General features: G+C 69.5%; 46 protein-coding genes and 8 pseudogenes. 33 read left to right on the top strand and 21 right to left on the bottom strand.

From position 1 onward, the window contains the following. Positions 1–100: pseudogene (locus ACZ4MF_RS41495) on the top strand (IS481 family transposase); the annotation flags it as partial. Here the strand turns inward: ACZ4MF_RS41495 and ACZ4MF_RS41490 are convergent. The 3 genes from ACZ4MF_RS41490 to ACZ4MF_RS41480 form a co-directional block, all read right to left on the bottom strand. Further along, entirely contained in the window at positions 97–1,755 is a 1,659-nt protein-coding gene (locus ACZ4MF_RS41490; RefSeq protein ID WP_467498541.1) for a DUF6185 family protein, read from the bottom strand. The pseudogene ACZ4MF_RS41495 and the gene ACZ4MF_RS41490 overlap by 4 nt on opposite strands. Before the next feature lie 30 nt (positions 1,756–1,785). Beyond that, on the bottom strand, positions 1,786–1,971 hold the full coding sequence (locus ACZ4MF_RS41485) for a hypothetical protein (RefSeq protein WP_467498540.1): 186 nt from the start codon (positions 1,969–1,971) through the stop codon (positions 1,786–1,788). A gap of 69 nt (positions 1,972–2,040) precedes the next feature. Further along, positions 2,041–2,691, bottom strand: a complete 651-nt coding sequence (locus tag ACZ4MF_RS41480; RefSeq protein WP_467498538.1) for a DUF6185 family protein — start codon at positions 2,689–2,691, stop codon at positions 2,041–2,043. 190 nt (positions 2,692–2,881) lie between these two features. Here ACZ4MF_RS41480 and ACZ4MF_RS41475 point away from each other — a divergent pair, with 190 nt between their 5' ends. The 5 genes and pseudogenes from ACZ4MF_RS41475 to ACZ4MF_RS41455 all read left to right on the top strand — a co-directional run. Then, entirely contained in the window at positions 2,882–3,283 is a 402-nt protein-coding gene (locus ACZ4MF_RS41475; protein ID WP_467498536.1) for a hypothetical protein, read from the top strand. A gap of 216 nt (positions 3,284–3,499) precedes the next feature. Next, complete coding sequence (locus tag ACZ4MF_RS41470; RefSeq protein ID WP_467498535.1) at positions 3,500–3,955, top strand: hypothetical protein; 456 nt, start codon at positions 3,500–3,502, stop codon at positions 3,953–3,955. A 635-nt stretch (positions 3,956–4,590) separates the two neighbouring features. Beyond that, the gene (locus tag ACZ4MF_RS41465; protein ID WP_467498533.1) at positions 4,591–5,319 is read left to right on the top strand and encodes a hypothetical protein; all 729 of its coding nucleotides are present in this window, start codon (positions 4,591–4,593) and stop codon (positions 5,317–5,319) included. Between the two features lie 68 nt (positions 5,320–5,387). Further along, positions 5,388–5,998, top strand: a pseudogene (locus ACZ4MF_RS41460) (diguanylate cyclase domain-containing protein); the annotation flags it as partial. An 83-nt stretch (positions 5,999–6,081) separates the two neighbouring features. Next, positions 6,082–6,298, top strand: a pseudogene (locus ACZ4MF_RS41455) (IS5/IS1182 family transposase); the annotation flags it as partial. Here the strand turns inward: ACZ4MF_RS41455 and ACZ4MF_RS41450 are convergent. The 4 genes from ACZ4MF_RS41450 to ACZ4MF_RS41435 all read right to left on the bottom strand — a co-directional run bounded on the left by ACZ4MF_RS41450 (position 6,299) and on the right by ACZ4MF_RS41435 (position 9,648). Further along, a complete protein-coding gene (locus ACZ4MF_RS41450) occupies positions 6,299–7,120 on the bottom strand; it encodes a MerR family transcriptional regulator (protein ID WP_467498531.1) in 822 nt (273 codons plus the stop codon). A 404-nt stretch (positions 7,121–7,524) separates the two neighbouring features. Continuing rightward, entirely contained in the window at positions 7,525–7,860 is a 336-nt protein-coding gene (locus tag ACZ4MF_RS41445; RefSeq protein WP_467498555.1) for a transposase, read from the bottom strand. A 78-nt stretch (positions 7,861–7,938) separates the two neighbouring features. Continuing rightward, positions 7,939–8,730: a transposase gene (locus ACZ4MF_RS41440; protein WP_467498553.1), complete on the bottom strand. Its 792-nt coding sequence runs from the start codon at positions 8,728–8,730 to the stop codon at positions 7,939–7,941. A gap of 303 nt (positions 8,731–9,033) precedes the next feature. Next, positions 9,034–9,648 (bottom strand): TetR/AcrR family transcriptional regulator, encoded by a 615-nt coding sequence (locus tag ACZ4MF_RS41435; RefSeq protein ID WP_467498529.1) that lies wholly within the window; start codon positions 9,646–9,648, stop codon positions 9,034–9,036. Positions 9,649–9,819: 171 nt separating this feature from the next. Between ACZ4MF_RS41435 and ACZ4MF_RS41430 the strand changes: the two genes are divergently transcribed. From ACZ4MF_RS41430 to ACZ4MF_RS41420, 3 genes and pseudogenes are all read left to right on the top strand, one after another. Next, positions 9,820–10,341: a peroxiredoxin-like family protein gene (locus ACZ4MF_RS41430; RefSeq protein WP_467498528.1), complete on the top strand. Its 522-nt coding sequence runs from the start codon at positions 9,820–9,822 to the stop codon at positions 10,339–10,341. Next, the gene (locus tag ACZ4MF_RS41425) at positions 10,338–10,751 is read left to right on the top strand and encodes a nuclear transport factor 2 family protein (protein ID WP_467498526.1); all 414 of its coding nucleotides are present in this window, start codon (positions 10,338–10,340) and stop codon (positions 10,749–10,751) included. Before ACZ4MF_RS41430 ends, ACZ4MF_RS41425 begins: the two co-directional genes overlap by 4 nt. 195 nt (positions 10,752–10,946) lie before the next feature. Next, positions 10,947–11,072, top strand: a pseudogene (locus ACZ4MF_RS41420) (transposase); the annotation flags it as partial. A gap of 66 nt (positions 11,073–11,138) precedes the next feature. On the opposite strand, the gene ACZ4MF_RS41415 reads toward ACZ4MF_RS41420, so the two are convergent. Then, positions 11,139–11,537 carry a VOC family protein gene (locus ACZ4MF_RS41415; protein WP_467498524.1) on the bottom strand — a complete coding sequence of 133 codons (399 nt, stop codon included), beginning with the start codon at positions 11,535–11,537 and terminating at the stop codon, positions 11,139–11,141. Positions 11,538–11,630: 93 nt separating this feature from the next. Here ACZ4MF_RS41415 and ACZ4MF_RS41410 point away from each other — a divergent pair, with 93 nt between their 5' ends. After that, on the top strand, positions 11,631–12,620 hold the full coding sequence (locus ACZ4MF_RS41410; protein ID WP_467498522.1) for a helix-turn-helix transcriptional regulator: 990 nt from the start codon (positions 11,631–11,633) through the stop codon (positions 12,618–12,620). A 32-nt stretch (positions 12,621–12,652) separates the two neighbouring features. On the opposite strand, the gene ACZ4MF_RS41405 is transcribed toward ACZ4MF_RS41410, so the two are convergent. Then, positions 12,653–13,465 (bottom strand): LysR family transcriptional regulator, encoded by an 813-nt coding sequence (locus ACZ4MF_RS41405; RefSeq protein WP_467498520.1) that lies wholly within the window; start codon positions 13,463–13,465, stop codon positions 12,653–12,655. Between the two features lie 69 nt (positions 13,466–13,534). On the opposite strand from ACZ4MF_RS41405, the gene ACZ4MF_RS41400 reads away from it, so the two are divergent. From ACZ4MF_RS41400 to ACZ4MF_RS41355, 10 genes and pseudogenes are all read left to right on the top strand, one after another. Further along, positions 13,535–14,422 carry an NAD(P)H-binding protein gene (locus ACZ4MF_RS41400; protein WP_467498518.1) on the top strand — a complete coding sequence of 296 codons (888 nt, stop codon included), beginning with the start codon at positions 13,535–13,537 and terminating at the stop codon, positions 14,420–14,422. Next, positions 14,419–15,114: an SDR family NAD(P)-dependent oxidoreductase gene (locus tag ACZ4MF_RS41395; protein WP_467498516.1), complete on the top strand. Its 696-nt coding sequence runs from the start codon at positions 14,419–14,421 to the stop codon at positions 15,112–15,114. Before ACZ4MF_RS41400 ends, ACZ4MF_RS41395 begins: the two co-directional genes overlap by 4 nt. Before the next feature lie 706 nt (positions 15,115–15,820). Beyond that, positions 15,821–16,129, top strand: coding sequence for a transposase family protein (locus tag ACZ4MF_RS41390; RefSeq protein ID WP_467498551.1), 309 nt, complete (start codon positions 15,821–15,823; stop codon positions 16,127–16,129). A gap of 1,283 nt (positions 16,130–17,412) precedes the next feature. Beyond that, positions 17,413–19,017, top strand: a complete 1,605-nt coding sequence (locus tag ACZ4MF_RS41385; protein WP_467498514.1) for an amino acid permease — start codon at positions 17,413–17,415, stop codon at positions 19,015–19,017. 62 nt (positions 19,018–19,079) lie between these two features. Next, entirely contained in the window at positions 19,080–19,991 is a 912-nt protein-coding gene (locus ACZ4MF_RS41380) for an urea amidolyase associated protein UAAP1 (RefSeq protein ID WP_467498512.1), read from the top strand. Position 19,992: 1 nt separating this feature from the next. After that, positions 19,993–20,793 carry an urea amidolyase associated protein UAAP2 gene (locus tag ACZ4MF_RS41375; RefSeq protein WP_467498510.1) on the top strand — a complete coding sequence of 267 codons (801 nt, stop codon included), beginning with the start codon at positions 19,993–19,995 and terminating at the stop codon, positions 20,791–20,793. After that, on the top strand, positions 20,790–24,383 hold the full coding sequence (gene uca, locus ACZ4MF_RS41370; protein ID WP_467498509.1) for an urea carboxylase: 3,594 nt from the start codon (positions 20,790–20,792) through the stop codon (positions 24,381–24,383). Before ACZ4MF_RS41375 ends, uca begins: the two co-directional genes overlap by 4 nt. A 5-nt stretch (positions 24,384–24,388) precedes the next feature. Beyond that, positions 24,389–26,092, top strand: a complete 1,704-nt coding sequence (locus tag ACZ4MF_RS41365; RefSeq protein WP_467498549.1) for an allophanate hydrolase — start codon at positions 24,389–24,391, stop codon at positions 26,090–26,092. Positions 26,093–26,133: 41 nt separating this feature from the next. Next, entirely contained in the window at positions 26,134–26,817 is a 684-nt protein-coding gene (locus ACZ4MF_RS41360; RefSeq protein WP_467498507.1) for a TetR/AcrR family transcriptional regulator, read from the top strand. A gap of 884 nt (positions 26,818–27,701) precedes the next feature. Further along, positions 27,702–27,863, top strand: a pseudogene (locus ACZ4MF_RS41355) (IS6 family transposase); the annotation flags it as partial. Positions 27,864–28,391: 528 nt separating this feature from the next. Here ACZ4MF_RS41355 and ACZ4MF_RS41350 read toward each other — a convergent pair. Continuing rightward, positions 28,392–29,072 (bottom strand): annotated as a pseudogene (locus ACZ4MF_RS41350) (type III effector protein). A 127-nt stretch (positions 29,073–29,199) separates the two neighbouring features. Between ACZ4MF_RS41350 and ACZ4MF_RS41345 the strand changes: the two are divergent. The 3 genes from ACZ4MF_RS41345 (at position 29,200) to ACZ4MF_RS41335 (ending at position 30,634) form a co-directional block, all read left to right on the top strand. After that, positions 29,200–29,631, top strand: a complete 432-nt coding sequence (locus ACZ4MF_RS41345) for an Hsp20/alpha crystallin family protein (RefSeq protein ID WP_467498505.1) — start codon at positions 29,200–29,202, stop codon at positions 29,629–29,631. A gap of 105 nt (positions 29,632–29,736) precedes the next feature. Further along, positions 29,737–30,132, top strand: a complete 396-nt coding sequence (locus ACZ4MF_RS41340) for a DUF2267 domain-containing protein (protein WP_467498504.1) — start codon at positions 29,737–29,739, stop codon at positions 30,130–30,132. A 67-nt stretch (positions 30,133–30,199) separates the two neighbouring features. Then, positions 30,200–30,634, top strand: a complete 435-nt coding sequence (locus ACZ4MF_RS41335) for a DUF2267 domain-containing protein (protein WP_467498503.1) — start codon at positions 30,200–30,202, stop codon at positions 30,632–30,634. Positions 30,635–30,921: 287 nt separating this feature from the next. On the opposite strand, the gene ACZ4MF_RS41330 is transcribed toward ACZ4MF_RS41335, so the two are convergent. From ACZ4MF_RS41330 to ACZ4MF_RS41320, 3 genes are all read right to left on the bottom strand, one after another. After that, positions 30,922–31,662 carry a VOC family protein gene (locus ACZ4MF_RS41330; RefSeq protein ID WP_467498501.1) on the bottom strand — a complete coding sequence of 247 codons (741 nt, stop codon included), beginning with the start codon at positions 31,660–31,662 and terminating at the stop codon, positions 30,922–30,924. A 739-nt stretch (positions 31,663–32,401) separates the two neighbouring features. Then, positions 32,402–32,737 carry an ISL3 family transposase gene (locus ACZ4MF_RS41325; protein WP_467498499.1) on the bottom strand — a complete coding sequence of 112 codons (336 nt, stop codon included), beginning with the start codon at positions 32,735–32,737 and terminating at the stop codon, positions 32,402–32,404. Positions 32,738–33,183: 446 nt separating this feature from the next. Next, a complete protein-coding gene (locus ACZ4MF_RS41320; RefSeq protein WP_467498497.1) occupies positions 33,184–34,101 on the bottom strand; it encodes a carboxylesterase family protein in 918 nt (305 codons plus the stop codon). Between the two features lie 169 nt (positions 34,102–34,270). Between ACZ4MF_RS41320 and ACZ4MF_RS41315 the strand changes: the two genes are divergently transcribed. Continuing rightward, on the top strand, positions 34,271–35,416 hold the full coding sequence (locus tag ACZ4MF_RS41315; RefSeq protein WP_467498547.1) for a pentapeptide repeat-containing protein: 1,146 nt from the start codon (positions 34,271–34,273) through the stop codon (positions 35,414–35,416). 433 nt (positions 35,417–35,849) lie between these two features. Here ACZ4MF_RS41315 and ACZ4MF_RS41310 read toward each other — a convergent pair whose 3' ends face one another. Continuing rightward, positions 35,850–36,752, bottom strand: a complete 903-nt coding sequence (locus tag ACZ4MF_RS41310; RefSeq protein WP_467498495.1) for a LysR family transcriptional regulator — start codon at positions 36,750–36,752, stop codon at positions 35,850–35,852. Between the two features lie 188 nt (positions 36,753–36,940). Between ACZ4MF_RS41310 and ACZ4MF_RS41305 the strand changes: the two genes are divergently transcribed. Beyond that, positions 36,941–37,234, top strand: a complete 294-nt coding sequence (locus ACZ4MF_RS41305; protein ID WP_467498493.1) for a DUF1330 domain-containing protein — start codon at positions 36,941–36,943, stop codon at positions 37,232–37,234. Here the strand turns inward: ACZ4MF_RS41305 and ACZ4MF_RS41300 are convergent. The 3 genes from ACZ4MF_RS41300 to ACZ4MF_RS41290 all read right to left on the bottom strand — a co-directional run bounded on the left by ACZ4MF_RS41300 (position 37,215) and on the right by ACZ4MF_RS41290 (position 38,844). Beyond that, on the bottom strand, positions 37,215–37,616 hold the full coding sequence (locus tag ACZ4MF_RS41300) for a hypothetical protein (protein ID WP_467498491.1): 402 nt from the start codon (positions 37,614–37,616) through the stop codon (positions 37,215–37,217). The genes ACZ4MF_RS41305 and ACZ4MF_RS41300 overlap by 20 nt on opposite strands. Positions 37,617–37,737: 121 nt before the next feature. After that, positions 37,738–37,974, bottom strand: a complete 237-nt coding sequence (locus ACZ4MF_RS41295) for a contractile injection system tape measure protein (protein WP_467498545.1) — start codon at positions 37,972–37,974, stop codon at positions 37,738–37,740. A gap of 21 nt (positions 37,975–37,995) precedes the next feature. After that, positions 37,996–38,844 (bottom strand): tyrosine-type recombinase/integrase, encoded by an 849-nt coding sequence (locus ACZ4MF_RS41290; protein WP_467498489.1) that lies wholly within the window; start codon positions 38,842–38,844, stop codon positions 37,996–37,998. A 376-nt stretch (positions 38,845–39,220) separates the two neighbouring features. Between ACZ4MF_RS41290 and ACZ4MF_RS41285 the strand changes: the two are divergent. Together ACZ4MF_RS41285 and ACZ4MF_RS41280 are read left to right on the top strand one after the other, a co-directional pair. After that, positions 39,221–39,412 (top strand): annotated as a pseudogene (locus ACZ4MF_RS41285) (IS982 family transposase); the annotation flags it as partial. Positions 39,413–39,445: 33 nt separating this feature from the next. Beyond that, positions 39,446–40,423 carry an L-threonylcarbamoyladenylate synthase gene (locus ACZ4MF_RS41280; protein WP_467498487.1) on the top strand — a complete coding sequence of 326 codons (978 nt, stop codon included), beginning with the start codon at positions 39,446–39,448 and terminating at the stop codon, positions 40,421–40,423. Between the two features lie 46 nt (positions 40,424–40,469). On the opposite strand, the gene ACZ4MF_RS41275 is transcribed toward ACZ4MF_RS41280, so the two are convergent. Continuing rightward, a complete protein-coding gene (locus tag ACZ4MF_RS41275; protein ID WP_467498485.1) occupies positions 40,470–41,111 on the bottom strand; it encodes a carbonic anhydrase in 642 nt (213 codons plus the stop codon). A gap of 198 nt (positions 41,112–41,309) precedes the next feature. Here ACZ4MF_RS41275 and ACZ4MF_RS41270 point away from each other — a divergent pair, with 198 nt between their 5' ends. Further along, positions 41,310–42,569, top strand: a complete 1,260-nt coding sequence (locus ACZ4MF_RS41270) for a PP2C family protein-serine/threonine phosphatase (RefSeq protein ID WP_467498483.1) — start codon at positions 41,310–41,312, stop codon at positions 42,567–42,569. Positions 42,570–42,807: 238 nt separating this feature from the next. On the opposite strand, the gene ACZ4MF_RS41265 is transcribed toward ACZ4MF_RS41270, so the two are convergent. Next, a complete protein-coding gene (locus ACZ4MF_RS41265; protein ID WP_467498482.1) occupies positions 42,808–43,467 on the bottom strand; it encodes a maleylpyruvate isomerase N-terminal domain-containing protein in 660 nt (219 codons plus the stop codon). A gap of 607 nt (positions 43,468–44,074) precedes the next feature. Here ACZ4MF_RS41265 and ACZ4MF_RS41260 point away from each other — a divergent pair. Next, positions 44,075–45,091 carry an SMP-30/gluconolactonase/LRE family protein gene (locus ACZ4MF_RS41260; RefSeq protein ID WP_467498480.1) on the top strand — a complete coding sequence of 339 codons (1,017 nt, stop codon included), beginning with the start codon at positions 44,075–44,077 and terminating at the stop codon, positions 45,089–45,091. Between the two features lie 358 nt (positions 45,092–45,449). Here the strand turns inward: ACZ4MF_RS41260 and ACZ4MF_RS41255 are convergent, their stop codons facing one another. Beyond that, positions 45,450–46,037 (bottom strand): NADPH-dependent FMN reductase, encoded by a 588-nt coding sequence (locus ACZ4MF_RS41255; protein WP_467498478.1) that lies wholly within the window; start codon positions 46,035–46,037, stop codon positions 45,450–45,452. A gap of 89 nt (positions 46,038–46,126) precedes the next feature. Between ACZ4MF_RS41255 and ACZ4MF_RS41250 the strand changes: the two genes are divergently transcribed. The 3 genes from ACZ4MF_RS41250 (at position 46,127) to ACZ4MF_RS41240 (ending at position 47,984) form a co-directional block, all read left to right on the top strand. Further along, complete coding sequence (locus ACZ4MF_RS41250; RefSeq protein ID WP_467498476.1) at positions 46,127–46,615, top strand: MarR family winged helix-turn-helix transcriptional regulator; 489 nt, start codon at positions 46,127–46,129, stop codon at positions 46,613–46,615. A 101-nt stretch (positions 46,616–46,716) separates the two neighbouring features. After that, the gene (locus ACZ4MF_RS41245) at positions 46,717–47,052 is read left to right on the top strand and encodes a helix-turn-helix domain-containing protein (RefSeq protein ID WP_467498543.1); all 336 of its coding nucleotides are present in this window, start codon (positions 46,717–46,719) and stop codon (positions 47,050–47,052) included. A gap of 164 nt (positions 47,053–47,216) precedes the next feature. Continuing rightward, positions 47,217–47,984: an alpha/beta hydrolase family protein gene (locus tag ACZ4MF_RS41240; RefSeq protein ID WP_467498474.1), complete on the top strand. Its 768-nt coding sequence runs from the start codon at positions 47,217–47,219 to the stop codon at positions 47,982–47,984. Positions 47,985–48,042: 58 nt separating this feature from the next. On the opposite strand, the pseudogene ACZ4MF_RS41235 reads toward ACZ4MF_RS41240, so the two are convergent. After that, positions 48,043–48,550 (bottom strand): annotated as a pseudogene (locus ACZ4MF_RS41235) (transposase); the annotation flags it as partial. A gap of 214 nt (positions 48,551–48,764) precedes the next feature. On the opposite strand from ACZ4MF_RS41235, the gene ACZ4MF_RS41230 reads away from it, so the two are divergent. Further along, complete coding sequence (locus ACZ4MF_RS41230) at positions 48,765–48,896, top strand: hypothetical protein (RefSeq protein ID WP_467498472.1); 132 nt, start codon at positions 48,765–48,767, stop codon at positions 48,894–48,896. Positions 48,897–49,252 lie beyond the last annotated feature (356 nt).

Below are 49,252 nucleotides of genomic sequence, written 5' to 3'. Positions count from 1 at the left end.
AGACTTCCTGCACACCTACAACCACCACCGCTGCCACACCGCACTCGGCGGCCACCCACCGATCAGCCGTGTGAACAACGCTTCAGGTCAATACACCTAGCGTGTGACCAGTTGACTCCAGATGGCCACGGCGGCCCCGACCTGGGCGAGAATCCAAGCGACGTGCGCGGACAGGCCCCGGAGCTGGTAGATGGACACGAGCAGCGCGAAACGGCTGGGCCAGTACTGTCGCTCCTGCCTGAAGGTCCATGTGTCCATCCAGATGCTGGTGATCGTCAGGATGATGAGCATGAGCAGGGAATAGAGAAGCAGGTCGCGAAAGTCCGCGTGGGTGAACTTGTTCAGTAACGCGGCCAGGCCGGGGAGCACGGCGTAGGAACAGGTCAGGCTCCATGCGCGAGCGGGACTGTGGCGCCCCGGGAGCAGACGCCACAGCGTGCCCAGGACGAAACCGGCACCGGCCCACGCCGTCTGATAGGCGATGGTGCTTGCGACGAGCGCCGGGATCGCGGTGGGCTCGAAGGCAAGCCGTGTCATGTTCCAGGGTCCTGCATGTCTAGATAGAGCAGGGCTCCGCTGGCCGGAACTCCGAAGCAGAAGGCCACCTTCGCGGCGTGCACGCCGTTGGTCCACCTGTCGCCCTCCGGGCCCCAGGCCAGGGCGGCGTCCAGGACGGAGAGGTGGTCGGGTGGGTTCTTCCGGCCGCATCCGTCCACCAGCCAATGGCGCAGCGCCCGTAGCCGCCCCTCCAACTGTTCGCAAGTGACATCCCCGGCGCGTCCTTGGGTCCAGCAACTGCAACTGGTGGTTGACGTTGCGGTATTCGTGGGCTTTCGTCATCAGCTCACGTCGACGCCTCTTCGTTCTCAGTCTCTTCACGCAGAAGTGGTGACCCATCTGGCTGAGGACCGACCACCGTCGCCCCGCCGCGAGAACCGCGAGCAGCGAGCCGATGTTCAGGATGAGCCACACGCCGTACTGGATGCAGAAGCCCGCGAAGGTGGCGCCCCGCAGCCCCACAGTGAAGGCGAACACGGCCGCGGTCAGCAGCAGGTCGGGCCCTTCCGGGCCCAGGGCAGGCCGTTCCCGCTTACGGCCGGACGGTGTGCTTTGTGTCCTGGCGCGGAAGTGCAGCAGGGCGAAGAGTGCGACACCCGTCAAGAGCCAGATGTAGTCGAACATCCACGTCAGATCGCTGAACGCGAAACCCGCACGGTAGGAACTGGCGTAGGTGCCATGCCTGGACACGGGGTCGGGACCAGTGAGCCAGGTGGTCCTTCTCCACTGGTTCTCGTTCACCCACCAGAAACAACCGAGCATGCTTTCTGCGACCGCGAGGAGCAGCGCGGAGACCACCGCGATACAGCGCACCGGCGTGTTGTCCCACCGGCGGGTCCAGGAGGCGGGGATCAGTGTGCCCTCGCGCGCGAAACGCCACATCCAGGCGGCCATGGCGGCCAGCCACAACCACAGGGTAGCCAGGCCCATGAGCACATAGCCGACGTTGCCGAGGACGCTGGGCTCCGCTTTCGACGCGAGGCTCTGGGGCAGTCCGAACATCTGAGGCGCCAGGACCACCAGCGCGCCGACCGGCGCCATCGGCGACGCCACGCCGATCCCGGTGTGCGTCTGGCGCCGCCGGTGGTCTCGGGCGATGTCGGAGCCATCGGCTGTGCTGTCCAGGGCGGTGACCGGTATGGCGCTGCACCAGGGGCGCGCGACCAGGACCAGGGCAAGGCCGGCGGCAAGACACACAAGGTTGCGCCACCGGGAGCTGATCGGGGGCTAGGAGACGACCAGACTCAGCGTCAGGGCGATCGCCCCGCTGAGCAGGGCCCATTGCAGGACGATCCGCGTGAGGCCGTCGCTCCCTCCGCTGCCCACGCCTCCGGCCCGCGCCGAGGAGCCTGGTGTCCCGGTCGTGTCGGCGGAATGCGCCCGTTGGGTACGGAGCGCGGTCAGTGCGATCACGACGGAGGCGCACACCCACCAGCCCGCGACTCCGAGCTTGCTCCAGAATGACTGGCCATAGCTCAGGAGTCAGCTACGCAGCCAGGGAAGTTCGATGTCGAAATCGATGAGCGTGGGTTTCTGGTTTCTCCATACCAGGTCGTTCTCGGTGAAGGACGATGCCAGCCGGGAGCGGTCACTGAAATGCATGCCGTCCGTGTCGGCCTCCACCAGCTGCCAGTGCGCATATTGCAACGTGGGCGGCCGAAGTCGCACTTGCCACATTTTTTCCGTTGCTTTGGTGATCTGCCAAGGGCCGAGCCGGATCGGGTCGTAGTCCTCGATCCAGGCGAAGACGTCATACTGCACCGTGACTTTCTCACTGGAGGCCGTCACCACTGGAACATTTGGGCGCCATTCCTTGAGTCGTCGGCCGCTGTCAGGTCCGCGCAGCAGACACTGCAGTGCGTGTTGATATTCCGCCGACTCCTCACCGTAGGTCAGAAATCTTGCTGCGGGCCACTTTTTCAGAGGCACGTCGACTGTCATACGAGAATAGACCTTGAGGTAGGGTTCGCTGTTCTGGTCGAATTGGAGTCTGGCCGTCACGTGACTGGTGTCGAGCCGACTCTCCCAGCAGGATTCCCTGTTGTTCTGCGATGCCTGCGCCGAGGGACAGGCCCACCCCACCACGGTCACCATCATCAGCAGTAAAAGGCACTGCCACCGGATGCCCTTCATCGCCCCGACACCTCCTCCCCACGGAGATGAGGCCCTTGCCATATGCCATGCCCCCTGACATTCGGCGAGAGATATGGCGGCCCACTCCATCGGCCGCTTTCCGTTGAATTGCAGGAGATCGGCCAGTGGTTGATAATGGAATCCGATGACCGTTAACTATTTGGAGCGTCAACTATTTGATGGAGGGGTCATGACCGACACATCGGTGTCGTCCGTTGCGCGGAACCCGCTTCCCCGCTTCGAGGAAGCCCAGGGACTGGGGCCGCAGGACGCGGAGTTCGTCCGGGACCTGGTGGCGGTGCTGGCCAAACACGGGAACCTGAACCGTTTCGGCCTGTGCCTTCTGCACGACCACTTCCCGATCGCCGCGGACGAGGTCCTGGTGGAGACGAACGACTCAAGAGCCCGCACGCTTCACGCTCATGTGGCGAAGACGAACCGCACCCGGCACACCAAGCCCTCGCAGTGGCGCTTCCTGCCGCACGGCGAGGGGGAGACGGGTGTGGGGCACGACGGCGGGACGTACCAGGTGCTCCAGTTGTGCACCACGCTCGATCTGTGCCCGGGGAACGAACGCGCAGGCGACCACTGAGCCCTCCCCCGCAGCGTGCACACGTGCAAGCGGATACCAGCACCTGCTAGCGGTTGGTCGAGCCCGTTGCCGGACATAGCGTCCTCGGCCCGCAGCAAGCCCACCACGAACTCCGGTACCCGGCGAGGCCTGGCGGAGGCCGTCCAGGGTGGAGGAGCTGCGGGCGCCACCTGGGCGGCACTGCCGGTCCAGAGGGTCGCGGCTACGGCCGTGCCGATGGAGCGGCGCGGACTGTGGATCCCCTGCTCGACCGGCTGGGTGGCGCTGGTCCCTGAAGCCCGGCAGTTGGTCGCCGACGTGATCCTGCTGCTTACCCTCGCAGATCGCGGCACCGCGCCGGACGAACGCGAGCGCCACCTCCAGAGGACGGCCCGCAGCGACCTGCCGCCCTGTCTGGGTGTCGACCGCAGCACGCTCAACCTGCGGCTGACGGTCGGCGGGGCCGACACCCCGCTGCCAGGGGACGCCTGCGCCGACTCCTGCGAGTTCCGCCTGTGCCCGTACCCGCCAAGGGGCACCGCCGGCATTCGAGCCGAGCTGACCGAGGCGTTCAGCCGTCAGCAGTGGGTGCACCGTCCGGGCGGCCGCCCGGCGTCCCTCACCTACAGCGGCATCCGCGCATTCTGGCAGGAGATGATCAGCCGTGCCCGCGGCCTGCCACGCCGGGACTGACCCTCGCCACCGCAGCATGGCACCTGATTGCCTACCGCCTCGAAAGCAGACATGAGCGCCGGTGACCGCGGTCATGGAGAGCTGGCCGGACGCATGGGGGTCCGCCTGGGTGCGCGCCGCCCGCAACAGTGCCAACGAGCGCCTTCCAGGCGCCCCCGCGCGCCCCTATGGGCTGTTTATTGCTTGTGTCCCACTGGACAGGCCTGGTGCCGGAGTGAAAAAATATGGAAAAAGGGATGGAAGGGACTTCAGTAGCGGCCTCGCGGCAGGGTCAAGCTGACAGCGACGCGATGGGCGCGTCCTAGGTTCAACGCAGCGCGCCGCAGGCTTGCGCAAGGCGCGGTCCACCGGGGCATGCCGGCGGTATTCGCTGGTGCCCAAGCGACGCATGGCGACAAACGGCACGGCAGCGCGACCTGTGGCAGGACTGAAGAGTTCCCGCTTCAAGGACGACACCCGGCATGACCTGGCCCTCCCGCCCTCGACAGGCTGTCGACCCACTGATGGCTGCCGCAGTGGAGGGCGTCGTCATCTCATCAAGATCGATTCCACGTCCCGCCCGAGAGCGCGGGCCGGAGGGCGCCGCCGGAAGTCAAAGATCTACCAGCAGTTCACTCACCGTGTGGGGAGTAATGATGGCTCGCGTAGCAGGAAAGCTCGGAAAGCTCCTTCCTCAGTTCCCGGTTGCTCTAAAGGAACTGACGGTCTACGCAAGGGCTCCGCTGCCCGATCCGCCGCCCTCTGTGGACTGGGAGGGCAAGGTCAGCAACTGGCCGATGGACGGCAACAACCAGTACGGCGACTGCACGATGGCCGCAGCAGCCCACATGATCCAGTCTTGGGAGGCCCAGACCGGGACGAACGACCTGGTGCCCACCGAGCAGCAGGTCGTGGACGAGTACTTCAAGCTCACCAGGGGCAATGACAGCGGCCTGGTCGAGGCTCACGTCCTCAAGGCCTGGCAGCGTGCCGGTCTGTGGGACAACCGGGTGGTCGCCTACGCGCCGGTCAACGTCCATGATCTGACCGCCCTCAAGCAGGCCATCTACCTGTTCGGTGGCGCGTATGCCGGAATCCAGGTGCCCGCGAACGCGCAGCAGCAGTTCGCGGATCGCAAGCCCTGGACACTGGATGCCGGCTGGCAGGAACAGTCGATCGTGGGCGGGCACGCCATCCCGCTGCTGGGCTACGACGCCAACTGGCTCTACGCGATCACCTGGGGCGCGGTGCAGCCCGTCGCCTGGGACTGGTGGTCCACCTATGCGGATGAGGCCTGGGCCATCATTTCCCAGGAGTTCAAAGAAGCAGGCGAGGTCAACGGCATCGACCTGGCAGCCCTCGAGGCGGACCTCCAGCTCGTCTGAATCCACTTCTTTCCCAGGAGTGCGTACGCCCAGAGCGGCGACCGCGCTGGACCGGCCGATCGGACACTGGCCGCCCAACCTGCGCCTCTGCAATGCGTCGCAGCGCCCTCGCGGATTTCGTCCGCCCCGAGGACGTCGTCACGCTCTTGCGGACCCCGGCGGAGGGCGGCCGCGCCGAGTTGCGCCTGGGGCGGCGCGACGGCAGCTACGTCTGGGTTTCCGACTCGTTGACCGGCCTGCCCAACTCCGCCGAGCCGCGCTCCCGTCTGTCGGCTCGCCTCTGCCCACATCCACCCTATGCTGGCGAGCTCAACCCGCGGGATTCCACCGACGAGAAACGCGTGTCCGATAGAGCAGTCCTCATCTCCGACTTCCAGGCGGGGGTCGAGGCGTACGACGCCTATGACCACCACGTACACGCACGATCGCCCCGGAAAGCGAGCGCGACGACGGCGACAAGGGCCTCGCGGTGGTCTTCTGCGACCTCGACGGCTTCAAGTCGATCAACGGCCGGTTCGGGCACAACTCAGGCGATGCCGTTGTCGTCGAAGTCGCCCGTCCGCTCAGCCAGGGAGTATGGGACGGCGACACCGTTGCCCGGGTCAGCGGCGACCAGTTCGTCATCCTCGCCGACCAACGCAACACAACCGCAGCCCAGGACCTCGCCATTCGACTACGCGAGGTTCCCCCTGTGGCGTGGGGCGAGATCCGGCGTGAAGCACCCGGATCTCGCCCACCTGGCTGCGCGAACGCGGGCTCATCCCGCGCATCGCGCGCCCGGGGATCGAATCGGGCGAACGGCCCGGCCGGCACCGTTGGAAGACCGAGCGGTCGATCGCCTGGCTGTTCGGGCTACCGCCGCCTCACCCTCCGATACGAGCGAACCGGCTCGCACTTCCTCGCCCTTCTCGGCCTTGCCGCCCTGACCTGCCGCAAGAAGCTCTCAAGACTGAAGTCGGGCAGGCTGGGGCGCGATTGATCAGGCCCGGGTCACCGGTGCCTGCAGTTCCGTCACCCAGTCGTCACGATTTTCCGGGCATTCCAGGTTGATCTCGCGGGGGTATCCGGTCGACTGGTAGTCGTTGGCGTCGATCCAGCGGGCCAGGGCCTGGGCGGTGGGGAGCACGGTGTCCATCGAACCGCGGTGCACGATGGTCGCTGCCTGGTCGAGGGACGGCAGGTCGAGGATCCGGAAGGTGCCGTGCTGGAGAGGGGCGGAGACCTGGACGGCGGCGTGGACGCTGATCCTGCCTCCACCCTCCGGGGCATCCTCGTAGTACGCGATGCCGGGGCCCGTGGGAGTGATACCCGCTGAGCCCAGGCACCGGAACAGCTCGTCGTAGAGCGGCCCGATGACCGGGCCGATGTCCTCGGGCTCGAAGCTCGCGGCCGTTGCGGTCAGCTCCGCCACCCGGACGGAAGGGACGCTCTTGATGACAACGTCGTTCGTGGGCATGTGCCCCTCACTCTCGATCGCTCGGAGCCTCGCCTCGACCTGGATCAGCCGTGCTCCTGCGGCAGCCATGGCGGTCTCCAGTTCGGCCCGCCGAAGCCGCAGCATGCCGCGCAGTTCCCCGAGGCCGACCTTCTCGTCCACGATGTCCTGGACCTGCTGGAGAGTGAATCCGAGGTCCTTGAGCGCGATGATCCGGTTGAGGCGGGCGAGCTGGGTACCGGTGTAGTAGCGATAGCCGCTGGCGGGGTCGACGTGAGCCGGTCGCAGCAGTCCGGTCGCGTCATAGTGACGCAGCATGCGGACCGAGACGCGGCCATGCCGGGCGAAGTCTCCGATGGTGAACATGATGTCTCCGAGCTGACCGCCTGACACGGTGTGAGGGTCAAGAATCTACTTGGCGGCCGGGGGACAGCGAAAACTCGGGGCTACATCGGCTCAGTTGCATGGGCGTGCCCACAAGAGAGCAGTCCGTGACGAGACATCGCCACGTGAGACAGGCAATGCTCGGGGGGCCGGTGATCAGTTCTCGCCGTCAAGCCACGCCAGATGCTCGCTGTAACCCTCGTCGTCCGCGGTTTTGGGGGTGCGGGTATACATGCACACCAGGCACTGGCCGGAGGGGACGCGCCCCCATGTGTCGAGACCCTGTACGCAGAACGCGGTATACCCGCAGATGGGCAGGTGTCGAGATCGTGGCCGTCCGGATTGTGCTTTGGGTGATAGGCGGACTCTGCTGCGCAATTCGCGAATCAGGCCGTGAGTCGGTAGGCGAGGCGTTCGAGGCGGCTGCTCGGGGGGTGCTGGTCGTGGCCGGTCCAGTAGGCGTCGAGTCTGACGACGTCGAGGGCGGTTGCGGAGAAGGTGTGTTGGAGACGGACCTTCGGTAGCCCGCGGTAGCGGGCCCGGCCAATGCCGGTGATGTCGAGGGCCTGGTTGATGGTGCCCTCGACTCCCGCGCGCAGTGCGTACCTCGTTTTCAGGTCTCTGTCTTCTGCTCGGCCCGGGCCCTGGCGAGGGCTTCTTCGGGTTCTCTCGGCCGCAGAGTGAGCATGCGACGGCCCGGGTCCTCGCCCTTGGCCGCCCAGCGTGCGTCGAGATCGTAGGCGAGGCGAGGCGGAGTTGGCCGGGCGCGACGCCCTCGTCGTCGGCGGCCCGCTTTACGATCACCTCCTGCCCCTTGGCGTCGGTGCGGAGGTGGTAGGTCTGCACGAGGATCTGCCGCAGTACCTGCACTGCCTCGATCTCGCGGATCCATCCCGGAGCCCGGGCGCCCATGCGGCCCGGCACAACGCCGGCGCATCCTGGCCGAAGACCTGCGCGGGCCTGTCACGCTTGGTCTGCGAGGACGGCATCCGCCAGCTGTCCACCCGCGGCCCGTAACGGTGAGCGAACTCCGCGCCGTCCACGGCCCCGGCCAGCCAGGACGGCGCCACGACCGCGAGCGCCTCCAACGCGGCCCGCACGCTCTCCCCGGCCAGCTCCAGACGGTTCAAGTCCCGCACCGCACTGATCACATGGGTGGAGTCCGTGCGCTGCTTCCCACCGGCAGCGACCAGCCCTTCGGCCTCGCAGTGCTCAAGGAGCCGGTCGAAGGGCACCGGTTCCATGACGTGCTCGGCCAGCCGAGCCCTGAACCGACTCAACACACTGACGTCGAACCCCATGTCCATCAGCTCCACGCCCATCGCGTACTTCCAGTCGATCGCCCGCACCGCCATCGCCGCAGCCTGCCGGTCGGTCAGGTTCGCGGCGAACTGCAACACCGTGACCAGGCCCAACACCCCCGGCGACAACCCCGGAGCACCCCGGACCCCGAACGCGTCGCTGAACGGCTCGTCCGCGAAGACCTCCGTGAGCCGGTCCCGCGCCCGCATCGCCAGGCTCCCCTGCGGAAGCGCCGCCCGGGCCACCGCCGCCGTCTGCGCCGGAACCTCCGGCAGCCCCTGCGGCCGCATCGACACCCACACCACCCCTACGGCCGCACGACAGGACAACGACCGCACGAGCGATCAGCCCGTGCCCACCGTCACCCCGCAGGGAATTGCCCAGCAGAGTCGGTCCCCCGGCCCCACAGAACATCCGCGTGGCCCAGGCCGATCCTCGACTCACCCGGAGATGCCCCCGGCACACCGGCGGACCCTTGGCACCGGCGGCCGCGCCGACGCGAACCCTCTTCGCCTCTCCTGACGTCTTGACCGGCCCCTCGCACCGGTATGCGAGGGCGGTGGGGCTCCGACCACCAACGGGGAGCGCGGGTGTTACGTGCGCAGGCCACGCATCAGCGCGGCGAGCCCACCCAGGAACTCCTCGTCGGCACCCACGTCACGCGCGCGCTGCGCGGTCTGGGCCAGGTGCGGGAACTCGGTGGGCGGCAGCGCGGAGATGGCGACCGTGCCCTCGCCCGCCAGGGGCCCCAGGTGTTCCAGTTGGATGGCCCCGATGATGTAGCTCAGCAGGGCCCGTAGCGCGATGACGCGTCGTGTGCCGTCGAAGCCTGCCTCGGCGAGGACGGTGAGTACTGCTTCCGACCAGCGCAACACTGCGCGGGACTGGTGCCGGTGGGTGACCGTCAGCGGCACGACCGCGGGGTGTGCACTGATGGTGTCGCGCAGGCGCCGCACCAGGGCCTCGATCCGCTCCTCCCACGGCGTGCACGAAGGCGCCGGCTCGGTGTCGACGGTTCCGAGGACGGCCTCGACGACCAGCCGTTCGAGTTCCTCGCGGTCGGCGACGTAGCGGTAGAGCCCCATCGTGCTCATCCGCAGTTCCTGCGCGACCGCGCGCATCGACAGGCCGGCGAGCCCGTCGCGATCAATGACGGTGAGGGCGGCCGAGGCGAGCTGATCCGGGGTGAGTGAACGAGGGCGAGGCATGACGGTTGACAGCGTACGGCATACGCCTACGCTGGTAAGCGTATGGTGTACGCCTAAAGCGAGGGGGAGATGATGCACACGTCTCGAAGGCGCACGCAGGGAGGGACCTTAGGGCCGTGTGCCACTGTCGGTTCCCGCGGGCTCACGGCCGTGTCGGGCGCCCCGGTCACTGTGCCCGACCGTGACCGGCTGACCCATGTGCAGTTCCGACGGTTCGCCGGCTGCCCGATCTGCAACCTGCACCTGCGATCGGTGGTGCGGCGACACGCGGAGATCGCTCAGGCCGGAATCCGCGAGGTCGTGATCTTCCACTCCCCCGCAGAAGAACTGCGGGACCACGTATCCGACCTTCCCTTCGCGGTGATCGCCGACCCGGCCAAGCGGCTGTACACCGAGTTCGGCGTCGAGTCGGCGCCTCGCGCGCTGCTGAGCCCGCGCGCCTGGGGACCAACCGCCCGGGCCATTCTGCGCAGCGCGTGGACGATCGCCCGCGGGCGGGAGCGTCCTCCGGCCCGCAGGCCGCACGGCGGACGGCTCGGCCTTCCCGCCGACTTCCTGATCGCGCCCGACGGCCGCGTCCTCGCCGCCAAGTACGGCGAACACGCCTACGACCAGTGGACGGTCGACGAACTGCTCGAACTGGCCGCCCGAACACCACTGCCGCCAGGATCCCGTCCCGAAGGAGTGTCATGAGTGAGAATCCCCGGCCTACCCCTGCGCAGGAGCTCGCCGGGTACCTGAGGTCGTACATCCGGGAGATGGGCCTGGGCAGCGAGGACCCCGGCGTGGTCATCGACCGGTACCACACCCCGGACATCGAGTGGCACAGCGATGGGATACGGCTGGACCGGGACAGGCTGATCGCCCATGCCCGCCCTGCACGCAAGAGCGCGATCGCCCTCGACGTCGAAGTCCATGACACTCTGATGGCCGGCGACCGCGTCGCCGCCCGGTACACCCTGCGCTCCACCATGCGAAAAGGGCGTCGCTTGAACAACGAGATCTACCTGTTCGGGGAACTGGCTCCGGACGGACGGCTGCGCCGCGTCCACTCCACCACCCGTGACATGCCGGACCAGGCCGGCGACGGCACCGGGAGGTGAGGCCGCCGGGAAACCGGGCGAGACATCGTGGACATGTCGTCGGCGACCGACGGACATTGGCCGATCTGGTTCGGACCGCTCCGAGTGCCGTCGGCTCAAGCGGTGGAGGCGACGGCACAACACCCCCCACGCCGAGATCCGTTGCGTCGGCGAGCGGGGAAAGGCGCCCCTGAGGGGCTGACGCCTGCCGCGGAAGCCTACGCCGGACTCGCCCCGACGACGAAGTCGTCAGGGACCTCCATCCACGGCGAACACGCGCCCGGAGGCGGCAGCCGACAGCTCACACGCGCGATGCACCTGTCCGCGTGCGCCGCCCTGCACTCGGCGACCGCATTCGCCGGGAGCCCTGGGACCTCAGGGCTCCCCGGTGAGCGGCTGAGCGTGGCGTCAACGTGCGAACTTCTCGATGGCCGCCGGGGTGACGGGGGTGAAGAAGTTGACGAGGTTGCCGTCGGGGTCGCGGAACAGCAGTGACCGGTTGCCCCAGGGCATCGTGGTGGGCTCGTTGACGAAGTCGGTGACGAAACCGATCAGGTTCTGGTGAACGCGGTCCACGTCGTCGACGAGGAACTCGGTGATCACGCTGTGGTTGTCCGCCGGTCGGGCAGAGCCCGGCGCGAACAACGGGACGGTGCGGGTGCTGGCGATCGCAAGCGTGGCACCCGCGGTCTTGAGCTCGGCGAAGTCCTCGGTGGCCCACGTCGCCCGCGCCCCTGTGGCTCGCTCGTAGAACTCGACGAGGCGCGCGACGTCGCCGGTGATGATGCGGATCGAGACGAAGTCCATGGGAATCTCCTTGGCAGTGCTGAAGGCGTGCACAGCGCAGGCTAGGAGAAATAGTGGACAGAATCGGTCCAGTATTCGCGTTAGGCTGCGAACATGCCTCGACCCACCGGCCGCGTGCTGACCCTCCTGGAGCTGCTGCAATCCGGCGGCACCCGCACCATGGCCGAACTCGCCGACCGGCTCGGCGTCGAAGGGCGCACCGTGCGGCGGTATGTGGACCAGCTGATCGACCTGGATGTGCCCGTGGAGTCGGTGCGCGGCCGCTACGGCGGATACCGGCTCGCCCCCGGGTACCGCTTGCCTCCGCTCATGTTCAGCGACGACGAGGCGCTCGCCGTGCTGCTCGGCCTGGTCGCCGGCCGCCGAGCAGGGTTGACGACGACGCAGTACGCGGCAAACGAGACGGCATCGGCGAAGATCCGGCGGGTGCTGCCCAAGCACATCGCCCGTCGGCTCGGTACTCTCCTGGAAACTCTCGCCTTCACGGATCAGCCAGGCGAGTTCGACACCCCGGACGCCGAGGTCCTGCTCACCATCGCCGATGCGGTGCGCCACCGCCGACCGGTCTCGATCCGCTACACCGACCGCGACGGGCGGCGCAGCGAACGCACGCTGCACGCGTACGGAATCGTCGCCCATGCGGGCCGGTGGTACGTCACGGGCAAGGACCCCGAGCTCGGCGAGGACCGAACCTTCCGGCTCGATCGCATCGCAGACGCCCGGACCCTGCCGGGCTCATTCGAAACGCCCGTCGGTCCCGGTCCGGCACAGCGGGTGTTGTCGGGGTTCGCCACGGCCGAGTACCGGCATGAGGTGACCTTGCGGATCCACGGCACGGTTGGGCAGATCCGTGCCCACCTTCCCGCCAGCGTCGCGAGCCTGGAAGAGCACGAGCCCGGGGCAGGCCAGGACCGGGCGACGGAGCGCTGGCTGCGCGTCGAGCTACGTGCGGAGCGGCTCGACTGGTTGCCTCCGGTGCTCGCCGCACTCGACCGGCCGTTCGTCATCGAGCGTCCCGATGAACTGCGCGACCTCGTCATCGCGCTCGCCGATCGCCTCACGTCCTATGCCCACCAAGCCTGACAGCGAGGAACCAATGTCATGAGATGGCGCATCTAGGCGTCGCGGAGTGCCGTGGTGGCGATGTCCAGGAAGGCCGTGACCAGTAGTTCGCGGGTGGTGGAGGGAGCCACCAGACAGGTTTCCGCGGAGGGCGCGTCGGTGACCGGGATGTGGGTCAGGTCGTGGCGGGAGTAGGTGCGGGCGACACTCTGTGGGACCAGGGCGATGCCGTGGCCGGAGGCGATCAGCTCGAACTTCTCCTCCGCGGAGGTGGTACGGCGGCGGCTCGGGGTGTCCAGGAGCGGCTCACCCTCCAGGTCGGCCAGGGCCAGTTCCTGACGGCTCGCCAGGTGATGGCTGGTCGGTAGGCAGGCCACCCGGGGCTCAGTGCCGATCGGGACGACGGACAGCCCTGCGTCGTCGAAGGGGCGGCGCAGGAAGCCGACCTGGGCGCGGCCGTCGCGCAGCGGGAGGTCCTTCTCCCACCAGTGCGCCGGGACGACGTCGATCTCCACGTCCGGATGGTGCTCCCCGAAGGCGCGGATCGCCTCCGAGACATGCAGCCCGGGAGAGAAGGCGACCATCAGCCGCCGCACGCCTCGGTCGGCGTCCCGGACGCGCCGCAGCCCGGCCTCCACCGCGGCCAGGATGCCCTTCGCCTCCTCGTGCAGCTGATGCCCGGCCGCCGTCAGCTCCACCCGGCGCGTCGTCCGGGTCAGCAGCGTGCACCCCAACTCCTGCTCGAACGCCCTGATCTGCCGGCTGAGCACCGGCTGGGCGATGAACAGCTGCTGCGCGGCCCGCCCGAAGTTGCCGTGCTCGGCCAGCGCGACGAAGTAGCGGAGCTTGCGCAGATCGAGATCCATGCCCTCAGGGTATCGAGCGGGCGCAAAGGGTATTGGACGCCCGAAGCGCCCGGGCCGAGACTCGAAGGCATGATCGTAGTCACCACTCCCACCGGAGGTATCGGCAGCCGGCTGCTGCGCGGCCTCCTGGACCGGACCGACGAGCCGGTCCGCGTCGTCGTCCGCGACCCCGCCCGGCTCCCCGACGCGGTCCGCGACCGCGTCGACGCCGTCACCGGCTCGCACGGCGACCCCGCCGTGCTCGACCGCGCCCTCGCCGGCGCCGACGCCGTCTTCTGGGTCGCCCCGCCCAGCCGCCAGGCGCCCACCCTGGACGCCGTCTACGCCGACTTCACCCGCCCCGCCGCCAAAGCCTTCGCCGCCCACGGCGTCGGCCATGTCGTCAGCGTCTCCGCGCTCGGCCGAGGCACCCCCGTCGCCGACCGCGCCGGGCATGTAACCGCCTCCCTCGCCATGGACGACCTGATCGCGGCAAGCGGCGTCGCCCACCGGGCACTCGCCAACCCCAGTTTCATGGAGAACCTGCTGCGCCAGACCGCCTCGATCCGCGACGACGGCGTCTTCACCGACACCCTCCCTGCCGACCTCAAGGCTCCCGTCGCCAGCACCCTCGACATCGCCGCAGCCGGGGCCCGGCTGCTGATCGACCGCAGCTGGACCGGAACGGGCGAGGTGCCCGTGCTCGGCCCGGAGGACCTCTCCGCCGCGGACCAGGCCCGCATCATGAGCGAGGTCCTCGGCCGCCCCATCCGCTACCGCCGGCAGTCCGTGGAGGACTTCCGTGCCACGCTCCAGGACCACGGCACGGGAGAAGCCATCGTCGAGGGCTATGTCGCGATGATGCGCGCCAAGGGCGAGGGCCTCGACAACGGCGTGCGCCGCACGCCGGAGACTGCCAGCCCCACCGCCTTCCGCACCTGGTGCGAGCAGGTCCTCAGGCCGGCGGTGCACGCATGAGCACCACAGCCCCGACCGCACTGATCGCCGGTGCCTCCCGCACCCTGGGCCTCGGCCTCGCCACCGAGTACGCGCGCCGTGGCTGGAACGTCGTCGGCACCGTTCGCGGCGAGGCCCGTACCGGTCTGCACGACCTCGCGGACGCCTCCGACGGCCGCGTCACCGTCGAGCAGCTGGACATCAACGAACCCGAGCAGATCAACGCGCTCCGCGACCGGCTCGCCGGACGCAGCCTCGACCTGCTCTTCGTCAACGCCGGCATCACCCGCGGCGACCTGCCGATCGCCGACGTCCCCACCGAGATGTTCACCGACGTCATGGTCACCAACGCGCTGAGCCCGATGCGCGTCGTCGAGGCGCTGCGCCCGCTGGTCGCCGCGGACGGCACCATCGGCGTGATGTCCTCCCGGCAGGGCAGCCTCGGCCACAACACCCGCGGCGGTCAGGACGCCTACCGGGCCAGCAAGTCCGCCCTCAACCAGCTGATGCGCAGCTACGCCGCACGGTACGCCGGCGCCGCGCACAGCCTGCTGCTGATGTGCCCCGGCCACGTCCGCACCGAACTGGGCGGCCCGGGCGCTCCCCTGACGGTCGACCAGGTCGTCCCCGGGCTCGCTGACACCATCGACCGACACCGCGGCGAGCCGGGCCTGAAGTACCTCGACTACCAGGACCGCACCATGCCCTGGTAACCGTCGGCCGGGTCACCGGTGAGGTAGTCCCTGAGCGTGTGCCCGTAGAGGGCGCCTTTCCGTCCTGGTTGCGGTCGTAGTCGGACCCGGGTCGTCATCGGGAACTTTCTCTCCGCGTGCGGGACTTGGTTCCGCCGCCTGCGAAACCGCCGCGAGAGGAGCCCGCGCTGCCAGTATGCCAGCCGGCCGTGGTCGCCTACGGATCGGCCTTCCTCCTATCCGGCGGCGGACTCCGTCACGACGCGCACTCCGCTGGCGTCACCAACCTTCTGCACCATGCAGCACCCGGCATGGGCGCCTTCGCGCTCCACACCGCCTCCGCCCGCCGCTGCCCGACCTCACGGACGAGCAGGGGACACGCATCGGCGCAGCCGTGACCGCCCTGGACCTCCAGGTAGCCGACGACCTCCCGTATACCGAGTGCGATCCGAGGCCACGCCGCCACGTTGTTCAGTTGGACTGCTCACCGGATGCTTCGCCATTGAAGATCCGCCATCTTCGAACGTGCTGGTCAGAGGGCTGGCGTGCGGGCGCGACGAGATGATCGACCTGCTAGCCGCGAAGGCCCCGCGCCTGGACCGCGCGCTGCGCAAGACAGCCGCGCGGGGCGGGGAGGTCGTCCTGATCGACGGCACCTTGATCCCCCCAGCACCGCACCGGGACGGCGAACCGACCCAACTACTCCGGCAAGCACCACCGCCACGGCCTGCAATTCCTCGCCCTGACCGACGAGGAGGGCAACCTGATCTGGATCTCCGCCGCCCGGCCCGGCCGCACCCACGACGCCACCGCCGCCCGCCGCGACAAGATCGTCGAACACCTGAAGACAGCCGGCCTCGGCGCCCTGGCCGACCTCGGCTTCCTCGGCGTGGACAAGCCCAGGAACGCCGATGCCCAGGTCATCGTCACCGGCTGCAAGGCCACCCGCGCCCGCAAACTCACCCCGGGCCAGAAGCAGGCCAACCGAATCCTGGCCGCCGCACGCGCCCCGTCGAGCACGGCTTCGCCCGCCTGAAGGCCTAGCGGATCCTCATCAAGCTCCGCACCGGCCCCGCCCGCGCCACCGCCCTCCTGCGCGCCCTGCTCGTCCTGACCAACCTCGAAGTCGGCCGCTGACGCCGCCCCGTCAGACGATCAAGACCGCAGACTCCTGCCCGCGACCGGCAGGAGCACTCCGCAGACCCCTCACGCCAGCCCCTCCGACCAGCACGTTCGAAGATGACGAAGCTTCATTGTCCTGTTCAGCCCTTGCCTGACGCTCCAGGGCCGGCAGGTCAAGGTCGAAATCCGGTTCAGCAAGCTGTAGCGCGGCCTCGATCAAGAATTCGCGGCAGAACGCATATCCGTTAGCACCGAACGGAGCACTGGTCGGCGTCGACCGTCACGAGGGTCATCGTCTCAGCCGGGTCGCTCACGCTGGCGGCCAAGCCGGCGCTGCAGGCCGGCGAGGTGCGACGTGTTCGGGGCCACTGCACTGACCTCGTGGCCATACGAGTCGGCGTTCCGGACAGACACCGGGGACACGTGCGGCGAAGGCCTGCGGGTGCTCGTAGAGGCTGCCTCCGTCCCCATCATGCTGCCGTGCCAGGGGACGGACAACCGGCCGCTCGCCCGCGCCGTACTCAGAAGCAAGACCCCGAACGGCAATGACCGGGGCCCCGTCGCATCCAGCCAGCCGAGCGTGCCTGTCCCGTGTGAAAACCCGAGTTCGGGCCCTGATCAGGACGCTTCGCTGCGGGACGGTGGAGGACAGCGGCGTGATCGAGATCCATGCGGTGGTCATCGATCCGTCTGCTGACGCGCAGGTCGCTGGAGCCTGCGGGCCTGCGGGCCTGCGGCTGCTGGGCAACACTGCCAAGGACGTCGAACTGCCGGTGTTGCGGCACCGGCTCGCTGTGCTCCAACGCCAGCTCGTTGAACCGAAGTTGGAACCGGGCCGACCGGGTCCTGCCGGCGGCCCCGTCGCGTCTGCCGCCCAGACAGAGCTGGAGCAGCTCCTTGGCCACCCCAGCGACGCTGCTGCGCCGGCTCCGAGAGCTGATCGGCGGGAAGTGGACCTACCTCCACAAGAGCCCCGGTCGGTCGCCGATTTCGGAGGAGACGCGGGAGCTGATCCTCCGTCTCGCGCGGGAGAATCCGCTGCGGGGACACCGCAGAGTGCTGGCACGCAGTCATCTCCGAGGCGGGCCCGCGGATACACGAACTTAACTTCCCAGACTCGGGTGTGAGACCGGTCCGGCCGACGATCGCAATACCTATCAAGCGACAGGTATCTGTCGACCGATCGGAGGTGCGGCGATGAGCCGGCCCGAACTCCCCCTTGCGCAGGACCCTGGCGGCGGTGGCACGACCGGCGACGCCCTCTTCGGCTACCAGCAGGAACTCCGCCGCGGCGTAGGCGGCTTTGCGTCGTTCGCCGCAGGGTTCTCCTTCGTGTCGATCCTCACCACCGTCTTCCAGCTGTTCGGGCTGGGCTTCGGTCTCGGCGGCGCGGCGTTCTTCTGGACCTGGCCGCTGGTCTTCGCGGGCCAACTGCTGGTCGCGCTGTGTTTCGCGGAACTGGCCGCGCGCTGGCCCATATCCGGGGCGATCTACCAGTGGTCGAGCCGGCTGGCCGGCACCACGACGGGCTGGTTCGTCGGCTGGATCATGATCATCGGGCAGATCCTCACGGTCGCGGCGGCCGCGATCGCGGCACAGGCGGTGCTGCCGGGCATCTGGTCCGGATTCCAGATCGTCGGCGGTCCAGGCGCCGATACGTCGGTGGGCTCCCCGACCGGCGCGCAGAACGCGGTCCTGCTGGGATGCGTCCTGCTGGTCATCACCACGGTGGTGAACATCCTGGGCATCCGCCAGATGGCCGCCGCCACCAGCTTCGGTGTCACGGTCGAGATCATCGGCGTGCTCGCACTGGTGCTGATCCTGTTCTTCCTGCCCGAGCGGGGTCTGCAGGTGGTGGCCCACCCCACCGGCTGGGCCGGCCACGGCGGCTACTTCGGGGCCCTTCTCGCGTCCTCGCTGATGGCGGCGTACGTGATGGTCGGCTTCGACTCGGCGGGCGAGCTGGCGGAGGAGACCCACAGCCCGCGCCGGACCACTCCCCGGACCATCCTGCGGGCCCTGATCACCTCGGGTGTCGGCGGCGCGTTGCTGATCGTCTCGGGGTTGATGGCGGCGCGAAGCCTGACCGACGGAAACCTGGCAGCCGGTGGTCTGTCCTGGGTGCTCACCGACCGGCTAGGCGGGGTTCTGGGCCGACTGCTGCTGTGTTGCGTGGCGGTCGCGGTGTTCGCCTGCACCCTGGCCGTGCAGACCTCCGGGGCGCGGATGATGTACTCCATGGCCCGCGAAGGCGCCCTGCCTTTCCACCGCCACCTCGGCAAGGTATCTGCCCGCACCGGTACGCCGATCACCACGTCGATCGTGGTGGGCGTCGGCGCCGCGATCGCACTCCTGGTCAACATCCGCCAGTCGGCGATCTTCACCGCCCTCTCCAGCCTCTGCATCGCCATGCTGTACCTGGCCTATCTGGGCGTGACGGTGCCGCTGCTGGTCACCCGGATCCGGCAGCGGGGCAGCGGCGGGCTGCCGGCGGGCGTGGACGAGACCGGCCGGCCCCTGTTCTCGCTGGGCCGATGGGGAGTGGCCGTCAACGCGCTCGCCGTGCTCTACCAGGCCGGCATGACGGTCAACCTGATCTGGCCCCGTGCGGAGATCTACGACCTCACCGGCGGCACGTGGTGGCTGCGATGGAGCGCCCTGCTGTTCATCGGGCTCAGCCTGGCCGCCGGTGCCGGCTACTTCCTCGCCCGCCGGCTGCACCGCCGCATCGAGCTGAGGCACGTACCGCACACGCACACCGAGCCGACCCTCGACGCGCGGGCCGTCGCCGAGCCCGCCTGAGGGCCCGTGTGACACGAGCGGACGCACCGATGACGTACCGACGAAGGGACGACGGGACATCCATGACCACCACCGAGAGCTCGACCGCCGTGCCGCCACACGGCCGCCACCCGACCGGGCAGACGCCCACGCGCACCCGTGATCTGCACCTGACCGACAGTGTCCACAGTGCCCGCGCCGACGCCCGCGCCCAGGGCGGGCAGGCCGGCGCGTGGATGCCGTACCTGCCGGCGTCGGACAGCCCGTACTGCCCACCGGGGGTGGACGCGACCGCCTTGGTATGGGCGGAGACGGTGGCGCCCGGCGGCTACACGCACAAAATCCTTGCCCGCGGCACACGGCTGCGCCTCGACGACCCGAGCGGTGACGCCTGCGCCCACCTGCTGCTCTTCAACGCCCTGGAGCCGGTGGAGCGGCTCAACGTCGCCGACACACAGAAGGTGCCCTGGCAGGCCTATCCGGGCCAGGACCATCCGCTGCTGTCCGGCGACGGCCGGATCCTGGCGGTGGTCAGCGCTGACTCCTCCGGCCGGCACGACGCCTTCTGCGGCACCACCACCGACGCCTGGAACGAGCGCAAGTACGGTGACGCCCGACCCGAGGGGCCGTCGCCGTCCGGCCGCGGGCTCTTCCTCAAAGCGGCCGCCAAGCACGGTCTGAGCCGGCGCGACCTGCCACCCAGCCTGTCCTTCTTCCAGGGCGTGCGCGTCGAAGCGGACGGCACCCTGGCCTGGCAGGGCAGCGCGGGGGCGGGCACACATGTCGAACTCATCGCGGAGATGCCCCTGTTGGTGCTGGTCGCCAATGTCGCCCATCCGCTGGACCCTCGTCCCGGCTACATGGTCGGCCCACTGCGGGTGCACGCCTGGCGCGGTGCCCCGACCGGCCCCGGCGAGCCGCGGTTCACCGCCACTCCGGAACTGCACCGGGCCTACCTCAACACCGTCGACTACTGCGAAGCCCGGGGGCTGTGACATGGCGAGCACGCGGACCGATACCAGGCCCGTCAACCACCCGACCGCCGCCGACGGCACGGTCGCCTCCACCGTCCCCGTGGGAGCCGTGTACGCGGAGGGCTCTCCCCTCGACCGGGGAGCGAGCCTGGTCGAGGGCGCGGTCGTCCTGGACGAGACGGTGGCCCCCAACGCGCCCTGGTCGGCGGTGGTGCGGACGGGGCACGTCCTGACGATCGTCGACGTCGGCGGCAACCAGTCGGCCGACTGTCTGCTCTACAACGCCGACGATCCCGAGGAACGCTACAGCGTCCCCGACACCCTGGCCTGGCAGAGCAACGCCTATGTGCGCACCGGCACCGTGCTGCGCAGCAGCGAGGGCCGCCCGTTGATGACCGTCGTCGCCAACGAGGTCGACCGCCAGGACACCATCGGCGGCGCGTGCGGCAAGGAGTCCAACACCCTGCGCTACGGCCATCATGTGATGTTCCAGCACGGCTGCCGCGAGAACTTCCTCGCCGAGGCCGGGCGGCGTGGCCTCGGGGTGCGGGACATCGTCTCCAACCTCAACTGGTTCATGAACGTGCCCGTCGAGGCGGACGGCGCGCTGGGCATCGTGGACGGCATGTCGGCGCCGGGCCGCCGGGTCGCGGTGCGCGCTGAGACGGACGTGCTGGTCATGGTGTCCAACTGCCCACAGATGAACAACCCGTGCAACGACTTCAACCCCACTCCGCTGCGGATGATCGTCGTGGAGCCGGCACCGGTCGGCGTCGACGCACGGTCCGCGCACGCCGCCCGCACCGCGAAGGAGGGCGCGTGATCCGCCCCACCGCCGTTCTCGTCGCCAACCGCGGTGAGATAGCCCGCCGTGTGATCCGCACCGCCAGGAGGATGGGCCTGGGCACCGTCGCCGTCTTCTCCGACGCCGACCGGGCCGCCCCGCACGTACGCGAGGCCGATCACGCGGTCCGCCTCGGTCCGGCGCCCGCCCGCGCGTCCTATCTTCGCGGGGAGGCGATCATCGAGGCCGCGCTCGCCCATGGCGCGGGCATCATCCACCCCGGCTACGGCTTCCTCTCCGAGAACACCGCCTTCGCCCGTGCCGTGGAGGAGGCCGGTCTGCGTTTCGCGGGACCGACCGCCGACCAGATCACCGCCTTCGGTGAGAAGCACACCGCACGCGCCCTGGCCAAGGCCGCCGGAGTGCCGCTGCTGGCCGGGACGGAACTGCTGGCAAGCGCCGAGGAGGCCGTCACCGCGGCCTCCTCGATCGGGCTGCCCGTGATGGTCAAGGCCACCGGGGGTGGCGGCGGCATCGGCATGCAGGCCTGCGCCACCGCCGACGAGGTGCGCGAGGCCTTCGCCCGCGTCGCGGCGCTCGCGGAGTCCAACTTCGGGTCCGCCGGAGTGTTCCTGGAGCGCCTCGTGCGCCCCGCCCGCCATGTCGAGGTGCAGGTCTTCGGCGACGGCACCGGCCGGATCGCCGTCTTCGGCGACCGGGACTGCTCGTTGCAGCGCCGCAACCAGAAGGTGATCGAGGAGGCCCCGGCCCCGGCCCTGCCTCCTCATGTGCGGGCACTGCTGCACGACTCCTCGCGCCGGCTGCTCGCCTCGGTCGGCTACCGGGGCGCGGGGACCGTGGAGTTCGTCTACGACCCCGCGCGCGAGGAGGTCGCCTTCCTGGAGGTCAACACCCGCCTCCAGGTCGAGCACCCGGTGACCGAGGAGGCGTACGGCGTCGACCTCGTCGAACTCATGCTCGTCCTGGCCCGCGACGGCTGGGTCGAGGACGCGGTGTTCGAGCGGGAGTGGACGCCCGCCGGGCATGCCGTGGAGGCTCGCGTCTACGCCGAGGATCCCGGCAAGGACTCGCTGCCGTCCTCGGGCCTGATCACCCGGGCGGTCTTCCCCGGCCAGGGCGCCGACAACATGCCCGGCGTGCGCGTCGACGGCTTTGCCGAAACCGGTCTGGAGGTCTCGCCGTACTACGACCCCATGCTCGCCAAGGTGATCGCGAAGGGCCCCACCCGGGAGGCCGCGTTCGACGTGCTCGGCCAGGCCCTGGCCGCGAGCCGGGTCGACGGCATCGTCACCAACCTGGGCCTGCTGCACGAGCTGACCTCGCGGGGCGAGGTGCGCGAGGCCGTGCACAGTACCAGCACGCTCGCCACCACGGCCGACCCCGAGCCGCGCATCGACGTCCTGGTGCCGGGCGCGATGACCACCGTCCAGGACCTTCCGGGCCGGCTCGGCTACTGGCACGTGGGCGTGCCGCCGAGCGGCCCCTTCGACGCCGTCTCCTTCGCCGAGGCCAACCTGGCCGTCGGCAACCCGGCCCAGGCCCCTGGCCTGGAGGTCACCGCGGGCGGGCTGAGCCTGCGCTTCTCGGCCGCCACCGTGGTCGCCGTCACCGGCGCCCCCGTCCCGGTCACGGTGGACGGCAGCGCGGTAGCCCTGTGGGAGCCGGTCACAGTCGCGGCCGGCGCCACCCTGGTGCTCGGTGCCTGCCAGGGACCGGGCCTGCGCAGCTATGTGGCGGTCCGCGGCGGCATCGGCGTACCCGAATACCTGGGCAGCGCCTCGACGTTCACCCTCGGCGGCTTCGGCGGGCACGGCGGGCGGGCGCTGCGCGCCGGAGACGTACTGCGTCCCGGGGCTTCGTCGACCGTCGGCGGCGGCCCCACCCCGCCCGAGCGCCGGCCGGCGATCACCTCGCACTGGCACATCGGTGTCACCGAAGGGCCGCACGCGGCGCCCGAGTTCTTCACCCGCGGGGACATCGACACCCTCTACGCCACCGACTACAAGGTGCACCACAACTCGGCCCGCACCGGCGTCCGCCTGATAGGACCCAAGCCGCGGTGGGCCCGCCAGGACGGCGGTGAGGCCGGGCTGCACCCCTCCAACATCCACGACACGCCATACGCGGTGGGAGCCCTGGACTTCACCGGCGACACGCCGATCATCCTGGGCCCCGACGGTCCGTCCCTCGGCGGTTTCGTCTGCCCCGCGGTGGTCGCCAGCGGCGAACTGTGGAAACTCGGCCAGCTCCGCCCCGGCGACACCGTCCGCTTCGTACCGGTCAGGGAAGCCGAGGCGGCCGCCCTCGATGCCCGCCGCTCCTCCCCCACGCTGATCAGCACAGGCGGAGACGGCGACGACGGCGTACTCGGCCGCCTGGAGGCCACCGATGCCCGCCCCGGCGTCACCTACCGCCGGGACGGCGACGACAACGTCCTGGTCGAGTACGGCCCCATGGTCCTCGACCTCGGCCTGAGGATGCGGGTCCACGCCCTGCAGGAGACTCTCGCCGGCCACGCGCCCGACGGCATCCTCGACGTCACCCCGGGCATCCGCTCCCTCCAGATCCACACCGACGCCCGGCGGCTGAAAGCCCGTGACCTCACCGCCCTGCTGCGCGAGCTGGAGGACGAAGTCCCGCCCAGCGACGAACTGGTGGTCCCCTCCCGCACGGTGCGGCTGCCGCTCAGCTGGGACGACCCGACCACCCGGCTCGCCATCGAGCGGTACATGGCCGGGGTGCGCGACGACGCCCCGTGGTGCCCGTGGAACATCGAGTTCATCCGCCGAGTCAACGGCCTTCGGACCGCCGACGACGTCTACCGCACCGTCTTCGACGCCTCCTACCTGGTGCTCGGCCTCGGTGACGTCTATCTCGGCGCCCCCGTCGCCACCCCGCTCGACCCACGGCACCGCCTGGTGACCACCAAGTACAACCCGGCCCGCACCTGGACCGCGGAGAACTCCGTCGGCATCGGCGGCGCCTACCTGTGCATCTACGGCATGGAAGGCCCCGGCGGCTACCAGTTCGTCGGCCGCACCGTGCAGATCTGGAACCGGTTCCGCAAGGGCGGCCTGTTCCAGGACTCGCCGTGGGCGCTGCGCTTCTTCGACCGCATCGAGTGGTATCCCGTCACCGCGGAGGAACTGCTCGAACTGCGGGCCGAGACCGACGCCGGGCGCGGTGCCTTCGCGACCGAGGAGGGCACCTTCTCAATCGCGGAGTACAACGCCTTCCTCGCCGCGGAGGCCGACTCGATCGCCGCGTTCCGCCGGCGGCAGAGCACCGCCTTCGAGGCCGAGAGGGAACGCTGGCGAGCCGCGGGAGAGTTCGACCGCGACGACGATCCCGAACCCGTGACCGCCACGGCTGCCGTCACCCTGCCGGACGGGGCTGTCCCGGTCACCGCGCCGTACACCGCCACCGTCTGGCAGATCGCGGCCGAGCCAGGCGCCACCATCGCGAGCGGCGATGCGATCCTCTCCCTGGAGGCGATGAAAATGGAGTCCAAGGTGAACGCCCCCACCGCCGGGACACTCCTGGAGATCTACGTCAAGCCCGGTGAGCAGGTCGCCCCCGGCCAGATCCTCGCGGCGGTGCGGGCATGAACGCCATGACACCGGCCGCACGCGTCCAGGCCGCCTACGACCGCATCGAGGGCGTCGGCCGGCCCGAGATCTGGATCCACCTCAGGCCACGCGAGGAGGTGCTCGCCGAGGCGGCCGGGATCGACCCGGCGCTGCCGCTGGCCGGCCTGGTGGTGGCCGTCAAGGACAACATCGACGTCGCCGGCCTCCCCACCACCGCGGGCGCCCCCTCGTATGCCTACGAACCGCAGGCCGACGCGCCGGCGGTGACGCGGCTGCGCGCGGCCGGCGCGGTGGTGCTCGGCAAGACCAACCTGGACCAGTTCGCCACCGGCCTGGTCGGCACCCGCAGCCCCTACGGCGCGGTGCGCAACGCCTGGGACGCGGCCCGCATCTCCGGCGGGTCGTCCTCCGGATCCGCCGTCGCGGTGGCGCTGGGCATCGCCGACATCGCGCTCGGCACCGACACGGCCGGCTCCGGGCGGGTGCCCGCCGCCCTCAACGGCATCGTCGGCGTCAAACCCACCAAGGGCCTGGTGCCCGTGACCGGGGTGGTCCCGGCCTGCTACACGCTCGACTGCGTGACCGTCTTCGCCCGCGACCTGCAACTCGCCCGCGCCGCGGTGGAGTTCGTCGAGGGCCCCGATCCGGCCGATCCGCTCTCCCGCACCGGCACCCAGCTTCCGCCGCCTCCCGCGCGTCCGCGGATCGCCGTACCGGCCGGGGAGCATCTGAAGGGCATGGCCGACGGCTGGCGCGAAGCCTTCGACGCCGCCGTCGCCCGCCTGGCGGGCACCGGGACGGAGATCGTCGAAACCGACATCACCCCGCTGCTCCAGGCCGCGGAACTCCTGTACGGCGGCGCGTTCATCGCCGAGCGGTACGCCGCCGTGGGCGCGCATCTGGAGAAGCACCGCGACCTGATCGGGGCGGACCTCGATCCGACCGTCGCCGCCATCGTGCTGGCAGGCCGGGAGAAGACCGCCGCCGACTGGGCCGCCGATGCCGCCAGGCTCGCCACGCTCGGTGCCGCCGGACGCGCGGTGCTCCACGGCTGTACAGCTCTCCTGACCCCGACCACCACCTGGCATCCCACCCTCGAGGAGGTGGCGGCCGACCCGGTCGGCGCCAACGCCCGGTTGGGACGGTTCACCAACTTCGCCAACCTGCTGGACTGCGCCTCGCTCGCCGTTCCCGCCGGGTTCGTGGACGGCCTGCCGTTCGGCGTGATGTTCACCGGACCGGCCTTCTCCGACCGCGCCCTGGCCGCGCTGGCCGAGCGGTTCGCCAACCCCGGGCTCGACCTGTTCGTGGTCGGCGCCCACCTCACCGGTCAGCCGCTCAATGCCCAGTTGGTGCAAGCCGGCGCCACACTGGTCGGCCCGGCCCGCACCGCAGGCGGCTACCGGCTGTACGCCCTGGCCACCGAGCCGCCCAAGCCCGGCCTGCTCCGGGTCACCAAGGGCGGGCGGGACGCCGGCGCCGGGGCGGGTCACGGCACGGCGTCAGGCGGCGACGTGGGCACGGGAATCGAAGGCGAGATCTGGCGGCTGCCGGCTTCCGGGTTCGGGGCGTTGACCGCCGCCCTGCCCGCGCCGATGACCATCGGCACCGTCGAACTGGCCGACGGGCGGCACGTCTGCGGCTTCCTCGTCGAGCCGTACGCCGTCGAGGGCGCGCCCGACATCACCCGCTTCGGTGGCTGGCGGGCGTACACGGCGTCCACGTGACCGGAGGCCGCCGGGCGGACACGTGGTGGCAGGATGGGGTCATGACGACGACGCGTCCCCGGCAAGGCAGGCCCCGGCACACGCCGCCGTCCGACCCCGGCGCCTCCGCCCGCGAACAGATCCTCGACGCCGCCGGGGCACTCTTCGTCGACCATGGGATCACCAGCACCAGCACCCGCATGATCGCCGAGCGGGTCGGCATCAGGCAGGCCTCGCTCTACTACCACTTCGCCACCAAGGAGGAGATCCTCGCCGAACTGCTGGCGACGTCCGTGCGGCCCAGTCTGCAGATGGTGGACCGGATCCGGGCCCTGGTGCCCGAGCGGGCGAATCCGGCCGCCGCGCTGTACGCCGTGGCCGCGATGGACGTACGCACCCTCTCCCGCACTCCGTACAACATCGGCACGCTCTATCTGCTGCCGGAAGTGCAGGCCGAGCGGTTCGATGCCTTCCGGGCCGAGCGGGGCCGTCTGCAGCAGAGCTACGGCACGCTGGGCGCCCTGGCGGCGACCGAGGACGTCGTGCGCGGCCTGCCCGCCGAGCGACTCGGTGAACTGCTGATCCAGCTGGTGGAAGTCGTCATCCAGATCCGGCGCTCCCGTGAGCCGGATGCGGCGGACACCGAGGCCATCGCGTCGTCGTGCCTGCGCCTGTGTGGGCTCGGAGAGCCGGCGGTGGCCGCCGCCCGGGAGGAGGGCCGAACGCTGCTGAGCAGTCTGGACTGACCGCCGGCCCACCGCACACCCTCCAGCGCCGCCATGCACTCGTGGGCTGCTTCGCGGCGGCGGCCGTCGTCGTCCGGTTCTTCCTGCGTCGACCGGGACGGGAAGTTCTCCGCCGCCTTCGACGCCGTGCTCGCCGACGCGGGCGTGCAGGTGCTGCTTTGCCCGCCGAGATCTCCGAAGGAAAACGCCTTCCCGGAACGCTGGGCCGGCACCGCCCGCCGCGAGCGCACCGACCGCCTACTCATCATGAAGGAACGGCACCTGCGCACCGTCGTGAACACCCGGACCAGTACGAGGTCCAGGCCGCTACGTAGGTTGGTATCGGCACATCACGTTCGCCGTACTCGCCCATGCGTTCCTCGCAGTGATGACTGTCCAGGAGCGCACAAAGGGGGGTGCCGAGGCCGACACACCCGCCCTCGTGGATCTCACACCCGGCCGAAATCCGTCGTCTGCTAGCAGCTCAACCCCCAAGCGTGCGCACGGCGTTGTGCTTATATGCAGCGCGGACACACGTTGGTGAGGACGGCCCCTCCAAGACGGTCCCACGCATGCCACACCCCCGCTACACTCCCCACCGCCTTCCAGGGAAGGGGTAGTGGGTGTGGCACTCGACAGCGTCAGTAACCTGGCTGCGGCGTACACTCCGCCCTCGGCCTCCCACCTGAGGAATGCGAGGCCGAGCACTACCCTTCGCTGGCCGCCCCGACCGCTGCCTGAAAACGCAAACCGGCCGCTCAAAGTGTGTATGCCAGGCGCACGTCGTCGTTGCCTGCCAGGTGTCAGGCGGGGCTTGGTCCCGGATCATCCTGCGGGGCCATGAACCGGCCCTGCTGGGAGAGCCTCCGTCATTGGCTGGGGGTGGTGCCGTAGGTCTGGGGTTCGGTGCGGCCCAGCTTTCCCTGTCCGCGTTCAGCGGCGTCTCACCCCACTTCCGGCCCCACCACCACCTGGTGACCGCACCCGACCACCGCGCCGAGATGACCGTCCGCTTCGCCGTCCGGGAGCAGATCACCAGCGCTGCCGGCCGACCCACCACGGCCTGAGCACAGGCCCGAACCGGGTGCCCACCATGCCCCGACGCACCGTCGGACACACACCCGACAACGTGACAGCGCCCGGCAAATGGAACCTGGGCCATGACGTCCCCTTCACCACCTGGACCTGGCATCAGGGCGCGCCCGGCGCGTGGGAGGGGTAGGAGACGTTCACGGAGGCGTCCGAGAGCGGCGGCGGCCACATACACCCGATTCGGGAAAGCCTCTACTACCACTATGTGAACCGCCGCGGCCTCGACGCGCCGTACGTGACCGCCCTCGCCGTCAAGGCCAGGCCCGACGGCGGCGGCGGGGACTACGTAACCGGCGGTTACCTCGATCACCTCGGCCTCGGCACCCTGGCCTTCACCCGCGACAAGGCGATCGTGTCCGCCCCGACATCGACCCTTTCTTCGGCCTCAGCAGCCGCCGCCTTCAGCGCTTCGTGCTCCGGCATGTCCTGCCGGCCGGGAAGCAGGTCCGTCCTGCCCTCTTTCTACAGTCGTCCATGGCTACGCGATGGAGGAAGCCGCCTGATCACACGGTCGATCCCGCATCTCGGTTCGGGTGAGGGGCCGCCGGGTTCGTGGCGGGGTTCGTCAGGGCATCGAGCTGGGCAGCGAGGTCGGGGTGGTCGGGGGTGAGGTGGGGGCGGGTGGCGTGGAGGGGGTGGATGAGGTCGGCGGGGTCGTCGTGGGCGAGGGCTGCGTGGAGCTGACCGAGCGGTGCGGGCCGCCGGTGTCAGGTCGGTGAGGGCGGTGATCTGGCCGGCGATGCGGCGTAGGCCGGCTGCGTTGCGGCGGGCCCAGGCGGCGGTGGCGCGTTCGGCGGCGCGGCGTTCACGGGCGGCCTGGACGCGTTGTTCGCCGGTGGTTCCGGCGGGGCCGGGCCGACCCCGCAGGTAACGGCGTTCGGCGGCTGGCGGCTGGCGACGCCGAGCGGGCGGGCGAGGTCGGCCCAGCCGGCTCCCGCGTGGCGGGCGGTTTCGATCAGGCCGTTTTCCCACCCCGCGAGTTGTTCGCGTACCTGGCGCAGCAGCAGGAGACAGGCCAGTGCCTGTTCCGGGCCGACGTCGCGGGTCTCGGCAGTCCCAGGGACCTCATGACGGGCGGCATGCAGGGCGTCGTCTATGGCCTGTAGGGCTGCCGCGGCGGCGAGGAATGACGCCGGGCTCGGCGTGTCGGCGCTGGACGGTGCCGGCTGGTCGGCCGGGGTCATAGGCGCCTCCCTCAGGTAGTCATCCTTTGGACGACACCATGTTTGTCATCCATTGGATGACATGTTACAACGGTTTCAGTGAGGCGCATTGGCAGCAACTGCCCGAACCTGCTGGAGGTGTTTTCCGATGTTGATGCGCACTGACCCCTTCCGTGAGCTGGACCGGCTGGCCCAGCAGCTGATGGGACCGGGCACCTGGTCCAGGCCGTCCCCGATGCCGATGGACGCCTACCGCGAGGGTGACCAGTACGTGGTGGCCTTCGACGTCCCCGGCGTCAGCGCGGACGCGATCGACATCGACGTCGAACGGAACATGCTGACCGTCAAGGCCGAACGCCGACCCGCGACGAAGTCCGACGACGTGCAGATGGAACTGTCGGAACGGCCGCTGGGCGTCTTCTCCCGCCAGATCGTCCTCGCCGACACGCTGGACACCGAGCACATCCAGGCCGACTACGACGCAGGCGTGCTCACCCTGCGCATCCCGATCGCCGAGCGCGCCAAGCCCCGCAAGATCGCCATCGGCGTCGGATCGGGCCGCAGGGAGATCTCCGGCTGAGCCAGACCCGATGAGGGCTGACCAGCGGCGGAGGACGGGTACCTGATCTCCCCCCGGGGCCTGTCCTCCGCGCCTTTGTGGACCGAGGAAGGGATGACGGCCGACATGACGGTGCGACGGGAAGCGTTCCTCGACCATGTGAAGGAACGCGGCGAGTACAAGACCCCGCAGGAAGCCGAACGCGCGACCCGCGTGGTGCTCGCCCTGCTGGGCGCACACCTGGTCGGCGAGGTACGCGCCCAGCTGGCGGCGCGTCTGCCGGAGGACTTCGCCCTGATCCTGCTCAACCCGCTGCAGAGCGCCGAGCCGCTGACCCCGGAGCGGTTCGTGCGCGCGACCGCGGCCTGGATCGAGGGCGCGACCGAACAGACCGCGGCCTGGGATGTCAGCGCCGTCCTGTCCACGGTCGCAGACGCCACCGGCGACGACCTCCTCGAACAGATGCTGCTCCAGCTCCCCGCAGGCTACGACCTCCTCTTCGGCCGTCCCCAGCCAACCTGACCACCCACCCCCGGTGACCGCACACCGGCCACCACGACCTGGTGACAGAAAGGCAACCACCGCAGTGATGTCCGACCACAGCGCACCGCTCCAGCAGCCCTACGGCAGGGCGTACGAGCACATGCTGGAAAAGGTCCGCTACGACGGCGCCTACCCCACCCGGGAGAAGGCCGAGGAAGCCGTCCGCCTCGTCCTTTCGGGACTGGGACGCCAGCTGACCGGCGACGAACGTGTCGAACTGGCCGCCCGCCTCCCCGTCGAAGCCGCGCGCATCCTCACCGCCCAGATCCCCGACACCCAGCCGCTGGGCGGCTGGGCCTTCGTCAAGGACCTCGCCGCCCGCACCGGCGCTTCCCTGGCCACCACCCGCTGGGACACCGGATCCGTCTTCTCCGCCGTCGCCGCCTACGCCGGCCCCGACCTCATCACCCGCATCCTGCAACAGCTCCCCTCCGGCCACGCGCTGCTGTTCGGCCACGCCGAACTCACCCAAGCCGCGTAGCCGGGCCGCGCTTTTCCGGCGCCACAGCATGCCGGCGACCGTGACGCGTACACGCTCAGCAAAGAGTGCGTAGCGCGTCACGGTCACCGGCATCATGCTGACGCGGACAAGGCCGCCACGTGGTCCGACACCGACGCTGGAAGCACCGCTCATACGCGCTCCGAGGATCGCAAACAGGAACAGCTATCGCCGCCCGAATCGACCGATACGCCGCAGCCCAACCCACCTGGGGTCAGGGCCCATGAGCACACAAGGCTCACGCGTCGGGGAGTCGCTGAGGCTCCGCGTCACGACGGGGCGAGGACGCAGAACTCGTGGCCCTCCGGGTCGGCCAGGCACGTCCAAGGAACGTCGCCCTGGCCGAGGTCGAGGTCAGTGGCGCCGAGGGCCCGCAGCCGGGCCACCTCCGCTGCTTTGTCGTCACCGGGGTACGGCAGCAGGTCGAGATGGACGCGGTCCGGAACGGTCTTCACGTCGGGCGTGCGCAGGAATTCGAGATACGGGCCGACACCCTTGGCGGAGCGCAACACCGCCTGATCGTCACTCACCTCGTGCAGGGTCCAGTCCATCGCCTCGTCCCAGAACCGGGCCATGGCCCGCGGATCCGCGCAGTCGACCACCACCGCGGCGATCGGCCCGGTGTCCCGGTAGATCTCCCGAGGCTCCAGCACACAGAACTCGTTGCCCTCGGGGTCGGCGAGGACCGTCCACGGCACCACACCCTGGCCCACGTCGGCGGGCGTCGCACCGAGAGACTTCAGGCGCGCGACCAACTCCGCCTGATGGGCCGCAGAGGCGGTGGCGAGATCGAGGTGTACACGGTTCTTTGCCGATGTCCTGGGTTCCGGGACGGGGACGACGTTGATGCCGACGAAGACCGGGTCCGGCCAGACGAGGCCGCCAGCGGGTCCGACGTAGGTGGTCACGCCGGGGCTGTAAGCACTCCAGCCCAGCGCCTCCGCCCAGAACCTGCCGACTGCCGAGGGGTCAAGAGCCTTTATGTTCACCATGACAGGTCGCAGTGCCATGCCGGCGATCCTATGCGGCCGCTCTGCAACGACACCCGCCCCGGCCCCGAACAGAGATCGACTCGCTGAGATGCCGCAATGCTCAGCTCGCCGACTGGAGGGCTCAGCCCCGCCAGGCGAACTGCTCACTCGCCAGGTGAAGTGCTGAGTCACAACTGCGCTTCCTGGCCCTGATCCTCCTGGGGTCCACAGGTCGAAGTCCAGCGCCTCGATGCCGGTGAATTCCAGGTTCTGGCACAGATCTTGGGGAGTGGTCGCGCACCGCCGCTGAAGCAGGATCATCTTGCGGAGCAGTTCGAATCCCGCACGCCCATAGAGCTGGCTCTTGATCTTCTTGATGCGGTTCACGGCGCCCTCGATGCCGCCGGAGCTCCATGTGAGGGTGAGCCCGGCGGTGACGGCGTCGATGTCTCGAAGCAAGTGGAGTGCGAAGCCGGTGAGGCCGGGGAGTTGGCCGGCGTCGACAGCGTCGGTCCAGGTGGGGAGCATGCGCCGCGGCGGTCGGTGAGGATCTCGCCGAATTCGCGGATGTGTCCGGCTGCGGTGTCCAGTTCGGGGCAGCGGGCCAGAACGTCCTTGAGGCCGGCACGATCCTCTTCGCCCAGGGCCATGGGACGGCGGGTGGGCCAGCCCGTCTCCCGCTGTCGGTGATGGCGGTGCCTGAGACGGAGAGGCACGCAGGCCGGCCATGTGGGCACGGACCATCTGATAGGTGACGGGGGCGTTCTCGGCCAGCAGTTCACGGTGCAGCTGCATGACGCTCGTGCAGCCTTCGGCCAACCGCCGTGCCGACGCAAGTCTCAACGGCTCGGCCGAGTCCCTTCCACAGATGGAACCGGTCGGCGACCTGGAGAGCGTCAGGGGCACCGCGCCGGGCCCCTCCCGCGTAGGCGCCTGCCCGGTCCCGGCACACGATCTCCACGCCGGGATGCGCGATGAGCCATGCGGCGAGCGGTCCCGCTTCACGTCCGAGCAGGATGTCGATCGGGTGGTGGCGTTCGCCGTCCGTGATCACAGTGGCGTACGACTGACCGCGCCGGGTGGCGAAATCGTCCGCACCCAGCACGGGCGGCATGCTGGACAGCGGATCCGAAGCGCCATGACCCGGCGCGGCAAGGTCATCCTCCCGGCGTCGAAACCGAGTTGGACAGCCAGCCGGGAGCCGGCTCGTCCGGCCAGTGCCGGCCCGACGCGTTCCAGGGCGCGGTTGAGACGGCTGGTGGAGTGTGCGTACGGGGTCGTGAACTGCGCGAACGGCTCGGCGAACGTCCGGCGCGGGCAGTCCGCCGAGCCACGGACGAACCAGTAGGGGCTCGCCAGGCACAGTCATCGCTGGTGAAGCCCGGGGCGGTCTGTCTTGAGCCGCGCACCCGGCTCTCCTAGACCGTCGTGCCGGCGTGCCGAGTCGGCGAACGGTTCTGGGTGGGGTGGCCGGTGTGGTGGCGGGCGGGGCGGGTTTGTGGTGGGTCGCGGGCCAGTTGTGCGGTTGGGTGAGGTCCTCGACGGTGGTTGTCCCGGTGGTCACCCGAGGGCGTTCCAGAACATGCAGTGGTGGCGGGTCTGCGTCGTGTGTGTGGGGACGATGCGGTCGGGTGCCAGGGACTGTGTCGTCTGGCGGGACCAGTGCGGCGGGGACGGGCCGTTGGGGTCGGCGGTTCGGGCGAAGCGGGTCCAGTAGTCGATCATGGTGTTGGCCAGGCGGTGCTGTGCCGCTGTCGGGCTGCGGGGGCGGCCGCCGAGGTCGAACAGGTAGGGCAGTTCGCTCGCGTGTGGTGCGCCTAGGGGGAACGGTGGCGTGCCGGGGGTGAGCGGCGGGGCATGCTGGTCGGCGAACTCGTAGCGCCAGACGGGCACTTGGGGGGCGAGGAGGGTGTCCGTGCGCGCGGTGGGGCAGGCGAGGTCGGCGTCGCCGATGACCGCGCCGAAGGCCGGGCCGCCGTCGGTGGGTTGCACCGGGTATACGCGGACGATCGCCTTAGCTTCCCCCGCGGCGGGGAAGAAGGTGGCTGCGACATCGGGCCAGGTGCCCGGGGGGACGGGGTGACCGGCCCGGATGATCCCGGCGGCCCAGCTGTTGCCCTCGTCGTGGTTGTTGCCGAGGAGTACGGGCACATGGTGAAAGCGACCGGCGGCGATGACCGCCGTGGGGTCACGGGGCAGCAGAGGCGTGGCGTATGCGGGCTGCTGGTCGGTGGTCTGGGCTTTGAGCAGGCGGGCGACGGACACGCGCCGCCGGCAGTGCATGACGTCGTGGGCGGTGTCGCAGCCGACCTTCGCCGTGAGGTCCGCGCCCGCGGTACGCGCCGTGGACAGCGGGACGGAGGACGGGGCGAAGGGTCGGCCGGCGCGGCCGGTGCACGGGCCGCTCTCGATGATCGCCCGGTCGAAGAGACCCGCGGCGGCGGGTGAGGCGAGTTGGGGCGCGAGTTCTTCGAGCAACTCACCGGAGTGTGCGCGCGAGATGCCGGACAGGGCAGGGTGGGAACAGGGCGCACGGGGCCCAGGTAAGCTTCACAACTCACCCAACCCGTACGGCCGTTCTCATGTTACGTGCCAGTGGCACAGCACTCTTGATCGTCTTCTGAGCGGCGCCTCGGCTCCCATGCCCATGGAGATGGGCGAACCAGACCGCGGGCGGCGGGCGTGGCACGACGGGCTGGTCAGGGGTCGTGTGGCCGGGGCGGGGCTGGTCATTCTGGGCACGCTGTTCGTCGTACTGCCGGGGGTGGTGGTCGACCACGATCTCGACGGGGCGAGCGTCGGCGCGCAGGATCGCCTGAAGGCGGTGAACGATGTCCGTACGACGCTTCTGCAGGTGGTCGGCGGCCTGGTCGTGCTCTTCGGCGCGTACGCCACCTGGCGGCAACTGCGGGTGAGTCAGGACGGTTTGCGCGCCACCCAGGAGGGCTACGTCACCGATCGATTCAGCCGGGCCGTCGACCAGCTCGGCAGCGGCAAGCTGGATGTGCGCATCGGCGGGTTGCACGCGCTGTGGCGGATCGCGGAGCAGTCCGCCCGCGACCGGGAGGCCATCATCTCCATCGAGGCCGCGTATCTGCGTACACACCTGCCCTGGCCACCCGCCGGGCCGGAATCACCGGCGGCAGACGTGCCCATCAACGACATCGCACCCCTGGAGACCCGCGCCGCCGACGCCCAAGTGGCGCTGACCGCGCTCGGCGTTCTGTGTCAGCACCGGGAGCAGTCCTGGGTCAATCTCAGCATCACCGACTTGCGCCGGGCCGACTGCGACGGACTGTGGTTCCCCGAGGTCGACTTCGACCGCGCTTGCATGGAGGCGGCGAGCCTGTACCGCGCCGATCTGACCCAGGCGTCCCTGGTCTCGGCCAACCTGCGGCACGCCGACCTCACGACTGCGATTCTCCGCCGGGCTCGCTGCATTCTGGCCGACCTACGGGCCGCGAAGCTGGTCGGAACCGACTTGCGTGACGCCGACTTCACCGAGACCGACCTGCGCGAGGCAAACCTGCGTAAGGCCGACGCCCACGGCGCGGTCTTCCACCGCGCCGACCTCCGCATGGCCGACTTGCGCGGCACCGACTTGAGCACCGCCAACCTTGTCGAAGCACGCCTGACCGGCGCCCCGGCCAGTGAGCACACCCGCTGGCCCGCCGACTTCGACCACACGGCCGCCGGAGTCGTCGACACCGATGACCCCGGACCCGAGCCCTCGCCCCTACTCCAGCCGTCCGGAATGACGTGGCAGGCACCGCCGCTGAGGTCCACTCCCTGACCAGGACGCGCCGGTCAAGACTGCGGCGACCGCGAACCGCCTGACCGACGTCACTCCTCCTCAGCGGCGTCCTGATCGTGCGGAACCCCAAGCCGCCAGGCAGATCCGGGAGCTGATATGGCTCCCAAGGTCGTAAGCATCGGCCGACGTCATGGACGCCGTTGACGGCGGCCATTCCCGCCGGCTACGTGCTTGTCCGGTTCGGCGTCGGCGAAGGCGAGGTCTCCGCCGAGATCTCGGGCTGGGCGAGGACGTCGCCGCGGTGTACGACTCGGACCGGACCCGGGGCCATCGTCGGATGCCGATCCGCCGGCGTAGCGAGGTCGTGTCGGACATTCAGCAAGACCGCCGTCGTCATCACCGCGAAGTCCGCCGGGCGCAAGGTCTTCGGCCTCGCCACCGCAGGCGTCCGTCTCGCTTGACCTCTTGCGCGTCAGTCCGGCAGCCAGTGCAGCTCGTGCGCCAGGGTTTTGGCGACGGCACGGATGCGGCGGTGCAGCGGCGACTGCTCGCGTGGGAGGACCAGGTGGATCGTCAGGCTGGGCGCGCCCCGCAGCGGTCGCCAGGTGAGACCGGCCGGTTGTGCCGTGACCGCGGCTTCTCCGGCCGGGGCGAGGGTGACCCCGTCGCGCAGGTCGCGCTGAGACATGTCGAAAGAGACTGCGGGCGTGTGGAATCGGGGGTGTGGTCGGGTGTCTCGGAACAGTGCGGACAGCTGGTCGTGGATCACGGGGTTGGCCGCACGGTCCGGGAGTCGCAGCGGATACGCGGCCGCGTCGGCGATCTCGATCTCCGGGTGTTCGGCCAGCGGATGGTGCTGCGCCAGCTGGACCCCGACGCGCTGACGCCGCAGCAGGAACCGGCGCACGCCACGGCCCGGCTGTTCACCACGGGTGATCCCGGCATCGATGCGGCCGTCGGCGACGGCGGGGGAGATCTCCGGTGTCGCCATCGGGACCGCGCCGACCTCGAGTCCGCTGTTGCCGCGAATCAGCCCGTCCACCAGGGCCGGTGCCGTCTCGGCCCCGGTGCTGAGGCTGTATCCGATGCGCAGCGTGCCCAGTTCACCGGCTGCCGCGCTCCGGGCGGTGTCCCATGCCCGGTCCAGCGCCGCCAGCGCGGGCGGCGCGGACTCCGCCAAAGCCGCACCGGCCGTGGTCAATACGACGCTACGCGTGTTGCGGACCAGCAGGGCCGTACCGAGTTCCGCCTCCAATCGGCGCATCCGGGCGCTGAGTGCGGGCTGTGCGATACCGATCCGTGCGGCCGCGCGGGTGAAGTTCAACTCCTGTGCCAGCACCAGGAAGTACCGCAGGCTCACCGTATCCGGCGCCACGTGCCCTCCCTGCCGATTGATAACGGTCCGTTCTGAGTCTATCCCGTACCGGTCTTTCCCTCGACCGCACATCAAGCTCTAACCTGCGCATATGTCGAGTCAACTGACGGTGGTACGCGTCGCCGGGATCGATCGATCCGAGTGTCAATCCGAAGTCGGACGTGTCCGGCCGGACACAGGAGGTTTCCATGGCTAAGGGCTACTGGGCCAGCGTCTACCCCGCCACTTCCGACCCTGAGGGGCTGACTGCCTACAACAAGCTGGCGGGTCCGGCTGTCCGGGCTGCGGGCGGGCGGACCCTGTCCCGTGGCGGTCGAGTCGTCGCCCACGAGGCCGGAATCACGCAACGCGTCGTTCTGATCGAGTTCGACAGCTTTGAACAGGCCGTCGCGGCATACGAGAGCGAGGCATACCAGAAGGCGCTGGTGGCCCTCCCCGACGGCTTCGAGCGCGACTTCCGCATCATCGAAGGCATCGACTGACCGGCGGGCCCAGCCATCGCTGAGCATCCGTCACCTGATATGCACACGGTGCTGAACGACGACTCACGAGACGAGTTCGAAGCCATGCGCCGCGTCCCAGTTCGTCGTCGACGTCCTCGACGGCCCGATCCCTGTCGGGCGGATCGAAGAAGCGACGCGACGTCCGGGCCAGCTGGACTGTCTTGCTGACCCAGTCGACGAAAGAGTCCTTGCCGCCGCGGCGTCGCTTCAGCCGTCCAACCGTGATCACCACAGTCGCGGCGGTTCCGCGCACCATGCGGGCATCGCCGACGCGGTACTCGTCGGCACCATCCCCTGCCCATGCGAGCACAGGCGCATCGGGTTCCAGCACGGTGAAGAGAACCAACGAATCAGCAGTCACCCGAACATCCTCCCGGGCCGCTGCTGTCGCGCAGACTCGGGCTCGCTCTCGCACAAACGCCCCAGCCCCGCCCATCGGCGACGGGCGGGGCTGGGCTTGGGGCAGGCCGGAGACCCGGATCTCAGCTCGGGCGGGGCCAGTTGATCGCGATCGGCACCTTGAGCCTGGGGTACTGGATCTGCTCCAGGGGCCACGGCAGGTCGCGAAGGAACACGCCGTCGCCCGGATGAGTAGCAACGCTGACACGGGCGGGCCCGTCGGCGCCGGTGACGAGTTCACCTTGCCGCTGGAGGAACAGCGCCTGGAAGTCCTCCCTGCTCCCCGGTGGCCGAGCTGGCTGATGATCGGATCGAGCCAGGCGTTGACCTTCGCCTTCTGCTCATCGGTCGGCTGGTCGATCACCACCTCTTCGTCCTCCGACAGCCCGCACAGCACCTTGAGGAAGCCGAGACGCCAGTCTCGTCGAGGTAGAGGTGGTGGTCGGGCCGGCCGGGGCGGCGGACGCGCAGGCGGCCGCGGGCCCGGTCGAGGTCGTCCAGGAGCAGGTGCGGGAGGTCTTGGTGGGCCAGGGCGTGGACGGCGACGAGAACAGCACGTCCAAACTGGCCGGGTTGTAGCCGGATGCCATTGGAGCAGGAGGCGCCGTACGTCGCTCAGCCTGTCGGGCATGACACGCCCTCACCTCCTGCAGGATCTCCTCCAAGCCCGCCGCTGAATAGATCTCCGTCGTGGACAGATGAGCGTGGCCGAGAACCCACTGCGCATGTGAGAGCGGAAGCTCAGGGTCGCGCGCCATCCGATTCGACGCCGTATGCCGCAGGTCGTGCAGCGACCAGTTCGACCCCAGCAGGGCATTGGCCCGCAACAACACCGCACGCGCCGCGTGATACGTCAGCGGACGCCACGGCCGACGCAGCATCCACCACAACGGCAACCGCGCTCCGCGAGGAACGCCCAGCTCCCACGCTTTCTGCTGATACAACCGCAACCACAGAAACACATCCGGCGCGGCCGGCAGGTCCTGGTCTTCCCGCGATTCCTTGCGGACCACGCCGATCAGCTGCTGGCCCGGGTCCGCATCCGCCTGGCGTCCCGCCAGCAGTTCCTCAGCCCGGGCGCCGGTGGATACCCAGGCCGCCACCGGCGCCCTGTCCCGATCATGCTTCAACGCCGCGAACAGCGCGTCGAACAGGCCATCGGGGATCCGCCGCGGGATACGGCGCGGCACCCGGGGCCGGTAGCGCCCTGCCGCTCACCCGAGAACGGCTCCAGCGGGTTGTGGTGAGCATGAGCTCGGCCACCACGTCGGGAACGATCCAGCGGGAACGGATTCAGCAGCGGGCCGGTGCCCTCCTCGCGATGGAAATCGTAGAAAGTGCGCAGCACCGTCTCGCAGTGCGCCCGTGTCGGCGCCGCGTACTTCAGGCCCGGCGTCGGCTTACCCATGATCGGGTTCGGTGTCCCTGGCACCGGTGTCACCCGCGGCCCCTGGGGCGGAACTGCCTCATCCGTGGGCAGCCTCGCACGATGCCGCCAATGAAGCCGGACCGGTTTGTCCGTGACCTGCATCCACCGAACGGTACGGCGAACCGATGCTCAAGAAGGTCCGCCAGTTGATCGAGTCGGTCGACGACACCCTCAAGGGCCGACTCGACCTGGAACAACACGGCGGCCGGACCATTGAGGGCGTCGCCATCCGCGTCGCCCAGCGCGTCCTGGCGACGGCAGCCGGGATCTGGCACAACAACAAGACCGGCGCACCAGACGCCCGGCCGCTCATCGCCTTCGACCACTGATCACTTCGGATCTACTCGTCTAGGATTGCGAAGGTGACGGCAAGAACCAGTGACATCGAGAAGGCGGCCCGTGTGCTGCGCGCCGGCCGCCTGGTGGCCCTCCCGACCGAAACCGTCTACGGACTGGGCGCCAACGCCGAGGACCCCGTCGCCGTCGCGCGCATCTTCCAGGTCAAGGGACGTCCGCCCTCCCACCCGCTGATCGTCCACATCGGCGGCGCGGAGCATCTGGACGACTGGGTCAAGGACGTGCCGGCGACGGCGCGCCTGCTGGCCGAACGCTTCTGGCCTGGGCCGCTCACGCTGGTCCTGCGGCGCGGTCGCCGGGTGCCCCTCGAAGCGACGGGCGGCTTGGAGACGGTGGCCGTGCGCGTGCCCGATCACCCCGTCGCCCTCGCGCTGCTGTCGACCTTCGGCGGCGGTGTCACGGCCCCGTCCGCCAACCGCTTCGGCTCGGTGAGCCCCACCACGGCGGACCACGTCCGTGCCGAGCTCGGGGAGGCGGTCGACTTCGTGCTGGACGGTGGTCCCTGCTCGGTCGGCGTCGAGTCGACCATCGTCGACGCCACGGGCGAGATCCCGAGCATCCTGCGTCCCGGCGGGGTGACGCGAGAGGACCTTGAAGCGGTGCTCGGGTGCCCGCTCGCGGTCCCCTCGACCAGCCGTGTCCGCGTGCCGGGCCAGCATCCGTCGCACTACGCGCCGCGTGCGCGAGTCGTCCTCGTCGAGCCCGAGCAGGTCGTCGCCGAAGCGGAGCTCGCGCAGGAGCTGGGGCAGCGGGTTGGGGTATTTCTTCCTCCCGCCTTCGCCGACGCTCCGGTGAAGGCGCACGCCGTGGTGACGGTCCCCGGTTCGCCCGCTGCCTATGCGCGCGGACTGTACGGGTTCCTGCGCGAACTCGACCAGCAGGGGTGCGACCTCATCGTCGCCTCCTTGCCGGTGGAGGACGGGCTGGGACTGGCGATCGCCAACCGGCTCCGCCGCGCCGCGGGGCCCCGGACCTCCGCGTGACCAGCATCGGATTGGTGGCGTGCCCGAGCAGCCACGGCCGTGGCGGTCAGGACGCGGCGGGCACCGCCACATCGAGGCCACGGGCCGCGACGAGCTGCGCGCTGCCGTCGGCCAGGCGGTAGCACAGGCCCACCACGGCCGCCTGCCCGGCGGCGACCTTCTCGGCGAGCACCCGGGAGCGGTCCAGCAGCAGGTCGACGGTGTGCCTTATGTGCTCGGCGAGGATCTCCTCGGGCTCGACCTTTCCGGCGGCCCGCGCCGCCAGCACGCTGGGCGTCACCCGCTCGACGACGTCCCGGACGTACCCGGCCGGTGTCATGCCGTCCTCCAGCGCGGCGCACGCCGCGCCGACCGCGCCGCACGAGTCGTGTCCGAGGACCACGACCAGCGGGCAGCCCAGCACGTCTACGCCGTATTCGATGCTGCCCAGTACCTCCGGTCCCATGACGTGGCCGGCGGTGCGCACCACGAACAAGTCGCCCAGGCCGCGGTCGAAGATGATCTCGGCGGCCAGCCGGGAGTCGGAACAGCCGAACAGCACGGCGAAGGGCTGCTGGGACGGTGCGATCTCGGTGCGGCGGGTGGCGTCCTGGTTCGGGTGCTCAGGGGTGCCCGCGACGAAGCGCTGGTTACCGGCCAGCAGCAGCTCGAAGGCGTCGCGGGTCGTCGGGCTCTGGATCTGGGTCATGGCTGCAGCCTACGAGTCGGCGCCGGGCGACACATCGCTTGGCCATGCGGAGGCCTCTTCCCGGGACGCGGTCGTACTCCATCCCACGACACCGGCCGCGAGGCAGCGGTACAACCCGCTGCTCACGAGCGAGGCCCGGCGGGCGCGGGAGCTGGACTTCCGTAAGATTGAAGAGGGAGCCGCTGGCAGGGAATGCGTGTGACACCGGAGATTGATTACCCGGGGGTGTTCGCCGCCCTTCCGAGCCCGTGCCTGGTGCTGGGCACGGACCTGGCGATCGCCGCTGCCAACTGGGCCTTCTGCGAGGTGACCGGACGGAGCCGGGTCGAGCTGCTCGGGCAGTACCTTTTCGATGTCTTCCCGGACAACCCCGCCGACCCGGAGGCTGACGGGGTGTGCACGCTGAAAGCCTCACTGCACCGTGTCCTGTCCTCTGGCCAGACCGATCACATGGCGTTGCAGAAGTACGACATCCCGGTCCAGGGCAATCCCGAGGTGTTCAAGGAGCGGTGGTGGACCGCGATCAACGTGCCAGTCCTTGGCACGGACGGAAAGGTCGCCTGGATCATCCACCGGTCCGAGGACATGACCGACGTCGTCCGTGCCCACCGTACCGCGCACCCGCCGTCGATCAGCCCCGGCCGGGAGGCGGCCATGGAGGCCGAGCTGTACGCCCGGGCGCGGCAGCTGCAGCAGCTGAACGAGGAACTGCGGCAGGCCCACGCCCGTGAACGGCGCATCGCCGTCGCCCTCCAAGAAGCCATGCTCCATTCCCCGGACCTGGCCCGGCACCCGAATATCGCCGTGCGCTACCTGCCCGCGACCGGATCACTGAACGTGTGCGGCGACTGGTACGACGCGGTCGACCTGCCCGCGGACCGCTTCACCGTCACGGTCGGCGACGTGGTCGGCCACGGGCTGATGGCCGCCACGATCATGGGCAGGCTCCGCAGCGCACTGAGCGCCGCCACCCGCGCCGTCCACGGCCCCGCCCAAGCCCTGGAGGTCCTGGGACTGTACGCCCGCTCGGTCGAAGGAGCACTGGCCGCCACCGCCGTCCAGGTCCTCGTCGACTGCCACAGCCACCTGCTCATCTACAGCAGCGCCGGCCACCCCCCGCCCGTCCTGCTGCACACGGACGGCTCCTGCGAGCTGCTCGACCAGGCCACCGACCCACCATTGGGCGCCCGCCCCGAACACGTCCCCCGCCCCCAGGCCAACGCGACCTACACTCCCGGCGACACCCTCGTCCTCTACACCGACGGCCTGATCGAACGCCGCGGTGAGGACATCGACGCCGGCCTGACCCGCCTGACCTCCACTCTCGCCACCTGCGCCGAATTCGGCGCGGAACACCTCGCCGACGCCCTCCTCGCCCGCCTGGGCCTCGCCAGCGGCGCAGGCGACGACATCGCCATCGTCGTCGTCCGCCTGGACCGAACGACCCGACCGTACTGATCAGGCCCAGGTCAGCCATGGGGGAAGGCGGCAAGCTTGGTGCGGTCGCATGGCGGCTCCGGCAGTCCGCCCCGTCAACACAGCCGAGAGCGGCATGGCTTTGTCACGATTCCCGTTATGGAGCAGTTGCCGATCCCCTGCCCCGCTCACCGCAGCCCGGACGCCACCGGCACCGACGCTCTCCACGCCGCGTACCGGCAGGCCATGGCGCAGCACGCCGCTGATCGCCTGCGGCGAGTCATATCGCGTTGATCGCCGCGGGCGCTCGCTCCAATCGGGCCAATGCTCTCAGCAACGCGCCTTGGCCATGCCGTCGGGCAGCGAGACGAGCCAACAGCACAAGCACCAGATCGAAAGCTTCCTCCGGGAGCTCTTGGACGGCCAGCCCCACGCTGACAGCGAGATCGTCCATATGCACGGCGAGCTCCAACATCCGGGTGACCAGAAAATCATCGAGACGCAACGCCCATCCCGTCTGCGGCATGAACACGGGCTGGTCGCCTGCACACTCCGCGAGCTTGGTCCGCTGCTCGACGAACGAGGTACGGGCAAGCTCTGCCAACCACAACGACCCCTGGGACGCGATTCCCTCCCCCTTCGCCCGGATGCCGGCGTTGACCTCCCCGTCGAGAGGCGTATCGATCCAGGCAGCTCGGGCGTAGTGTTCCAGCAGAGGGATCGGCACCTCTTGGGCAGGGGCCTCCTGCAGGGCCGAGTTGACGCCGACTTGCAGGGCAGAGCCGACACTTAAGATCTGATAGGCGAGATGTCCGGCCAAGCCGCCGACGGTCATCTTGGCCAACGCACTGGGCTGCTCCCACGCCGTGGCAACCTCCGACGCCTCCAACAGTGCTACTGCCTGCCCCGCGGCGCCCAGGTAGGCCTCTGCAACGCTCATCCAGTCCTCCGTGATCGAAAATCCCCGACATTTTTTAGTTCAGTCAACAGGACGTCGACGACGAGCGGGCCCGGTTCGCTCACATGCGTGTCGTGGATCGGGTCCATGCACGGCACTACGACCCGGCATCCAGGGGAAGTTCTGCCCGTACGGTGTCTTCACCCGGCCGAGGGGAGGGCGATCAGGGGATGTCGCCATCCCGGTCCCAGCAGGCCGGGTTGCCCGGGCGCGGGTCGTACAGCGCCCGGCCGCCGGAACCGAACTGCCCAGGCTCGGTCCATGGAAGACGTCGGTGTCGATCTCGCCCGGCGTCCAGCCGGTGATGTCGAGCAGCACCTGCTCGATGAGCCGGAGCGGTCGAGCGGACGCAGGAGCTGGCAGGTGGAGACGCGCCAGTGGTCAAGGCTGTCGCGGCTGTTACCGGCTGAACCCCCTGTCCCGGTCCCGTGGGCAGTCAGCTCGGCCAGGCGGCCGGGCATCTTGCGAGAATCGGCCCGTCGAGGGTTCCCGGGTAACCGTAGGCGCCGTTGGCCCGATTTCCCCAGATGCGTTCCGGCGGTTTCCCGCAATCTGCCAGCGCTTGCGAACGCTGGCCCATACTGGCGCCGTGACTGTGACCCGCCGCCTCATCTCGCCTCGCCGCTGGACCCCGCCCCCGGCCCCTGACGACGCAGGGCGCAGCCCTGTCACGGGCCGCTTCTCCATCGCCCGCCGACTCGCGAGCGGCGGCCATGGTCCCGAAGACGTGATCTTCGACCGGCAGGGCCGCGTACTCGCCGGTCTCGGCGACGGCAGCGTCATTCGCCTCGACCTCGCCAGCGGCGCACGCACAGTGCTGGGCAACACCGGCGGCCGGCCTCTGGGACTCCAACTGTCCGGCGACGGCAGCGTCCTGGTGTGCGACCACGACCGCGGACTGCTGCGCATGGGGGCCGACGGATCGGTCGACGTCCTCGTCGACACCGTCGCCGGTAAGCCGCTCACCTTCGCCAGCAATGCGGTCGAGAGCCGGGACGGAACCGTCTGGTTCACCGTCTCCACCCGTCGCTGGGACCTTGAACACCATCTCGGCGACATCGTCGAACACTCCTGCACAGGCATGCTCGTCCGACGCGACCCCGACAACACCGTCACCGTTCTGCGCGACAGTCTCAAGTTCGCCAACGGCCTCGTGCTCGCCCCGGACGAGTCCTACCTGCTCGTGGCCGAGACCGCCGGCTATCGGGTGAGCCGCTACTGGCTCACCGGCCCGAAGGCCGACACCGTCGAACCATTCGCCGAGAACCTCGCCGGCACGCCCGACAACATGAGTCTGGGCAGCGACGGACTCGTGTGGGTGGCGATCGCCGCGCCCCGCAACGCACTCCTCGACACGCTGCTCCCCCTGCCGGGATTCCTGCGGATCCTGCTGTGGAACCTGCCCGAGGCCGTACGCCCCAAGCCCACCCCCCTCGCCTGGGTCATGGCCTTCGACCTCTCCGGCCGCCTTGTCCACGACCTACGCACGGACGAAGTCGACTACGGCTTCGTAACCAGCGTCGCCGAGCATCGCGGAACGGTGATCGCCGGCAGCCTCCACGAGGACGACATCGTCATGCTCACCCACACCGACGCGAGTCGCTGACCACACCAGAGACCAGTGCGAAGAGCACTCCCTCCACCGGCTTCCCCCTGGCAGTGCGCCCTCGCCTACCAGCGCTCCCTCCATCCGGCGGGACTCGCCAACTGAGCCGCTCATGAAGCCCGCTGCCGAAGTTCACCACGGATCCGGCCCGGAGCGCGGTCTTGGTGGAGTCCGCCGCCGGGACCTTGACCAGGTCGGCGGCCGGGTCTGGACCGTCGGCCATGGTCCGTAGTGTTCCGGCAGGTTGCGCCGCGGACGGCCGGGTCCGTCGGCGGCCGGCGGTAGGGGCTGCAGCGCCTGCCGTGCAGCATCCGTCAGCCCGCCACGTCCTGTCACGTGATCGGCCACGAACTTGGCCTCATGCAGCCGTGGCCGTCTGTGTCTTGGCCTGGCGCACCCCGCGCAGCGCGCCGGACCAGGCGATCACCTGATCGAGCATGCCGCCCAGGGCAGTGTCGAGGCCCTCCTGGGGGGCGAAGGTGCCGGTGTGGAACGAGGGGTGTGTCGAGATGGTGGGCTGGGCGCGGACCGTGGCCACCTGGAGTTCGGCGAGGACGAGCCGCAGCGCTTCGGCGGCCCGGGCCCCGGCGACCCAGCCGCCGTAGCTGATGATGCCTGCGGCCTTGTCGTTCCACTCCCGGTAGACGTAGTCCAGGGCGTTCTTCAGGGCTCCGGGATAGGAATGGTTGTACTCGGGGACGAGGAACACGTAGCCGTCGAAGCTGTCGATGAGGGCGCCCCAGGCGCGGGTGTGGTCGTGCTGGTACTCCTGGAGGTTCGGGTTGCCGGGCTCATCGAGGTTGCCGAGGTTGTGGTCAGCGAGGTCGATGAGTTCGTAGACGGCGCCGCCGTGGGCACGGGCGGCCTCCAGTGCCCAGGCGGCGATCTGGTCACCGCGACGTCCGGGGCGGGTGCTTCCGAGGATGAGTGCGATGCGAAGTGTCATGGTCTCCCCTTCCGGAAGAGTTGATACGTCAACTCTAGTTTGGAGAGTGTTGATGTGACAACTCTGCTGGTCGCGGTATCCTCGGCGATATGAAGGAGACTCGATCGCTGGAACCCGAGGAGTGGGAGTTCTGGGATACCTGGATGCGGGCGCAGCGCCTGCTCACCAGGGAGCTGGAGCGTCGTCTGCAGCGTGACTGCGACATCTCGAAGGCCGAGTTCAGCGTGCTGGTGACACTGTGGCAGGCAGCCGGCCGCGAGATGCGTGTAGGCGAGCTCTCCGAGTCGCTCGACTGGGACAAGAGCCGCGTCTCACATCAGCTGACGCGCATGGAAAAACGCGGTTTCGTCAATCGCACCCGGTACGGAGCCGATGGTCGCCGCGCGGGGATCGGGCTGACCACCGAGGGCCGCCGCGCCGCCCAGAACGCCATCCTCGTGCACGGCGGCAACATCCGCCGCCACTTCCTCGACTCACTAACGCCCGAGCAGACATCAGTCATCCGGGCATGGAGCAAGCAAGCAGCCGAACGCCTCGAGTCCCACCGCAGCGAGACAGCCAGCGACGGCGCGTCCTAGATGTATTGATCACGAGCGTTGTCAACAGGGCCGAGGTCTTGATCACGGCGAAGACCTTCGGTGTGGTGGAGGTGCCTAAGCTGCACCGCACGCAGGTCTTCGTGTCCCACCGTAATGCCCGTCTGACCGTTCACGGCAGACGGATCCTGGTCGAACGCGTCCTGTCCGGCCGTCCCGTCGCTCATGTGGCGGCCGAGATGGGCATATCGCGGCCCACCGCGCACAAGTGGATCCACCGCTGGCGGGCCTCCTCGACCTTGCTTCACCCAGACCAAGGCCGACTGGGCGCGGGAGGCCATGCGGAGCCAATGATCGGAGTGTCCTCGCAGCGCGGGGACGGGAGCAATCTTCCCGAACTCCGCGGGTGCGGTGGAGTCAGCCGATCAGGGCGTTTCTGGAGTCCTGATGACCCACCAGGAAAAGGGTTGAAGGGATGATCACCGGGCTGGTAGCTTTCAGTCGCCCGTGACACCGCCCCAGGAGGTGAGACCCATGAACGCTGTATCGACGTGGGTGCTCCACCTTCCCGTCACGGTCGGCAATTGACGTAGATGTCGCCGGGAGCGCCTCGCCAACAAGGCACTCCCGAAGGGCAACACCTATGCACTCTCTGCAGTTCACCGCCGAGTTGCCGTCGAGCGGCATGCTCGAACGCGACTTCACCGTGGGCGACGTCCCCGGCGTCCTCTGGTCGCCGACCTCCGACGCGGCCGATCGCGCGCCCCTGGTTCTGATGGCCCACGGCGGCGGCAACCACAAGAAGCACCCGGCGATGTCCGGCCGCGCCCGACTCCTCGTGACCGGCTGCGGCTTCCACGTCGCCGTCATCGACGCGCCCGGTCACGGCGACCGGCCGCGCACGGCACACGACGAGGCGGAAATCGCCGAGCTGTTCCGGGCGAGGGCGGCGGGCGAACCGGAAGGCCCGATCGTCGTGCGCTACAACGACTACTTGGCGGAGCTCGCCGTACCCGAGTACCAGGCGACCCTGGACGCCCTTCAGGAGCTCCCGGAAATCGGCCCCAACGGGCAGGTCGGCTTCTGGGGCATCAACATGGGCACCGCGATTGGCATACCGTTCGTGGCGATCGAACCCAGGATCACGGCCGCGGTCTTCGGTCAGCACTGGCCCGACGTCCTGGCCGAGAAGGCGAAGCAGATCACCATCCCGATCGAGTTCGACATGCAGTGGGACGACGAGCACATCTCGCGCCAGGAGGGTCTCGCGCTATTCGACGCCTTTGCCTCGAAGGAGAAGTCGTTGCACGTGAACTCAGGCAAGCACAAGGAATTGCCCCGGTTCGAGGCCGACAGCGCGGTCCGGTTCTTCGCCCGGCACCTCGGCCGACCGATTACCTCGCCGGCCTGACGTGCGCGGTGGCGGCGTCCGGCTTGCCAGCCAGGCGCCGCGACCACGGCCCCGGGTTGAGGCTGCGCATCCAGATGATGGATCCATGTAGTTGGTGCCCCGCCGCGTAGCTCGCGGGCGTCTTGTCGTGGCGCTGGCCGTGACCCGCCATGCCCGGATCTTGTTGATGCAGCGTTCCACCGTGTTGCGCTCCTTGTACTGCTCAGCGCCATGGACCACCAGTCGACCGCCATCCTGGCACACTTCTTGCGATTCGCAGCCTGATCGGCTTTCTCCTGGATGACCGCCTTGATCTCACGTCTGCGCAGGTAGGCGCGGTTCGCCCGCGAGGACTACGCCTTATCGGCAGCCACCGCGTCCGGTCTGGTGCACGGACGGCCCACCGGTCCGCGCACCTTGGCCTTCTCCAACACCGCGACGAACCGGGGACTGCCGGCGGCCTGCCCAGGCGTGAGCACGACCGCCAGCGGGCGGCATCCACGGTCTGCCGCGAGACGGACCTTGCTGCTCAGCCCACCGCGCGAGCCGCCCATCGCCGCCGCCTTGAGCCGGGCCCCGCGGCGCCGAGATCCGCCTTCTGCCGGCCTGGCTGCTCGAACGCCGGGTCGAGGTAGTGGTGCTCAAGGCCACCTCGGACTACTGGCGCCATCTCTACTGCACCCTGCAGCCGCATCTGAACCTGACGCTGGTCAACCCGGCCCACCTCAAGGGCATCCGCGGGCACATGAGCGATCCCAGCGACGCCGCGTTGCTGGCCGGGCCGGCGCCTCGGGCATGGTCATGGGCTCCTTCGTGTCCGAGCGGGAGATCCGCGAGCTGCGCGGCCTGACCCTCCGATGCACCGAACTGGCCACCGCCTGCGGGCAGGAGGCCCAGCGCCTGGAGAAGGAACTGAGGAGGACACCGGGATGAAGCTTTCCTCGGTGCTCTCCGACATCACCCGGCCGACGGCCGGGCCATTCTGGGCGCGCTCATCAACGGTGAGCGCGATCCCGGGGCACGTGCCGAACTCGCCGTCCGCCGGGCCCGCAGCAAGGTCCCGGCGCTGATCGAGGCCCTGGACGGGCAGTTCACCGACCACCACGCCATGTGCCGCCACCACCTGGAGGAGATCGACCACCTCACCTCCGCGGCCGACCGGATCGACGCCCGGATCACCGCGCTCCTCGCCCGCCTAGTACTGCAACCGCATCTGGGGTGACGATCAACGTCGCCTGTCGTTGATGTGACTGTGTGCTGATGTGCTGACGGTCGAGCAAATTGAGTCG

Source organism: Streptomyces sp. NPDC025793, assembly GCF_055558375.1.
This window is presented reverse-complemented; position numbering and strand designations above follow the sequence as displayed.

Bases quoted from the DNA above. Each gene is read 5' to 3' on its own strand.
- ACZ4MF_RS41450 (WP_467498531.1), bottom strand. From the start codon at position 7,120: ATGTTCACCATCGGAGACTTCGCCCGGCATGGCCGCGTCTCGGTCCGC.
- ACZ4MF_RS41340 (WP_467498504.1), top strand. From the start codon at position 29,737: ATGACGGTGCGACGGGAAGCGTTCCTCGACCATGTGAAGGAACGCGGC.
- ACZ4MF_RS41305 (WP_467498493.1), top strand. From the start codon at position 36,941: ATGGCTAAGGGCTACTGGGCCAGCGTCTACCCCGCCACTTCCGACCCT.
- ACZ4MF_RS41470 (WP_467498535.1), top strand. From the start codon at position 3,500: ATGGAGCGGCGCGGACTGTGGATCCCCTGCTCGACCGGCTGGGTGGCG.
- ACZ4MF_RS41425 (WP_467498526.1), top strand. From the start codon at position 10,338: ATGAGTGAGAATCCCCGGCCTACCCCTGCGCAGGAGCTCGCCGGGTAC.
- ACZ4MF_RS41440 (WP_467498553.1), bottom strand. From the start codon at position 8,730: ATGCGGCCGCAGGGGCTGCCGGAGGTTCCGGCGCAGACGGCGGCGGTG.
- ACZ4MF_RS41255 (WP_467498478.1), bottom strand. From the start codon at position 46,037: ATGACACTTCGCATCGCACTCATCCTCGGAAGCACCCGCCCCGGACGT.
- ACZ4MF_RS41330 (WP_467498501.1), bottom strand. From the start codon at position 31,662: ATGGCACTGCGACCTGTCATGGTGAACATAAAGGCTCTTGACCCCTCG.
- ACZ4MF_RS41415 (WP_467498524.1), bottom strand. From the start codon at position 11,537: ATGGACTTCGTCTCGATCCGCATCATCACCGGCGACGTCGCGCGCCTC.
- ACZ4MF_RS41375 (WP_467498510.1), top strand. From the start codon at position 19,993: ATGGCGAGCACGCGGACCGATACCAGGCCCGTCAACCACCCGACCGCC.
- ACZ4MF_RS41325 (WP_467498499.1), bottom strand. From the start codon at position 32,737: ATGCCGCCCGTGCTGGGTGCGGACGATTTCGCCACCCGGCGCGGTCAG.
- ACZ4MF_RS41365 (WP_467498549.1), top strand. From the start codon at position 24,389: ATGACACCGGCCGCACGCGTCCAGGCCGCCTACGACCGCATCGAGGGC.
- ACZ4MF_RS41345 (WP_467498505.1), top strand. From the start codon at position 29,200: ATGTTGATGCGCACTGACCCCTTCCGTGAGCTGGACCGGCTGGCCCAG.
- ACZ4MF_RS41230 (WP_467498472.1), top strand. From the start codon at position 48,765: ATGGGCTCCTTCGTGTCCGAGCGGGAGATCCGCGAGCTGCGCGGCCTG.
- ACZ4MF_RS41400 (WP_467498518.1), top strand. From the start codon at position 13,535: ATGATCGTAGTCACCACTCCCACCGGAGGTATCGGCAGCCGGCTGCTG.
- ACZ4MF_RS41275 (WP_467498485.1), bottom strand. From the start codon at position 41,111: ATGACCCAGATCCAGAGCCCGACGACCCGCGACGCCTTCGAGCTGCTG.
- ACZ4MF_RS41240 (WP_467498474.1), top strand. From the start codon at position 47,217: ATGCACTCTCTGCAGTTCACCGCCGAGTTGCCGTCGAGCGGCATGCTC.
- ACZ4MF_RS41250 (WP_467498476.1), top strand. From the start codon at position 46,127: ATGAAGGAGACTCGATCGCTGGAACCCGAGGAGTGGGAGTTCTGGGAT.
- ACZ4MF_RS41395 (WP_467498516.1), top strand. From the start codon at position 14,419: ATGAGCACCACAGCCCCGACCGCACTGATCGCCGGTGCCTCCCGCACC.
- ACZ4MF_RS41380 (WP_467498512.1), top strand. From the start codon at position 19,080: ATGACCACCACCGAGAGCTCGACCGCCGTGCCGCCACACGGCCGCCAC.
- ACZ4MF_RS41465 (WP_467498533.1), top strand. From the start codon at position 4,591: ATGGCTCGCGTAGCAGGAAAGCTCGGAAAGCTCCTTCCTCAGTTCCCG.
- ACZ4MF_RS41435 (WP_467498529.1), bottom strand. From the start codon at position 9,648: ATGCCTCGCCCTCGTTCACTCACCCCGGATCAGCTCGCCTCGGCCGCC.
- ACZ4MF_RS41335 (WP_467498503.1), top strand. From the start codon at position 30,200: ATGTCCGACCACAGCGCACCGCTCCAGCAGCCCTACGGCAGGGCGTAC.
- ACZ4MF_RS41265 (WP_467498482.1), bottom strand. From the start codon at position 43,467: ATGAGCGTTGCAGAGGCCTACCTGGGCGCCGCGGGGCAGGCAGTAGCA.
- ACZ4MF_RS41360 (WP_467498507.1), top strand. From the start codon at position 26,134: ATGACGACGACGCGTCCCCGGCAAGGCAGGCCCCGGCACACGCCGCCG.
- ACZ4MF_RS41385 (WP_467498514.1), top strand. From the start codon at position 17,413: ATGAGCCGGCCCGAACTCCCCCTTGCGCAGGACCCTGGCGGCGGTGGC.
- ACZ4MF_RS41405 (WP_467498520.1), bottom strand. From the start codon at position 13,465: ATGGATCTCGATCTGCGCAAGCTCCGCTACTTCGTCGCGCTGGCCGAG.
- ACZ4MF_RS41475 (WP_467498536.1), top strand. From the start codon at position 2,882: ATGACCGACACATCGGTGTCGTCCGTTGCGCGGAACCCGCTTCCCCGC.
- ACZ4MF_RS41315 (WP_467498547.1), top strand. From the start codon at position 34,271: ATGGAGATGGGCGAACCAGACCGCGGGCGGCGGGCGTGGCACGACGGG.
- ACZ4MF_RS41410 (WP_467498522.1), top strand. From the start codon at position 11,631: ATGCCTCGACCCACCGGCCGCGTGCTGACCCTCCTGGAGCTGCTGCAA.
- ACZ4MF_RS41480 (WP_467498538.1), bottom strand. From the start codon at position 2,691: ATGAAGGGCATCCGGTGGCAGTGCCTTTTACTGCTGATGATGGTGACC.